The sequence below is a fragment of the Bradyrhizobium sp. HKCCYLS3077 genome, assembly GCF_051167555.1.
GTDB lineage: Bacteria > Pseudomonadota > Alphaproteobacteria > Rhizobiales > Xanthobacteraceae > Bradyrhizobium.
Genome location: NZ_JBNPTH010000001.1, coordinates 851269 through 907242 on the forward strand (window position 1 = coordinate 851269; position 55974 = coordinate 907242).

General features: G+C 64.9%; 57 protein-coding genes (1 of these 57 only partly in view). 32 read left to right on the forward strand and 25 right to left on the reverse strand.

The genetic code is table 11. From position 1 onward, the window contains the following. Positions 1-215: 215 nt before the first annotated feature. Positions 216-1235, forward strand: coding sequence for an LLM class flavin-dependent oxidoreductase (locus ACQR0Z_RS03705; protein ID WP_434877890.1), 1020 nt, complete (start codon positions 216-218; stop codon positions 1233-1235). Positions 1236-1356: 121 nt separating this feature from the next. Here ACQR0Z_RS03705 and ACQR0Z_RS03710 read toward each other — a convergent pair whose 3' ends face one another. Both ACQR0Z_RS03710 and ACQR0Z_RS03715 read right to left on the reverse strand, forming a co-directional pair. After that, positions 1357-2220: a prephenate dehydratase gene (locus ACQR0Z_RS03710; protein ID WP_434877891.1), complete on the reverse strand. Its 864-nt coding sequence runs from the start codon at positions 2218-2220 to the stop codon at positions 1357-1359. 18 nt (positions 2221-2238) lie between these two features. Further along, positions 2239-2979, reverse strand: a complete 741-nt coding sequence (locus ACQR0Z_RS03715; protein ID WP_434917725.1) for a 3-deoxy-manno-octulosonate cytidylyltransferase — start codon at positions 2977-2979, stop codon at positions 2239-2241. Between the two features lie 239 nt (positions 2980-3218). Between ACQR0Z_RS03715 and ACQR0Z_RS03720 the strand changes: the two genes are divergently transcribed. The 7 genes from ACQR0Z_RS03720 (at position 3219) to ACQR0Z_RS03750 (ending at position 12701) form a co-directional block, all read left to right on the forward strand. Continuing rightward, a complete protein-coding gene (locus ACQR0Z_RS03720; protein WP_434917726.1) occupies positions 3219-3767 on the forward strand; it encodes a c-type cytochrome in 549 nt (182 codons plus the stop codon). A gap of 376 nt (positions 3768-4143) precedes the next feature. After that, positions 4144-5988, forward strand: coding sequence for an extracellular solute-binding protein (locus ACQR0Z_RS03725; protein ID WP_434918015.1), 1845 nt, complete (start codon positions 4144-4146; stop codon positions 5986-5988). Positions 5989-5993: 5 nt separating this feature from the next. Then, positions 5994-7862: an extracellular solute-binding protein gene (locus ACQR0Z_RS03730; protein WP_434918016.1), complete on the forward strand. Its 1869-nt coding sequence runs from the start codon at positions 5994-5996 to the stop codon at positions 7860-7862. 3 nt (positions 7863-7865) lie between these two features. Next, positions 7866-8975: a microcin C ABC transporter permease YejB gene (locus tag ACQR0Z_RS03735; protein ID WP_434877893.1), complete on the forward strand. Its 1110-nt coding sequence runs from the start codon at positions 7866-7868 to the stop codon at positions 8973-8975. 2 nt (positions 8976-8977) lie between these two features. Further along, complete coding sequence (locus ACQR0Z_RS03740; RefSeq protein WP_434856335.1) at positions 8978-10150, forward strand: ABC transporter permease; 1173 nt, start codon at positions 8978-8980, stop codon at positions 10148-10150. Between the two features lie 33 nt (positions 10151-10183). Beyond that, entirely contained in the window at positions 10184-11821 is a 1638-nt protein-coding gene (locus ACQR0Z_RS03745) for an ABC transporter ATP-binding protein (protein ID WP_434856334.1), read from the forward strand. A gap of 343 nt (positions 11822-12164) precedes the next feature. Further along, positions 12165-12701, forward strand: a complete 537-nt coding sequence (locus ACQR0Z_RS03750; protein ID WP_434917727.1) for a hypothetical protein — start codon at positions 12165-12167, stop codon at positions 12699-12701. 473 nt (positions 12702-13174) lie between these two features. Here ACQR0Z_RS03750 and ACQR0Z_RS03755 read toward each other — a convergent pair whose 3' ends face one another. From ACQR0Z_RS03755 to ACQR0Z_RS03765, 3 genes are all read right to left on the reverse strand, one after another. Continuing rightward, a complete protein-coding gene (locus ACQR0Z_RS03755; RefSeq protein ID WP_434917728.1) occupies positions 13175-14116 on the reverse strand; it encodes a hypothetical protein in 942 nt (313 codons plus the stop codon). 767 nt (positions 14117-14883) lie between these two features. Beyond that, the gene (locus tag ACQR0Z_RS03760) at positions 14884-15723 is read right to left on the reverse strand and encodes an NlpC/P60 family protein (RefSeq protein ID WP_434917729.1); all 840 of its coding nucleotides are present in this window, start codon (positions 15721-15723) and stop codon (positions 14884-14886) included. Beyond that, positions 15716-17098, reverse strand: coding sequence for a leucyl aminopeptidase family protein (locus ACQR0Z_RS03765; RefSeq protein WP_434917730.1), 1383 nt, complete (start codon positions 17096-17098; stop codon positions 15716-15718). The genes ACQR0Z_RS03760 and ACQR0Z_RS03765 overlap by 8 nt, the downstream gene beginning before the upstream one ends. Positions 17099-17294: 196 nt before the next feature. On the opposite strand from ACQR0Z_RS03765, the gene ACQR0Z_RS03770 reads away from it, so the two are divergent. Next, entirely contained in the window at positions 17295-18110 is an 816-nt protein-coding gene (locus ACQR0Z_RS03770; protein WP_434917731.1) for a tetratricopeptide repeat protein, read from the forward strand. Between the two features lie 6 nt (positions 18111-18116). On the opposite strand, the gene ACQR0Z_RS03775 is transcribed toward ACQR0Z_RS03770, so the two are convergent. The 10 genes from ACQR0Z_RS03775 to ACQR0Z_RS03820 form a co-directional block, all read right to left on the reverse strand. Beyond that, the gene (locus ACQR0Z_RS03775; protein WP_434917732.1) at positions 18117-19352 is read right to left on the reverse strand and encodes a Zn-dependent hydrolase; all 1236 of its coding nucleotides are present in this window, start codon (positions 19350-19352) and stop codon (positions 18117-18119) included. A gap of 85 nt (positions 19353-19437) precedes the next feature. After that, positions 19438-20412, reverse strand: coding sequence for a type II secretion system F family protein (locus ACQR0Z_RS03780; RefSeq protein WP_434856326.1), 975 nt, complete (start codon positions 20410-20412; stop codon positions 19438-19440). A 10-nt stretch (positions 20413-20422) separates the two neighbouring features. Continuing rightward, the gene (locus tag ACQR0Z_RS03785) at positions 20423-21397 is read right to left on the reverse strand and encodes a type II secretion system F family protein (protein ID WP_434856325.1); all 975 of its coding nucleotides are present in this window, start codon (positions 21395-21397) and stop codon (positions 20423-20425) included. A gap of 11 nt (positions 21398-21408) precedes the next feature. After that, a complete protein-coding gene (locus ACQR0Z_RS03790) occupies positions 21409-22872 on the reverse strand; it encodes a CpaF family protein (RefSeq protein ID WP_434856324.1) in 1464 nt (487 codons plus the stop codon). Positions 22873-22893: 21 nt separating this feature from the next. Beyond that, positions 22894-24159: an AAA family ATPase gene (locus ACQR0Z_RS03795; RefSeq protein ID WP_434856323.1), complete on the reverse strand. Its 1266-nt coding sequence runs from the start codon at positions 24157-24159 to the stop codon at positions 22894-22896. Further along, entirely contained in the window at positions 24156-24896 is a 741-nt protein-coding gene (locus tag ACQR0Z_RS03800; protein WP_434917733.1) for a CpaD family pilus assembly protein, read from the reverse strand. The genes ACQR0Z_RS03795 and ACQR0Z_RS03800 overlap by 4 nt, the downstream gene beginning before the upstream one ends. A gap of 24 nt (positions 24897-24920) precedes the next feature. Continuing rightward, complete coding sequence (locus ACQR0Z_RS03805; protein WP_434917734.1) at positions 24921-26414, reverse strand: type II and III secretion system protein family protein; 1494 nt, start codon at positions 26412-26414, stop codon at positions 24921-24923. 17 nt (positions 26415-26431) lie between these two features. Next, the gene (gene cpaB / locus ACQR0Z_RS03810) at positions 26432-27229 is read right to left on the reverse strand and encodes a Flp pilus assembly protein CpaB (RefSeq protein ID WP_434856320.1); all 798 of its coding nucleotides are present in this window, start codon (positions 27227-27229) and stop codon (positions 26432-26434) included. 126 nt (positions 27230-27355) lie between these two features. Further along, the gene (locus ACQR0Z_RS03815) at positions 27356-27880 is read right to left on the reverse strand and encodes an A24 family peptidase (RefSeq protein WP_434856319.1); all 525 of its coding nucleotides are present in this window, start codon (positions 27878-27880) and stop codon (positions 27356-27358) included. Positions 27881-28196: 316 nt separating this feature from the next. Next, the gene (locus ACQR0Z_RS03820; protein WP_008970183.1) at positions 28197-28361 is read right to left on the reverse strand and encodes a Flp family type IVb pilin; all 165 of its coding nucleotides are present in this window, start codon (positions 28359-28361) and stop codon (positions 28197-28199) included. Between the two features lie 443 nt (positions 28362-28804). On the opposite strand from ACQR0Z_RS03820, the gene ACQR0Z_RS03825 reads away from it, so the two are divergent. The 4 genes from ACQR0Z_RS03825 to ACQR0Z_RS03840 all read left to right on the forward strand — a co-directional run bounded on the left by ACQR0Z_RS03825 (position 28805) and on the right by ACQR0Z_RS03840 (position 31712). After that, complete coding sequence (locus tag ACQR0Z_RS03825) at positions 28805-29632, forward strand: sterol desaturase family protein (RefSeq protein WP_434856318.1); 828 nt, start codon at positions 28805-28807, stop codon at positions 29630-29632. Positions 29633-29831: 199 nt separating this feature from the next. Continuing rightward, complete coding sequence (locus ACQR0Z_RS03830; RefSeq protein WP_434856564.1) at positions 29832-30266, forward strand: pilus assembly protein N-terminal domain-containing protein; 435 nt, start codon at positions 29832-29834, stop codon at positions 30264-30266. 268 nt (positions 30267-30534) lie between these two features. Continuing rightward, positions 30535-31080, forward strand: coding sequence for a TadE/TadG family type IV pilus assembly protein (locus tag ACQR0Z_RS03835; RefSeq protein ID WP_434856317.1), 546 nt, complete (start codon positions 30535-30537; stop codon positions 31078-31080). Positions 31081-31151: 71 nt separating this feature from the next. Further along, entirely contained in the window at positions 31152-31712 is a 561-nt protein-coding gene (locus tag ACQR0Z_RS03840) for a TadE/TadG family type IV pilus assembly protein (protein ID WP_434856316.1), read from the forward strand. 191 nt (positions 31713-31903) lie between these two features. Here the strand turns inward: ACQR0Z_RS03840 and ACQR0Z_RS03845 are convergent, their stop codons facing one another. From ACQR0Z_RS03845 to ACQR0Z_RS03855, 3 genes are all read right to left on the reverse strand, one after another. Further along, positions 31904-32116, reverse strand: a complete 213-nt coding sequence (locus ACQR0Z_RS03845) for a cold-shock protein (RefSeq protein WP_006612155.1) — start codon at positions 32114-32116, stop codon at positions 31904-31906. Between the two features lie 298 nt (positions 32117-32414). Further along, positions 32415-32705 carry a translation initiation factor IF-1 gene (gene infA / locus ACQR0Z_RS03850; RefSeq protein ID WP_008964724.1) on the reverse strand — a complete coding sequence of 97 codons (291 nt, stop codon included), beginning with the start codon at positions 32703-32705 and terminating at the stop codon, positions 32415-32417. Positions 32706-32729: 24 nt separating this feature from the next. After that, positions 32730-34175 (reverse strand): DEAD/DEAH box helicase, encoded by a 1446-nt coding sequence (locus ACQR0Z_RS03855; RefSeq protein WP_434918017.1) that lies wholly within the window; start codon positions 34173-34175, stop codon positions 32730-32732. 507 nt (positions 34176-34682) lie between these two features. On the opposite strand from ACQR0Z_RS03855, the gene urtA reads away from it, so the two are divergent. The 15 genes from urtA to ACQR0Z_RS03930 all read left to right on the forward strand — a co-directional run bounded on the left by urtA (position 34683) and on the right by ACQR0Z_RS03930 (position 48793). Continuing rightward, complete coding sequence (gene urtA, locus ACQR0Z_RS03860; RefSeq protein ID WP_434856315.1) at positions 34683-36005, forward strand: urea ABC transporter substrate-binding protein; 1323 nt, start codon at positions 34683-34685, stop codon at positions 36003-36005. A gap of 132 nt (positions 36006-36137) precedes the next feature. Further along, positions 36138-37700, forward strand: coding sequence for an urea ABC transporter permease subunit UrtB (urtB, locus tag ACQR0Z_RS03865; protein ID WP_434918018.1), 1563 nt, complete (start codon positions 36138-36140; stop codon positions 37698-37700). Continuing rightward, the gene (urtC, locus tag ACQR0Z_RS03870; RefSeq protein WP_434856314.1) at positions 37697-38860 is read left to right on the forward strand and encodes an urea ABC transporter permease subunit UrtC; all 1164 of its coding nucleotides are present in this window, start codon (positions 37697-37699) and stop codon (positions 38858-38860) included. The genes urtB and urtC overlap by 4 nt, the downstream gene beginning before the upstream one ends. A 5-nt stretch (positions 38861-38865) precedes the next feature. Then, on the forward strand, positions 38866-39627 hold the full coding sequence (urtD, locus tag ACQR0Z_RS03875) for an urea ABC transporter ATP-binding protein UrtD (protein ID WP_434917735.1): 762 nt from the start codon (positions 38866-38868) through the stop codon (positions 39625-39627). Positions 39628-39630: 3 nt separating this feature from the next. Next, complete coding sequence (gene urtE, locus ACQR0Z_RS03880) at positions 39631-40326, forward strand: urea ABC transporter ATP-binding subunit UrtE (protein ID WP_172110076.1); 696 nt, start codon at positions 39631-39633, stop codon at positions 40324-40326. Positions 40327-40383: 57 nt separating this feature from the next. Further along, the gene (locus tag ACQR0Z_RS03885; RefSeq protein WP_434917736.1) at positions 40384-41220 is read left to right on the forward strand and encodes an urease accessory protein UreD; all 837 of its coding nucleotides are present in this window, start codon (positions 40384-40386) and stop codon (positions 41218-41220) included. A 49-nt stretch (positions 41221-41269) separates the two neighbouring features. Next, positions 41270-41572 (forward strand): urease subunit gamma, encoded by a 303-nt coding sequence (locus ACQR0Z_RS03890; RefSeq protein WP_425112223.1) that lies wholly within the window; start codon positions 41270-41272, stop codon positions 41570-41572. Between the two features lie 170 nt (positions 41573-41742). After that, positions 41743-42048: an urease subunit beta gene (locus tag ACQR0Z_RS03895; RefSeq protein WP_006612145.1), complete on the forward strand. Its 306-nt coding sequence runs from the start codon at positions 41743-41745 to the stop codon at positions 42046-42048. Positions 42049-42052: 4 nt separating this feature from the next. After that, on the forward strand, positions 42053-42592 hold the full coding sequence (locus ACQR0Z_RS03900) for an HD domain-containing protein (RefSeq protein WP_434877906.1): 540 nt from the start codon (positions 42053-42055) through the stop codon (positions 42590-42592). Between the two features lie 54 nt (positions 42593-42646). Further along, complete coding sequence (gene ureC / locus ACQR0Z_RS03905) at positions 42647-44362, forward strand: urease subunit alpha (RefSeq protein WP_434856310.1); 1716 nt, start codon at positions 42647-42649, stop codon at positions 44360-44362. A 48-nt stretch (positions 44363-44410) separates the two neighbouring features. Further along, entirely contained in the window at positions 44411-44710 is a 300-nt protein-coding gene (locus ACQR0Z_RS03910) for a putative quinol monooxygenase (RefSeq protein ID WP_434917737.1), read from the forward strand. Positions 44711-44750: 40 nt separating this feature from the next. Next, positions 44751-45374 carry an urease accessory protein UreE gene (gene ureE, locus ACQR0Z_RS03915; protein ID WP_434856309.1) on the forward strand — a complete coding sequence of 208 codons (624 nt, stop codon included), beginning with the start codon at positions 44751-44753 and terminating at the stop codon, positions 45372-45374. After that, entirely contained in the window at positions 45361-46083 is a 723-nt protein-coding gene (locus ACQR0Z_RS03920) for an urease accessory protein UreF (RefSeq protein ID WP_434918019.1), read from the forward strand. The genes ureE and ACQR0Z_RS03920 overlap by 14 nt, the downstream gene beginning before the upstream one ends. Positions 46084-46227: 144 nt before the next feature. Beyond that, the gene (gene ureG, locus ACQR0Z_RS03925; protein ID WP_434856308.1) at positions 46228-46851 is read left to right on the forward strand and encodes an urease accessory protein UreG; all 624 of its coding nucleotides are present in this window, start codon (positions 46228-46230) and stop codon (positions 46849-46851) included. Between the two features lie 286 nt (positions 46852-47137). Further along, positions 47138-48793: a CHASE domain-containing protein gene (locus ACQR0Z_RS03930; RefSeq protein ID WP_434917738.1), complete on the forward strand. Its 1656-nt coding sequence runs from the start codon at positions 47138-47140 to the stop codon at positions 48791-48793. Between the two features lie 90 nt (positions 48794-48883). On the opposite strand, the gene ACQR0Z_RS03935 is transcribed toward ACQR0Z_RS03930, so the two are convergent. Both ACQR0Z_RS03935 and ACQR0Z_RS03940 read right to left on the reverse strand, forming a co-directional pair. Then, complete coding sequence (locus ACQR0Z_RS03935) at positions 48884-49432, reverse strand: sigma-70 family RNA polymerase sigma factor (protein WP_006612137.1); 549 nt, start codon at positions 49430-49432, stop codon at positions 48884-48886. After that, positions 49433-49669 carry a NepR family anti-sigma factor gene (locus ACQR0Z_RS03940; RefSeq protein WP_434856306.1) on the reverse strand — a complete coding sequence of 79 codons (237 nt, stop codon included), beginning with the start codon at positions 49667-49669 and terminating at the stop codon, positions 49433-49435. It abuts the gene before it with no gap. 196 nt (positions 49670-49865) lie between these two features. On the opposite strand from ACQR0Z_RS03940, the gene ACQR0Z_RS03945 reads away from it, so the two are divergent. Next, entirely contained in the window at positions 49866-50669 is an 804-nt protein-coding gene (locus ACQR0Z_RS03945) for a response regulator (RefSeq protein ID WP_434917739.1), read from the forward strand. Between the two features lie 72 nt (positions 50670-50741). On the opposite strand, the gene ACQR0Z_RS03950 is transcribed toward ACQR0Z_RS03945, so the two are convergent. Next, on the reverse strand, positions 50742-51233 hold the full coding sequence (locus tag ACQR0Z_RS03950) for an energy transducer TonB family protein (RefSeq protein WP_434917740.1): 492 nt from the start codon (positions 51231-51233) through the stop codon (positions 50742-50744). A gap of 308 nt (positions 51234-51541) precedes the next feature. On the opposite strand from ACQR0Z_RS03950, the gene ACQR0Z_RS03955 reads away from it, so the two are divergent. Next, positions 51542-51991: a hypothetical protein gene (locus ACQR0Z_RS03955; RefSeq protein ID WP_434917741.1), complete on the forward strand. Its 450-nt coding sequence runs from the start codon at positions 51542-51544 to the stop codon at positions 51989-51991. 75 nt (positions 51992-52066) lie between these two features. On the opposite strand, the gene ACQR0Z_RS03960 is transcribed toward ACQR0Z_RS03955, so the two are convergent. The 3 genes from ACQR0Z_RS03960 to ACQR0Z_RS03970 all read right to left on the reverse strand — a co-directional run bounded on the left by ACQR0Z_RS03960 (position 52067) and on the right by ACQR0Z_RS03970 (position 54182). After that, on the reverse strand, positions 52067-52510 hold the full coding sequence (locus ACQR0Z_RS03960; RefSeq protein ID WP_434917742.1) for a hypothetical protein: 444 nt from the start codon (positions 52508-52510) through the stop codon (positions 52067-52069). Between the two features lie 101 nt (positions 52511-52611). Then, positions 52612-52983: a DUF883 family protein gene (locus tag ACQR0Z_RS03965; RefSeq protein ID WP_434856301.1), complete on the reverse strand. Its 372-nt coding sequence runs from the start codon at positions 52981-52983 to the stop codon at positions 52612-52614. Between the two features lie 80 nt (positions 52984-53063). Further along, positions 53064-54182: an AI-2E family transporter gene (locus tag ACQR0Z_RS03970; protein ID WP_434918020.1), complete on the reverse strand. Its 1119-nt coding sequence runs from the start codon at positions 54180-54182 to the stop codon at positions 53064-53066. A 223-nt stretch (positions 54183-54405) separates the two neighbouring features. On the opposite strand from ACQR0Z_RS03970, the gene ACQR0Z_RS03975 reads away from it, so the two are divergent. Continuing rightward, positions 54406-55146 carry a L,D-transpeptidase gene (locus tag ACQR0Z_RS03975; RefSeq protein ID WP_434856299.1) on the forward strand — a complete coding sequence of 247 codons (741 nt, stop codon included), beginning with the start codon at positions 54406-54408 and terminating at the stop codon, positions 55144-55146. 15 nt (positions 55147-55161) lie between these two features. Further along, a complete protein-coding gene (locus tag ACQR0Z_RS03980; RefSeq protein WP_434917743.1) occupies positions 55162-55821 on the forward strand; it encodes a DUF2865 domain-containing protein in 660 nt (219 codons plus the stop codon). 13 nt (positions 55822-55834) lie between these two features. Here ACQR0Z_RS03980 and ACQR0Z_RS03985 read toward each other — a convergent pair whose 3' ends face one another. Next, positions 55835-55974: the 3' end of a methyl-accepting chemotaxis protein gene (locus tag ACQR0Z_RS03985; protein ID WP_434917744.1), read on the reverse strand. It continues 1954 nt past the right edge of the window; the window shows 140 of its 2094 coding nt (coding positions 1955-2094); its start codon lies beyond the right edge, outside the window; the stop codon is at positions 55835-55837.

A 55974-nucleotide genomic window follows, 5' to 3' on the forward strand; every position in this document is an offset into this window, starting at 1 on the left:
GATCGTAAAGTGGGCAAAGAAAACGAAGAAAAATCAGTATTTCATAGCTTGAATCGGCGAATTCATGGGCTGATTGCGGATGGGACAGAGTTATTCTTAAGCTGTATACAGCTTGTCCGTCCCACCGTTTGGCAGGCTGTCATCCCTGCGTTTCTGGCAGGTCACCGACGCAGTTCGGCCATTGTGGGCCGCCGCACAGTCACTAGGTTGAAGCCATGATCCCGATTTCAGTCCTCGACCTCTCTGTCACGACGACGGCCACGCCGGCCTCGGTGGCGTTGCGCAACAGCATCGACCTGGCGCGCCATGTCGACCAGCTCGGCTATGTTCGCTATTGGCTCGCCGAGCATCACAGCCTGGTTTCGGTGGCGAGCCCGTCGCCCGACATCATGATCGGGCAGATCGCTGCCGTCACCAAGCACATCCGCGTCGGCTCCGGCGGCGTCATGCTGCCCAACCACGCGCCGCTGGTGGTCGCCGAACGCTTCAAGATGCTGGAGGCGCTGTTTCCCGGCCGGATCGATCTCGGCCTCGGCCGCGCGCCGGGCACCGACGGCACCACGGCCTATGCGTTGAGGAGCCGGCTCGATCGCCGCGAAGGCGACGATTTCCTCGAGCGGCTGCACGAGCTGACCTTGTGGGAGACGCGCGAGTTTCCCGCCGGCCATCCCTACAACAACGTCATCGCCATGCCCGACGATGCGCCGCTGCCGCCGATCTGGCTGCTCGGCTCCAGCGACTATTCCAGCGAGCTCTCGGCGCAGATGGGCATGGGATTCGGCTTCGCGCATCACTTCGCCAACCACGATGCGATCGACGCGATGCGCACCTATCGCGCGCATTTCACGCCGTCGCGCTGGCGCTCGCAGCCGCACGCGGTGCTGGCGGTCGCGGTCGTGACGGCGGAGACCGATGCGGAGGCCGAGCGGCTGGCGTCGTCGATGGACCTCAACCGTCTCCGTCGCGACCGCGGCCAGTTCCTGCCGCTGCCGAGCCCGGAGGAAGCGGCGGCCTATCCTTATACGGACTCCGACCGCGCCTCGATCGCCCGCAACCGCTCGCGGCTGTTCGTCGGCTCGCCGGCGACGGTGCGCGCCAAGCTCGACCCGATGATCGCGGCCAGCCAGGCCGACGAACTGATGGTCATCACCGCGATCTTCGACCACGAGGCCCGCAAGCGCTCCTACACCCTGCTCGCCGACGCCTTCGGCCTGCAGCGGCAGGCGGCGGCGTAAGCCCTGCATCCTCTCGGCGTCATTCCGGGGCAAGGCCGCAGGCCTTGAACCCGGAATCCCGAGTTGAGTTTTGCCACTCGAGATTCCGGTCGGGTCCTTCGGACCATCCTGGAATGACGGCCTAGCTTTCCAGCCGTTCGCTGAAGGTCGCCCGGAACGGATGGGCCGGATAGACGCCGACGATGCGCAACTCGCGCGAGAAGAATTTCAGCTCCTCCAGCGCGAAAGCGAGTCCCTTGTCCTCCGGATGGCCGTCGACATCGGCGTAGAATTGCGTGGCGAAGAAATTGCCGTCGACCATGTAGCTTTCGAGCTTGGTCATGTTGACGCCGTTGGTCGCGAAGCCGCCGAGCGCCTTGTACAGCGCGGCCGGCAGGTTGCGGACGCGGAACACGAAGCTCGTGACCAGCGGGCCGGAGTTCTGCTCGGCCCATTGCGGCTCGCGCGCCAGCACGACGAAGCGGGTGGTGTTGTGCGCCTCGTCCTCGATGTCCTCGGCGAGGATGTCGAGGCCATAGATGTCAGCGGCAAGCCGCGAGGCGATCGCAGCAACGCTCTTGTCGCCCCGCTGCGACACGTCGCGCGCGCTGCCGGCGGTGTCGCCGGCGACGATCGGCCGGACGCCGAGCTGGCGGATGATGCGGCGGCACTGGCCGAGCGCGTGGACGTGGCTCTCGACGGTCTTGATGTCGGCGAGCCTGGTCCCCTTCAGCGCCATCAGCTGGTGGCGGATCGGCAGGAACCACTCGCCGATGATGTACAGGCCCGACCCCGGCAGCAGATGGTGGATGTCGGCGACGCGCCCCGCCACCGAGTTCTCGATCGGGATCATGCCGAGATCGGCCTCCCCGGACGAGATCGCGCTGAGCGCGTCCTCGAAGGTCGGGCAGGGCATGGCCTCGGCGGTCGGATAGGCCTCGGAGATGGCGATGTGGGAATTGGCTCCCGGCTCGCCCTGGAATGCGATTTTCAAGATCTTGCTCATGTGGGGCCTTGTAGCAGCTTAGGTCTGTGACAGCAGCCGGCGGGCGGTGTCGAGGTCGGCCGGGGTGTCGACGCCGCGCGGGACGGCATCGACGACCATGACGTCGATGCGCATGCCGGCCTCCAACGCCCGCAGCTGTTCCAGCTTCTCCTGCTGCTCCAGCGGCGACGGCGGCAGGCTGACGAAGCGCTCCAGCGCCGCGCGGCGGTAGGCGTAGAGGCCGATGTGATGGTAGCGCGGTCCGTCGCCATGCGGCGCCGTGGCCCGGGTGAAGTATAGCGCGCGCATGCGCCGGCCCGACAGGGGCGAGCCGACCGCCTTGACGACGTTCGGGTTGAGGCTCTCCTCCTCGGTGTGGATCTCGGCCGCCAGCGTCGTGATGTCGACGGCGGGATCGTCGAGCGGCGGCAGCACGTCGCTGATGCTCCGGGGATCGATAGTCGGGAAGTCGCCCTGCAGATTGACCACGATCTCCGCCTCACCGGCCGGATCGAGCTTGCACATCGCTTCATAGATGCGGTCGGACCCGGAGGGATGATCGGCCCTGGTCATGACGACCTCGCCGCCTGCCGCCGTCACGGCCGCGGCAATTTCCGGCGTGTCGGTCGCCACCGCGACGCGACCGATCGCCGCCTCCTGCGCCCGTCGCAGCACCTGCACGATCATCGGCACGCCTGCGATGTCGAGCAGCGGCTTGCCCGGCAGGCGGGTCGCGGCCATGCGGGCGGGAATCAGGACGAGAATCTTGGATCGGGACATCCGGGAAAGCGCATTCGGAGCCGGTCGCAACAGCGCGTCCGGACGAGGGTGGGGACAGCAAAAACCGCCCGCTTATACGGGTTGCCAGAGCACGGGCAAACCGATATCTCACTTCTGCCGCAGGGGGAGGCGCGACGGCTCGATTCTGCTCGATGCCTTCTCGAAATCCTGGGGCGATTCACGGCCGCGGCCACGCGGCCCCAAAGCAATGAAATCCGCCCTCGGAGCCTGATTCCAAAATGGACTCCTTCGAACTGAACAAAATCCTCGGCGCCGTGCTGGCCGCCTGTCTCGTCGTGCTGGTCACGAGCTTCTCCGCGGGCGCGATCTTCGCGCCGAAGATGCCGGAGAAGCCGGGCTTCGAGATTGTCGTGAAGGAGGCCGAGAGCGCCGGAAAGCCGGGCGCCGCGCCCGCCGCCGCCGAGCCGATCGAGAAGCTGCTGCAGACCGCCTCGGTCGAGAAGGGCGCCGCCGCCGCCAAGAAGTGCGCCGCCTGCCACACCTTCGACAAGGGCGGCAAGAATGCCGTCGGTCCGAACCTCTACGGCATCGTCGGCGACCACATCGGCGAAGGCCGCAACTTCAACTTCTCGGCTGCGCTCAAGGCCAAGGGCGGCACCTGGACCATCGATGCGCTGAACCAGTTCATCGCCAACCCGAAGGGCTACGTCCCGGGCACCGCGATGGGCTTTGCCGGCATCCAGAAGGACTCCGAGCGCGCCGACGTGCTGGCCTATCTGAACTCGCTGTCGGACAACCCGGCGCCGCTGCCGACCGCAGCCAAGTAACCCGCGACTTATCTCGCATTGCAAACGGCCGGGCCTTGCCCGGCCGTTTTGCTTGTGGGGGAAGCGAATTTCGCCGCATTTGGGACCTTTGGTCGCATGCCGGTCGTTCACAACCCGGTATCATGAGGAAAAAGCAAGGTTATCCGTCGAAACCTTGCCGTATATTGGTCCCCTGAATGGAACGGGTTCGGACGGTCCGGAGCGCCCCGCTTCGGCCGACGCAACCTGTCCCGTCCGGATTGGGTTACGATCAGACGTTGGATCGGGAGCAGCCGCGGGCGACGCCGCCGGGCTGTTTCCAGGCGGTCTTACTCAGAGGAAGTCTCATTTGACGATTACCCGACGACAGCTCCTGCAGAGCAGCGCCTTCGCTGCGATGACCCCGGCGCTCGGCGCCGCCGCCAGCCTCGCCCCGCTCGACGCCGCGAAGGCGCAGGCGGGCGAGCAGATGGTCTGGCGCCACGGCCTGTCGCTGTTCGGCGAGGTGAAGTACCCGGCCGACTTCAAGCGCTTCGACTACGTCAATCCGGATGCGCCCAAGGGCGGCACCGCGCGGATGATCTCGCTCGGCACCTTCGACAATTTCAACATCGTCGTGATGTATGTGAAGGGCAACATCGCCGCGGCCGCGATGCTCCCCTACGAGACCCTGATGACACGGTCGCAGGACGAGATCTCGACCGAATACGGCCTGCTCGCGGAGGCGGCCTCGTATCCGGACGATTACTCCTGGGTGATCTATCGCCTGCGCAAGGAGGCACGCTGGCACGACGGCAAGCCGGTGACGCCAGAGGACGTCATCTTCTCGCTGGACGTGCTGAAGAAGAACAGCCCGTTCTACTCGTCCTACTATCGTCACGTGGTGAAGACCGAGAAGACCGGCGATCTCGAGGTGAAGTTCACTTTCGACGGCCCGGGCAATCGCGAACTGCCGCACATCGTCGGCGAATTGGTCGTGCTGCCCAAGCATTATTGGGAGGGCACGGATTCGCAGGGCCGCAAGCGCGACGTCACTGCGACCACGCTGGAGCCGCCGCTCGGGTCGAGCCCCTACCGCATCAAGGACTTCGTGCCGGGCCGTTCGATCAAGGTCGAGCGCGTCAAGGATTATTGGGGCGCCAACCTGCCGGTCCGGATCGGCCAGCACAATTTCGACGAGCTGCAATACGAATATTTCCGCGACAACCAGGTCGCGCTCGAGGCCTTCAAGGCCGACCAGGCCGATTGGATCACCGAGAACTCGGCCAAGCAGTGGGCCACGGCCTACGAATTCCCGGCGATCACCGAGAAGCGCGCGGTCAAGGAGGAATTCCCGGTCCGCGATTCCGGCCGCATGCAGGGCTTCATCTTCAACCTGCGCCGTCCGCAATTCCAGGACGCCCGGCTGCGCCGCGCCTTCAACTACGCGTTCGACTTCGAGGAGATGAACAAGCAATTGTTCTTCGGCCAGTACAAGCGGATCAACAGCTTTTTCGAAGGCACCGATCTGGCCTGCTCGGGCCTGCCGCAGGGGCAGGAGCTCGAACTGCTCGAGGCGCTGCGCGACAAGGTGCCGCCGGAGGTGTTCACCACGCCGTATCAGAATCCGGTCGGCGGCAATCCTGAGAATGTCCGCGCCAATCTGCGCGAGGCGACAAAGCTCCTCAAGGAGGCCGGCTACGAGATCAAGGACCGCAAGCTGGTCGATCCCGCCGGCAAGCAGGTGGCGGTCGAGCTGCTGGTGCAGGACCCATCCTCCGAGCGTATCGTGCTGTTCTACAAGCCCTCGCTGGAGCGGCTCGGCGTCACCGTGACGGTGCGCCAGGTCGACAACGTCCAGTATGAGCAGCGGGTACGCACCTTCGACTACGACATGATCACCGATGTCTGGGGCCAGTCGCTATCGCCCGGCAATGAGCAGCGCGATTTCTGGGGCTCCAAGGCGGCCGATGAGCCGGGCTCGAAGAACACCGTCGGCATCAAGAACCCGGCGATCGATGCGCTGATCGAGAAGATCATCTTCGCCAAGGATCGTAAGAGCCTCGAGGCGGCCACGCACGCGCTGGACCGCGTTCTGCTGTGGAATTTCTACGTCGTACCGCAGTTCACCTATCCGTTCGCGCGCAGCGCCCGCTGGGACCGCTTCAGCCATTTCGAGCCGTTCCCGAAATATGCCAGCACGGGCTGGCCGACGCTGTGGTGGTACGACGCCGACAAGGCTGCCAAGGTGAAGCGCTCTTGAGCACGCTGTTGCATCTGTCGCGCCGTGGCGTGCTCGGCCTCGGGCTCGGCGCGCTCACGGCTCCGCTCGTCAGGCCGGCTGTCGCCGCGGAGTACGGCCCGGAGTCGCACGGCGCCTCGGCGTTCGGCGACCTGAAATATCCGGCCGACTTCCGCCACTTCGACTACGTCAATGTCGACGCGCCGAAGGGCGGGATGTTCTCGCTGATCCCCTCGGTGCGCGCCTACAACCAGTCCTACTATACCTTCAACTCGTTCAATGCCTACATCCTCAAGGGCGAGGGCGCTCAGGGCATGAGCATGACGTTCGCGTCGTTGATGGTGCCGTCGGGCGACGAGCCGGATGCGGTGTACGGGCTGGTCGCCAAGTCGGTCGCGATCTCGGCCGACAAATCGTCCTACCGCTTCACTCTGCGGCCCGAAGCGCGCTTCCACGATGGCAGCAAGATCACCGCGCAGGACGTCGCCTGGACGCTGAATACGCTGAAGGAGAAGGGCCATCCGCTGATCGTCGTGCAGCTGCGCGACTTCGTGAAGGCCGAGGCCCTCGACGATGCCACGGTGGTCTTGAGCTTCGCAGAGAAGCGCGCGCGCGACGTGCCGCTCTATGTCATGACCCTGCCGATCTTCTCGAAGACCTATTACGCCAGCCGCTCGTTCGACGAATCCACGCTCGAGGTGCCGCTCGGCTCCGGGCCGTACAAGGTCGGCAGATACGAGGTGAACCGCTACGTCGAGTTCGAGCGGGTCAAGGACTGGTGGGCGGCCGACCTGCCGGTCAGCCGCGGCTTCTACAATTTCGACACCGTGCGCTACGAGTTCTATCGCGACCGCGACGTCGCCTTCGAGGGCTTCACCGCGAAGAGCTATCTGTTCCGCGAGGAGTTCACCTCGCGGATCTGGGCCACGCGCTACGACTTCCCCGCCATCAAGGACGGCCGCGTCAAGCGCGAGCTGCTGCCGGACGAGACGCCGTCGGGCGGGCAGGGCTGGTTCATCAACACCCGCCGCAACAAGTTCTCCCATCCGCGCGTCCGCCAGGCGCTGACCTACGCCTTCGACTTCGAGTGGACCAACAAGACCATCATGTACGGCGCCTATGCGCGCACGGTGTCGCCGTTCCAGAACTCCGACATGGTCGCGGTCGGGCCGCCGTCGCCGGAGGAGCTGAAGTTGCTGGAGCCGTTCCGCGGCCAGATTCCTGACGAGGTGTTCGGCGAGCCGTTCGTGCCGCCGGCCTCGGATGGGTCGGGCCAGGATCGCGCGCTGCTGCGCAAGGCCACGCAACTCTTGCAGCAGGCCGGCCTGCCGGTGAAGGACGGCAAGCGGATGCTGCCGTCCGGCGAAGTGTTCTCGATCGAGTTCCTGATCGACGAGGTCTCGTTCAAGCCGCACCACGGCACCCTGATCAAGAACCTGCAGACGCTCGGCATCGACGCGGATCTGCGCATCGTCGACGCCGTGCAGTACCGCGCCCGCGTCGAGGATTTCGATTTCGACATCACGGTGCAGCGGCTGTCGATGTCGCCGACCCCCGGCGACGGTCTGCGCCCCTATTTCACCTCGGATACGGCCAAGACCAAGGGCTCCTACAATCTCGCCGGGATCAGCAATCCCGCTGTTGACGCGCTGGTCGCCAAGGTCATCGCCGCGGAGACCCGCAGCGATCTGACCTTTGCCTGCCGCGCGCTGGATCGCGTGTTCCGCGCCGGGCACTATTGGATCCCGCAATGGTACCGGCAGACCCATCCGATCGCCTACTGGGATCAGTTCAGCCACCCGCCGAAGCCGCCGAAATACGGCTCCGGCGTCGGCGCCCCCGACATCTGGTGGTACGATGCCGCCAAGGCCGCAAAGCTGGAGCAGGCGAAGTAGTTCATGGCTGCCTATATCGCTCGCCGCATGTTTCTGATGCTCCCGACCCTGCTCGGGATCCTCTTCATCTCCTTCGTCGTGGTGCAGTTCGCGCCGGGCGGCCCGGTCGAACGCGTCATTGCGCAACTGACCGGCGCCGACACCGGCGGCACCTCGCGCATTTCAGGCGGCAGCGGCTCGGATTTCGGCGCAAGGCCGCCGGGCCAGGTCGGCTCCGGTGATACCAACTCCAAATATCGCGGCGCGCAGGGCCTCGATCCCGCCTTCATCAAGCAGCTCGAAAAGCAGTTCGGCTTCGACAAGCCGGCGCCGGAGCGCTTCGCGCTGATGGTCTGGAACTTCGCCCGCTTCGATTTCGGCAAGAGCTACTTCCGCGACACCACCGTGCTGCAGCTGATCAAGGAGAAGCTGCCGGTCTCGATGTCGCTCGGCATCTGGATGACCCTGCTGACCTATCTGATCTCGATCCCCTTGGGCATCCGCAAGGCTGTCGCAGACGGCTCGCGCTTCGACGTCTGGACATCAGCGGTCATCATCATCGGCTACGCCATTCCCGGCTTCCTGTTCGCAATCCTCTTGATCATCCTGTTCGCCGGCGGCTCGTTCCTCAACATCTTCCCGCTCCGCGGCCTGACCTCGGACGGATGGGCCAACTTCCCCTGGTACTGGAAGATCATTGACTATTTCTGGCATCTCACTCTGCCGCTGGTGTCGATGGCGCTCGGCGCCTTCGCGACCATGACCTTGCTCACCAAGAACTCGTTCCTCGACGAGATCCGCAAGCAATATGTCATGACCGCGCGCGCCAAGGGCTGCAGCGAGACCCAGGTGCTGTACGGCCACGTCTTCCGCAATGCCATGCTGATCGTGATCGCCGGTTTCCCCGGCACCTTCATCCACGCCTTCTTCTCCGGCTCGCTGCTGATCGAGACCATCTTCTCGCTCGACGGCCTTGGCCTGTTGTCGTTCGAGAGCATCCTCAACCGCGACTATCCGGTCGTGTTCGGCAATCTCTTCATCTTCTCGCTGCTCGGCCTCGCCATCAACCTGATCTCGGATCTGACCTACATGTGGATCGATCCGCGGATCGACTTCGAGGCGCGGGAGGTCTGACGATGCTGAAGACCGCACCGATCGAAACCACGACCCAGGCGCCGCTCGGCGAGGCCGTGCCGCCGACGCGGCACCGCTTCAAGCCGTCGCCGCTCAACCAGCGCCGCTGGCAGAATTTCAAGGCCAACCGCCGCGGCTACTGGTCGCTGTGGATTTTCCTGTTTCTGTTCATCGTCTCGATGTTCGCCGAGCTGATCGCCAACGACCGGCCGTTCCTGATCAAGTTCGACGGCCACCTGTATTTTCCCGCCTTCGTCTCCTATCCGGAGACCGCGTTCGGTGGCGACTTCGAGACCGCCGCCGACTATCGCGATCCGTATTTGCAGAAGCTGATCGCCGACAAGGGCGGCACCGTGATCTGGCCGCTGATCCGCTACTCCTACGCCACCCACAATCTCGACCTGCCGACGCCGGCGCCGTCGCCGCCGACCTGGATGCTGAAGGAATCGCAGTGCAAGGCGGTGGTCGAGAAGAAGGGGCTGAAGAGCTGCCGGGATCTCGAATACAATTGGCTCGGCACCGATGATCAGGGGCGCGACGTCGTCGCGCGTCTGATCTACGGCTTCCGCATCTCCGTGCTGTTCGGCCTGTTGCTGACGTTCTTCTCGTCGATCATCGGTATCGCCGCCGGCGGCGTGCAGGGCTATTTCGGCGGCTGGGTCGATCTCTTGTTCCAGCGCTTCATCGAGATCTGGAACGCGATCCCCTATCTCTATCTGCTCTTGATCCTGTCCGCGGTGCTGGTGCCCGGCTTCTTCACTTTGCTCGGCATCATGCTGCTGTTCTCGTGGGTGTCACTGGTCGGCCTCGTCCGCGCCGAATTCCTGCGCGGCCGCAATTTCGAATATATCCAGGCCGCCCGTGCGCTCGGCGTCTCCAACGTCGTCATCATGTGGCGGCATCTGCTGCCGAACGCGATGGTCGCGACCATGACGTTCCTGCCGTTCATCGTCTCCAGCTCGGTAATGACGCTCACCGCGCTCGACTTCCTCGGCTTCGGCCTGCCGCCGGGATCGCCGTCGCTGGGCGAGATGCTGTCGCAGGCCAAGGCCAACGTGCAGGCGCCGTGGCTCGGCCTCACCGGCTTCTTCTCGGTCGCGATCATGCTGTCGCTCCTGATCTTCATCGGCGAGGCCGTGCGCGACGCCTTCGATCCGCGCAAGACGTTCAGGTGAGCGCCAGGGATGCGATGACATGGACACGATGACATGGATGCGATGACCCAGCCGCTTTTGTCGGTCAGCGATCTCTCGGTGGCGTTCCACCAGGGCGGCCGCGCGTCGACCGCTGTCGACCACGTCTCCTTCGACATCAAGCGCGGCGAATGCGTCGCGCTGGTCGGCGAGTCCGGCTCGGGCAAGTCGGTCAGCGCGCTCTCGGTGCTGAAGCTGTTGCCCTACCCGGTGGCCTCGCATCCCTCGGGCAGCATCCGCTTCAAGGGCCGCGATCTGCTGCCGCTGTCCGAAGGCGACATGCGCGAGATCCGTGGCAGCGACATCTCGATCATCTTCCAGGAGCCGATGACGTCGCTCAATCCGCTGCACACGATCGAGCGGCAGATCAGCGAGATCCTGCAACTGCATCAGCCGATCTCGAACAGTGCGGCGCGCAAGCGCGTGCTGGAGCTGCTGACGCAGGTCGGCATCCCCGAGCCGGAGACGCGGCTCGGCAGCTATCCGCATCAGCTCTCCGGTGGCCAGCGCCAGCGCGTGATGATCGCGATGGCGCTCGCCAACGAGCCGGACCTGCTGATCGCCGATGAGCCGACCACGGCACTCGACGTCACCGTGCAGGCGCAGATCCTGGCGCTGCTCGCCGACATCCGCGCGCGGCTCGGCATGAGCCTGCTGTTCATCACCCATGATCTCGGCATCGTCCGCCGCATCGCCGATCGCGTCTGCGTCATGAATGGCGGCAAGATCGTCGAGCAGGGACCGGTCGAGCAGGTCTTCACCGCGCCACAGCATCCCTACACCAAGGCGCTGCTCGCCGCCGAGCCGAAGCCCGACCCGGCGCCGCCGCGGCCCGATCAGCCGGTGGTGATGCAGGCGAAGGACCTCAAGGTCTGGTTTCCGATCAAGCGCGGCCTGTTCCGCTCCACCGTCGGTCACATCAAGGCGGTCGACGGCGTCAGCGTCGCCGTGCGCAAGGGCGAGACGCTCGGCGTCGTCGGCGAGTCCGGCTCGGGCAAGACGACCTTGGGCCTGGCGCTGTTGCGGCTGATCTCCTCCGACGGCCCGATCGTGTTTCTCGGCAAGGAGATCCAGGGGCTGTCGTTCAAGGACGTCCGCCCGTTCCGCCGGGACATGCAGATCGTCTTCCAGGACCCGTTCGGCGCGCTCAGCCCGCGCATGTCGGTCGGCGACATCATCGCCGAAGGCCTGACCGTGCATCAGCCGGATTTGTCCGAGGACGGGCGCGAGGCCAAGGTCGTGAAGGCTCTGAAAGACGTCGGCCTCGATCCCGCGACCCGCTTCCGCTACCCGCACGAGTTCTCCGGAGGTCAGCGCCAGCGCATCTCGGTCGCCCGCGCCGTCGTGCTGGAGCCGAGCTTCGTCGTGCTCGACGAGCCGACCTCCGCGCTCGACATGCTGTTCCAGGCCCAGATGGTCGAGCTGCTGCGCGAGCTGCAGCGCAAGCGCGAGCTGACCTACATGTTCATCTCGCACGATCTCCGCGTGGTCGCGGCGCTGGCGAGCCACCTGATCGTGATGCGTCACGGCAAGGTGGTCGAGGAGGGCCCGGCCGCGCAGCTGTTCAAGGCGCCGCAGACCGACTACACGCGCGCGCTGTTCGCCGCGGCGTTCCGGAACGAGACGGCGGGGAACGGGGCGGCGGCGCCGTAAACGATCACAGACATCCGCACCCGGACCACCGCGAGACAATGTCGTCCAAGCTGGATCTCATCAGAACTCTTTTGCGGTCCGAATGGGACCCGATCGGCGTCTCCGGTCGGGGTGCGCCCGAAGACGAATATGATCGTTACGCTCTCCAGGTCTTCGCCATGCTTCAAGACGGTGCCGATGTTGCGTCGATCGCGAGCTATCTCACTGGTGTCGTCACGGACAGAATGTCACTCACGGGGCGTCCTGAAGTCGATCGTCGGATCGCTGAGAGGGCTTTGATAATCTATCAAAGCTAGGTCGCCGATGCAGGCGGATCGAACCGTAACGAACGGAAGCGATGGCAATGTCCGGCAGGGACACGGTTCATTGGACCAAGGGCTATACGCAATCTGAGCTCGACAGGGCGCAACGCCGATTCGGGCTGGTCTTTCCCCCCGATCTGATCGCGCTCCTGATACGGCGGCGGCCGGTGAATGGCCATGACTGGACCGACGAGCGCGCCATCAGGCGCGCGCTCGAGTGGCCGTTCGAGAGCCTTCGCCACGCTGTCGAAACCGGGCAGTTGTGGTGGTCGGAGTGGGGAAGGCTGCCCTCGACTGCACGCGCCCGGGAAGAGGCGCTCCGGGACATCGTGTCCCGGGCACCCAAACTCATCCCGCTCATTGCTCATCGCTATCTGCCTGAGCAGCCACGCGAGGCGGGCAATCCGGTCTTTTCAATCTATGGTGTCGACGCGATTTACTACGGCGCCAATCTGAACGACTATTTCGAGCGGGAGTTTTTGGGCTGGAGCAGCAGGCCCTGGCCTGCAAAGATCAAGCGCATTCCGTTCTGGTCCGACCTCGTCGAGCGATTTGCTGATGACACGAACACGTCGTGATCCCGTCGATGTTGCCCGGCAGCCCAACCGAGAGGGTTCATCTTGTCGTTCTTTCACAGATGCCGCTCATGTCTGCAGACCTTTCCGGCGTTCAGCAGCGACGTGACAATCTGCGCGTTGTGCGGAAGCCCTGACATCGAGGAGGCGGCCGAGATCGGAATGGGTGAGCGCCTGGAGCGTGGCGCCATTTACAGGGTGGATCTGACCAGCGGACGGCTCGCCAAGTTAGGCGGCTCCTTTCCAGAGACGGCATGACCGCACTGAGGCGGCGCCGTCTCCCGCGCTGTCATGCTCCGCGAAAGCGGGGCATCCAGTAATCCGCGGCGGAAGAGATTCACCGAGGCGTCCCGGTGTACTGGATCGTCCGCCTTCGATTCGGCCTGGGCGAGATCTTCTTAGATCAATTCCGCAGCAAGCCCTGTCCGCATGAGAAATTCACTCTGACTCGCGCGGTGACAGCCGACTCTGAGCTCTTACAACACCTTGCTCAGGCCACGCCGCAAAGCGGCCTCGATGTCCTTGATCACCAAAGACAAGAGGTGCATTCGAGCCATGAGAATCACCTCGAGCTCATCGAGCGATGCGAAGCTTCGGTAAAGCAGATCGAAGTGACGAATCAACTTCGTGAACTCGATGATGAGCGACTGATCCCACTTGGCATGGGCCGCCGGCCTGCGATGACGTCGGGCCTGGAGGCTGAGAATGGTTTCCGCCTTCCCATCCTGTCGTCCCGGAAACCAGGCCAGCGGCTCCGGTGACAGGCAGAGGTCCCACCCGTCGATCAACTCCTTCGACAACACGGGGCGGTCTCTCGCCGATCTCTCGGCGTCGGCGCTGAAGCCCAACGGCTTCGACTCACGCTCCATCACGGCTTGGTAGAACCGTGCAGGTTGATCGAGTTCCCCGCCGAACTGCTTTGCCAATCCGGACGCATGTCGAGCGGTTTCGCGAACGCGCCGTTGCTTCTCTTCCGCCTCCACGCACGCGAAGCGGCGATCGTAAACAGCCCGATCCTCATACCGAAGCCGTTCCATCCGGCGGAGGCAGGGATCGAGTTGCTTCATCCATAACGGCCGGCCGGGAGCCCGGTGACTCCCGAACTGCTCCTCGTGACGACGACGCAGATCGTCCATGTATGCGGTCGAACACGGCTCGCCTTCGGGGAGGCGGAAGCGAATGTTGGGATTCCCCAGGCTTATTTTCGCGTGTTCGACGACGTAGCGCCTAAATTCGGATTGCTCCTCGTCGCTCTCGGCGAATGAGGCCTCGAAATCGAGCCGCGGCTTCACGACGTCCCAGCCCGCCTGTTCCAGGATCGAGACAAATTCCCAGTGGCGTTCAGCGAGAGCGAACAATTCGGCAAGAACACGACGCTGCGCATCAATGTCGAGCGATTGTGTCCTCTGTTTTGTCATTCACGAACTCCGCGCGCCCAGAATAGCTCGCTCCAATGAGGACACAACATGCCTATTTTGAAGCATCCAACGGGGTGATTTGCCCGACGGGCGTCGTCCTCGAAGACTTGTCCAGCCCCTCCGCGAAAAATATTCCTGTTTCTTATTTTCGGAATTTGTGCATACTGCGCCCGTCCTGCCCGCGAGAGGGGCGTACGCGTCGTCACGGACGTCGGTGCGGGATGCGATGGCCGCTGTGATGCTGCGTGTGCAGGTGCGCACGGACGAACGGCATCAGGCGGGCGACGAAGTCGTGTGGTCCTGGCGCCCCGATGCTGGCGTCAAGGTCGCGAGCGCTGATGAGGCCCGCGGCCGACAGGGGCAAGACAGCCGGTCCCTGGGGAGAGCACGTATAAGACGCAGCCCATCGCGCAGGGAAGGCCGGATGTTCGGCCCGTACCTGTGGTGACTACCGCGTGCTTTCTTGCACGCAACCACGGGTGCGCTCGGCACCCGGCCTTCCCTGCGCCCTCTCATCGTTCGAGGGCGGATGAATGTCGCAGAGCTCGGGCCGGCGAGGCCGCGAGAGTACGGACGCTCGCCGCCATGCTGTTTGATAGGTATATCGGACTCTTGCGCTGCTCTTTCTCCGCGTCATTGCGAGCGTAGCGAAGCAATCCAGGATGGTGGGCGGGACTCTGGATTGCTTCGCTGCGCTCGCAATGACGGAGGAGGGAGCTTGCGCCTCCCAATCTCATCGAGAGGACGCGTCAGCGCGATGAGGCGAATCAACTCGGCCGCTTGATCGCGAGCACGTCGCTTCCGCTCGCCTTGATGCGCGCGATTGCCGCATTCATCGGCTCGATCTGCGTGGCCATGTGGAATGCGTTGGCGTGCACGATCGTATCGGCGTCGCGCACAATAGCGACGTGGCCCTTCCAGAAGATCAGGTCGCCGCGGCACGGTTGCTCAGCCTCATCAAGCGCGCGGCCGAGCGATGCCAGCTGCATGTCGCTGTCGCGCGGGCATGCCATGCCCGCGGCATTGAACGACACCTGCACCAGGCCCGAGCAGTCGATGCCGAGGCTGCTCTTGCCGCCCCACAGATAGGGCGTGCCGACGAAGCGCTCGGCGACGGCGACGAAGTCCGGCTCGACATGGTCGAGACCAGCGACATGCTGCTTCGGCACGAACCAGCTCTCTGCCGTGATCACGAAGCTCGCCTCCTCGCGGACCACGGCGATGGTCGAGCCCATCAGCAGCGTCTCGACCGGCGGCAGCTTGATCGACGGCCCGGGAAACGCGAAGCTGCGCAGCGCGCTGATCTTGTGCGTCGGCGCCGCAGTGGGTGTAGCGAGAGCAGCCTCAGGCAGCCAGCCGACATAGAAGTCGCGTTCGAGCTGGCCCCAGGCCCAGCCCTCGCCGTTGCGATCATAGATCGTGACGCGCTCGCCCTTCAGCGCCTGGGTCGCCAGCTCGGCGCCGGACTGCGGCTGCAGGCGCAGCGGCGCGATCGGATCGATCACCACGCGCGGCTCGCCGTCGACGAAACGCTCGGCGGTGACCTGTCCCTCGAGATGCCTCGCCGCGATGTCGCCGCGCGCCGGCGTGATGCGCGGATCAGCCATAGCGCTCGCTCAGCAGCTTGTAGAGCGCACGCGCCGCCTGGCACTCGCCGCCTTCGGGGCGGCCCGGCTTGGCCGACGGCGTCCAGGCGAAGATGTCGAGGTGCAGCCATGTCGTCGTCGGCTCGACGAAGCGCTGCAGGAACAGCGCGCAGGTGATCGAGCCGGCGAAGCCGCCGGACGGTGCGTTGTTGATGGTCGCGACCTTGGAGTCGAGCCACGAGTCATACGGCGCCCACAGCGGCATGCGCCACAGCGGATCGTTCTCGGCGGCCGCGCAGCGCGCGACCTCGGCGGCGAGCGCCTCGTCGTTGGTGTAGAACGGCGGCAGCTCGGGGCCGAGCGCGACACGCGCAGCTCCTGTCAGCGTGCCCATGTCGATCAGCAGATCCGGCTTGTCCTCGCAGGCGAGCGACAGCGCATCGGCCAGGATCAGCCGTCCCTCGGCGTCGGTGTTGCCGATCTCGACCGTGGGACCCTTGCGCGAGGGAAACACGTCCATCGGCCGGAACGCGTTGCCGGCGACAGAATTCTCGACCGCGGGGATCAGCACGCGCAGCTGCAGCTTGAGCTTCGCATCCATGATCATCTGCGCCAGCGCCAGCACGTTGGCCGCGCCGCCCATGTCCTTTTTCATCAGCAGCATGCTGCTGGACGGCTTCAGGTCGAGCCCGCCGGTGTCGAAGCAGACGCCCTTGCCGACCAGCGTCACCTTCGGATGCGATGCGTCACCCCAGTTGAGCTCGATCAGCCGCGGCGCCCGCGTCGAGGCGCGCCCGACGGCGTGGATCAGCGGATAGTTTTGCGCCAGCAGATCGTCGCCGACGATGCTGCTGAAGCGGGCGCCGAAGCGCTCGGCGACCTGCTTGCCGGCGGCCTCGAGCTCCTCCGGCCCCATGTCGTTGGACGGCGTGTTGACGAGATCGCGCGCCAGTGTCGCGGCGTCGGCGAGACGGTCGAGCTCGGCGGCGTCGACGCCGTCGGGCGGCACGAGGCGGACCTCCGGCGGCTCCGACTTGCGGTAGCGACCGAAGCGGTAGCTGCCGAGCGCGAAGGCGAGCGCGGCGAGCCTGCTATCATGCGGCGCATTGGCGAAGCGGTAGGTGCCGGCGGGCAGCAGGCCGGGCAGGGTGCCGGGGCGGAACAGGTCGCGGTGCTTCGCGTCGGCGTCCTCGATGCCGAACAGCACCTGCGCGATACGGCCGTCCGCGCCGGGGAGAATCAGGCAGCTGCCGGGCTTGGCCGCGTAGACATTGGCCTCGGCGAAGGTGCGGGCCTCGACCGGCAGGCTCTCTCGAATCTCGGGCCAGCGTGCCTTCGTCACGAAGGTGATCGGAATGGCGGAGGAGGCCGGAGCGGTTTCAAAGATCGAGGGCATGCCTAATGGTTCCTGAACGGACGCGCTGCTCACGCAGACTTCGCAGAGTTTGAGGATCGCTGCAATCTCGCCGGCCGCATTGCGCAAACCGGCGCAGAGCAGCCATCCGTGCCCGCATCCGGTCATTAACCGGCTGTTAGCGTTAACAGTTTATTGCTGGCGCGTTCATTTCGCACGTCCCTCGAGTCCAGTGACAATGCGTCAGCAGCCTGCCATCAGCCGCATCCTCGCGTCGGTCGCCTTCGCCGCGCTTCTCGCCGCCGGCCTCGGCGGTTGCCAGACCGTGTCCGACGTCACGGGCTCGCTGGGCAGAAGCGCCGAGCCGCCGCCGCCCGCGACGCCGCAGCGCGCGGTCGAGGTCTATGGCGAGCGCTATCGCGCCAATCCGAAGGATGCGGCGATGGCGGTTGCCTACGGCCAGGCGCTGCGCACCAACGGCCAGCGCGAGCAGGCGGTCGCTGTGCTCGAGCAGGCGACTCTCGCCAATCCCGGCAACAAGACCGTGCTCGCGGCCTATGGCCGGGCGCTGGCCGACAACGGCAATTTCAAGCTGGCCTTCGACGTGCTGTCGCGCGCGCACTCGCCCGACAATCCCGATTGGAAGCTGCTGTCGGTGCAGGGCACCGCGCTGGACCAGATGGGCCGCCACGACGAGGCGCGGCGCTACTATGAGAGCGCGCTGAAGATCGTGCCCGGCGAGCCGTCGGTGCTGTCCAATCTCGGCCTGTCCTACATGCTGACGCGCGACCTGCCGAACGCCGAGCAGGCGCTGCGCCAGGCCTATGGCTCGCAGCGGGCGGATGCCCGGGTGCGGCAGAACCTTGCGCTCGTCGTCGGACTGCAGGGCCGCTTCGCCGAGGCCGAGCAGATCGCGCGCGCCGACCTGCCGCCGGACGAGGCCGCGGCAAACGTCGCGTACCTGAAGCAGATGATCCAGGGCCAGCGCGAAGGCCAGGGCAAAAGCAAGGCGCGGAACACAGCGCCGATGGCCTCGCTCAGCCAGCCGGACTGACGCTCGTCACGCGCCTGCCAGCAGGCGCCGGCAGGTCTCGACGAACACGTCGGCACCGGTGACGATATCCGTGTCGGAGGTGTTCTCGGTCCAGTGATGGCTGATGCCGCCGATCGACGGTACGAACAGCATTCCCGCGGGCATGATGGTCGCCAGCACCTGGGCGTCATGGCCGGCGCCGCTCGGCATCCGCAGCGACTTGCCGCCGGCCAGCGCGGCGCTCGCCGCCTCGATCGCATCCTGGAAGCCGCCGTCCATCATCGCCGGCGCGCCGGTGCGGATGCGCTCGACGGCGACCTGACACGGGCCGGCCGCGGAGACCTGCGCGGCCATCTCGCGCAGCAATGCTTCGAGCCGGTCGATCACGGCGGCATTGTCGTCGCGGATCTGGAACAGCATCTCGGCCTGGCCGGGGATGATGCTCGGCGCACCCGGATCGAGCGTGATGCGGCCGGTGGTCCATACGGTGCGTGGGCCGCAGGCGGAGGGAAACCGCGTATCGATGTCGACGCAGAATTTCGCGAGCGCCAGGCCGGCGTCCTTGCGCACCGCCATCCGCGTCGTGCCGGCGTGATTCTGCTCGCCGGTGAAGACGATGCGGTACTGCCAGATGCCGACGATCGAGGTGACGACGCCGACCTTGAGCTCGCCTTTTTCCAGCGTATCGCCCTGCTCGATATGAGCTTCGAGATAGCCGATGTGGCGGCCGCGCTCGGCCTGCAGGCGAGGACGCCCCGCGAGGCCCATTTCGGCGAGCGCCTCGCGCATCGTGCGCGGGCTGCTGCGGTCGCGGGCGGCGTCGATGTCGGCCTCGCTGACATCGCCGACATAGGAGCGGCTGCCGAGGAAGGCGCCGAAATGGCCCTCCTCGTCACACCAGGAGGCGACCTCGACGGCACCTGCGATGGAGGGATCGGGATTGAGCACGCGCGCCGCTTCCAGCGCGTAGATCACGCCGAGCGGGCCATCGAGCCAGCCGGCATAATTCTGGCTCTCCAGATGCGATCCGGCCAGCAGCTTCGGTCCCGGCTTCGCGCTCACCCCGAGCACGTTGCCGATGCCGTCGATCTCAGCCGAAAGCTGCGCGTCGGGCAGGCGCGCGGCGAGCCAATCCAGCGACTGCCGGTGCGCCTCGGAAAAGGTCGGGCGGTGCACGCCGGTCTTGTAGGTGCCGAAGGCGCGCAAAGCGTTCAGATCGGCGAGGACGCGGGCGCCATCGGCGCGGCGGAGAGTGTCGGACATCAGGCGGAGACCTCGATCAATGCTCCGCCTCCCTCTCAAAGTGGCGCCGCCTCCGCAAGCGATATTTCGCCGTGCGGGCCGTCGGCTACTGCATGGCCGCGACCTTGATGCCGGTCGGTCCCAGAATGACCACGAACAACACCGGCAGGAAGAACAGGATCATCGGCACCGTCAGCTTCGGCGGCAGCGCGGCGGCCTTTTTCTCGGCCTCGTTCATGCGCATGTCGCGATTTTCCTGCGCCATCACGCGCAGCGATTGGCCAAGCGGCGTGCCGTAGCGCTCGGATTGCTGGAGCGCGAGACAGACCGACTTGACGCCTTCGAGGCCGGTGCGGCGGGCGAGGTTCTCGTAGGCGACCTTGCGGTCCTGCAGGTAGGACAGCTCCGCGGTGGTCAGCGTGAATTCCTCCGACAGCGCGATCGACTGGCTGGAGATTTCCATCGCCACGCGGCGGAACGCGGCCTCGATCGACATGCCGGACTCGATGCAGATCAGCAGCAGATCGAGCGCATCCGGGAAGGCGCGCTTGATCGAGAGCTGGCGCTTCGAGATCGCGTTGCTGAGGAACAGCATCGGCGCCTGCAGGCCGAGATAGGCCATGCCGACGCAGATGCCGATCTTGACCGGCATCGATTTCTCCAGATGCGCGATCACGAACACGTAGAGCACGGAGCCGACGAACAGCACCAGCGGCGTCACGAGTCGCGCGAACAGGAAGGTGATGTAGGGCGCCTGGCCGCGATAGCCGGCCATGATCAGCTTCTCGCGCGCGGCTTCCTGCGCCAGCCATTTCGTGAGGTTGAAATCCTCGACGACCCTGGAGACCAGCTGTTTGGGCGTCTGCCGCAGCGAGACCTTCTCGCCGGCATTCAGGCGCTCGCGCTCGCGCTGCTTGATCCGCTCGCGCTCGCTAGCAACGGCCTTCATGCGCTTGTTCAGGTTCTCGCCCGCGAACAGCGGCATGACCAGCGTGTAGACGGTCAAACTCGCCGCGATGGCGGCGAAGAACATCGTCATGAAGTGCGGATCGTGCAGCTTGGAGACCAGAAAGTCGACCATGGTCCACCCCTCAGAAATCGAAATTGATCATCTTCTTCATGACCAGGATGCCCATCGACATCCAGATCACGCAGCCGACGAGCATGAGCTGGCCGGTCGGGTGGGTCCAGAGCAGCGAGATGTAGTCGGGCGTGCTCAGATAGACCAGCAGCATCACGATCGGCGGCAGCGATCCGATGATGCCGGCGGAGGCCTTGGCTTCCATCGACATCGCCTGGATCTTCTCGGCCATCTTCTTGCGGTCGCGCAGCACCTTCGACAGGTTACCCAGCGCCTCGGAGAGGTTGCCGCCGGACTTCTGCTGGATTGCGACCACGATGCCGAAGAAGTTGGCTTCCGGCAGCGGCATGCGCTCATAAAGCCGGGCGCAGGCTTCGCCGAGCGGCATGCCGATCGCCTGTGTCTCGATGATCGCGAGAAACTCGCTGCGCAGCGGCTCCGGCGCGTCGGCGGCGACGACCTTGATCGACTCGAACAGCGGCAGGCCGGCCTTGATGCCGCGCACGATGACGTCGACCGCGTCCGGCAGTGCGGCCAGGAACTTCTTCTCGCGACGCTTCTTGAGATAGCCCAGGATCCAGCGCGGCAGGCCAAACCCCGCCGCGAAGCCCATGCCGAGCGCGCCAAGCGCGCCACCGCCTGAGAAGAAAGTGATCGCGCAGACGAAGAAGCCGAGCACGCCGGAGATGATCCAGAACTTCTGAACGGTCCAGTCGAGTCCGGCCTGCGAGATGCGCATGTTGAGCGGCACCTTGCTCTGCTTCTGCGCCTTGGCCTCGAGGTCCTTCAGCGAGGTTTCGACCTGTTCACGGCGCGAGCGCTGATTGCGCTCAGCCTGGCGAACCACCGGCTCGGCCTTGGCGACCGTGCTGCGCCTCTGCTCGGCCTTTCGTTCGCCTGACAGCATCGGATAAAGAAACACCCAGGCCATGCCGCCGATGGCGGTAGCGGCAAGGAAGGCGAGAGCCAGAGCCTGGAACTTCATCGGTTCTCTCCTCACTCCTTGCTGGCGATTTCGGCCGCATCGAGCGCCGCCGCCAGGCGCTTCTCTTCGCCATAATAGCGCGCGCGCTCCCAGAAGCGCGGCCGGCCGATGCCGGTCGATCGATGGCGGCCGATGATCTTGCCGTTCGCGTCCTCGCCGACCATGTCGTAGAGGAAGATGTCCTGGGTGATGATGGTGTCACCTTCCATGCCCATCACCTCGGTGATGTGCGTGATGCGGCGGGAGCCGTCGCGCAGGCGGGCGGCCTGCACGATGACGTCGATCGAGGCGCAGATCATCTCGCGGATGGTGCGCGACGGCAGCGAGAAGCCGCCCATCGTGATCATGGATTCGCAGCGCGACAGAGCTTCGCGCGGGTTGTTGGCGTGCAGCGTGCCCATCGAGCCGTCGTGACCGGTGTTCATGGCCTGAAGCAGGTCGAACGCCTCAGGTCCGCGGACTTCGCCGACGATGATGCGCTCAGGACGCATACGCAGACAGTTTCTGACCAGCTCGCGCATGGTGACCTGGCCTTCGCCCTCGATATTGGGCGGCCGGGTCTCCAGACGCACCACATGCGGCTGCTGCAGCTGAAGCTCGGCCGCGTCCTCGCAGGTGATGACGCGCTCGTCGTGATCAATGTAGTTGGTCAGGCAGTTCAGCAGCGTGGTCTTGCCCGAGCCGGTACCGCCGGAGATCAGCACGTTGCAGCGGACGCGGCCGATGATCTGCAGGATCTCGGCGCCCTCCGGCGAGATCGCGCCGAACTTGACCAGCTGATCGAGCGTCAGCTTGTCCTTCTTGAACTTACGAATGGTGAGCGCGGGACCGTCGATCGCCAGCGGGGGCACGATGGCGTTGACGCGGGAGCCGTCGGCGAGACGGGCGTCGCAGATCGGCGAGGATTCGTCGACGCGGCGGCCGACCTGGCTGACGATGCGCTGGCAGATGTTCAGCAATTGCTGATTGTCGCGAAAGCGGATGCCGGTGCGCTGGATCTTGCCGTTGACTTCGATGAACACCGTGCCGGCGCCGTTGACCATGATGTCGGCGATGTCGTCGCGCGACAGCAGCGGCTCGAGCGGGCCATAGCCGAGGACGTCGTTGCAGATGTCGTCGAGCAGTTCCTCCTGCTCGGCGATCGACATCACGATGTTCTTGATCGCGATGATCTCGTTGACGATGTCGCGGATTTCCTCGCGCGCCGATTCGCCGTCGAGCTTCGCGAGCTGGGCGAGGTCGATGGCCTCGATCAGCGCGCCGAAGATCGTCGCCTTGACCTGGTAGTAATTGTCCGAGCGCCGGGTCTCGACGGCCGGCGGCGGGGGAGGAGGCGCGGCCCGTGTCGGTGCCAGGGGAGGCGACGCCACGGCCGGAGAGGCTGCGCGTGGCGCAGCCGGCGCCGGCTCAGGGGCCGGCGCGGCCGGCCTGAGCGTCCTTGTATTATCGTCCAATCCGCTACGCTTACCAAACACGACCTAGAACTCCACGCGTGCTTACTTCCTCAGCTTCTCCAGCAGAGGCGACAGGAAGGAGCCTTTCGGCTTCTTGGTCTCGCTGCGGCCGGTCAGCCGCTGGGCGATCTGCAGAAACATCTCGGTGGTCCGATGGTTGGGGGACATTTCCGCAATCATCTGACCGTTGTTGGCTGCCGCGCCGAAGATCTGCGGCTCGAACGGGATCGTCGCGATCGGCGGGCTTTCGATCGCCTTGGCGAACTCGCTGGCGTTGATCTCCGGCCGCTTGGGCACGCCGACCTGGTTCAGGCAGTACAGCGGCATGCGATCGTTGGGCCGCGCGGCCTTGAGCAGGTCGAACATGTTCTTGGTGTTGCGGAGCGAGGCGAGATCCGGCGCCGCCACGATCAGGATGTCGTCGGCGCTGATCAGGGCCCGCTTGGTCCAGCCCGCCCATTGATGCGGTACGTCGAGCACGATGCACGGCATCGACGCGCGCAGTGTGTCGAAGATCGCGTCGAACGCCTCCGCGCCGAAGTCATAGACGCGGTCGAGCGTCGCAGGCGCGGCCAGCAGGCTGAGATGATCGGTGCATTTCGACAGCAGCCGGTCCATGAAGGCGATGTCGATGCGGTCCGGCGAGAACACTGCGTCGGCGATCCCCTGGGCGGGGTCCTGATTGTAGTCGAGACCGGCCGTGCCGAAGGCGAGATCGAGATCCGCCACAACGGAGTCCATCGACAGATCCCGCGCGATGGCCCAGGCGATATTGTGGGCGAGCGTGGACGCGCCGACGCCGCCCTTGGCGCCGACGACGGCGATGATGCGGCCGACCGCCTTGGCCTCCGGCGCCGAAAACAGGTTGCAGATCGACCGCACCACGTCGATCGGGGTCACCGGCGACAACACGTAGTCGCTGACGCCGCGGCGCACGAGCTCACGATATAGCGTTACGTCGTTGACGCGGCCGATCACGACGACGCGGGTGCCGGGATCGCACACCGTGGCGAGCTGGTCGAGGCCGGCCAGGATGTCCGTGCGGGTGTCCGTTTCCAGGATGATGACGTTGGGCGTCGGCGCGGACTTGTAGGCCTCGATGGCGGCCGCCATGCCGCCCATCTGGACCTTCAGGTGCGCCTTGCCGAGCCGCCGGTCCTCGCCGGCGGCCTGAACCGTGGCAGCCGTCTCCACGGTCTCGCAGAACGCCTGCACCGAGACACGCGGCGCGGGCGCGATGTGATCGTCGGCCGGCGGCGGCACGACGTCGGGCTGCTCCTCTGGAGTCTGTCGGGCGTAGCTGATCATTTGCCTGTGTCGCTCAGTTTGGCCTTGTCCGCCTCGGGATACGCGATCGCGGTTGACGCTCCCTTGCGGTATTTCTCGAAGAACGCGGTCCGCCGGGTGGTATAGGACGGTGTCTCGGAGCGCGGCTGCACCAGATCGGCTGGGTTGGCGACCATCGCCGCCATGTTGCGCTGATAGGCGCAGCCGAAGTTCCAGTCGGGCTTATTGTCGTACCAGTTCTTGTTCTTGATCGACGGCCCGAGATCGTCGGGCCAGAGGCCGCACGGACCGGCCGTGGCCGACAATTTGGGATAGCTGAGGCGGATCGCTGCCATCTGGCGCGGGTCCTTCGGCTGGTAATTGCGCACGGTGAGGCCGTGCGGCGGCACGCCGGCGGCTGCGAACAGCGATTGGATCTCGCGCATGGAATCGGCGGCCGCCCGGGCGTTCGGCGTCCCGCTCGGCACGTCGGCGCTGATCGCGCCGGTGCCCTGGCGCATCCAGCTGTTCGCCAGTCCCATCACCTCGGCGCGCTGCTCGGCCGTCAGGCCGCCGCGGCCCTGGCCGACGAACACGACCAGGGAATCCGGGGCTTCCTGGACCGCAATCGGGTGACGCAGCCGGTAGTCATCGGGAATGCTGGCGGTGACCGCAGGGTCTCTGCGGAAATTGCAGGCGCCGAGCAGGACCGCGGTCCCGGCAAGCGCGACGGCAAGCTGCAATCTGCGGTATCGAGCTGGGCTGGATTTCATCGTCATGGGTGCAAGTCCTTAGGTCCCGGCTCAGTCCGTGATGAAGCCATAGGCGCCGCGCAAGCCGCGACCGGTTTCGGTCCGGCCGGGCACGCCATAGATGCGGTTGATGCTGCCGAGCAGATCGGCCTGCGGGTCGGAGGCGGCGGCGAAGCCGTCGTCCGGTCGCGAGAGATCCTTCTGCGAGACGGCGCGCACCACGAACGGGGTCACCAGCACCATCAGCTCGGTCTGGTTGTTGACGTAGTCGCGGCTGCGGAACAGGGCGCCGAGCACCGGCAGCTGCATCAGGCCGGGCATTCCGCTGATTGCCTGCTTGGTCTGCTGCTGGATCAGGCCGGCCATCGCCATGGCGCCGCCGGAGGGAATCTCGAGCGTGGTTTCGGCGCGGCGGGTCTTGATCGACGGGACGGTCAGCGAGTTCGTGGTCGTCGAACTCACCGCCTGCGACAGGGTGATCGAGTTCTCGTTGGAGAGCTCCGAGACCTCGGTCATCACGCGCATCGAGATCTTGCCCTCGCTGAGCACGACCGGCGTGAAGTTGAGCGAGATGCCGAACTTCTTGAAGCTGATCTGCGTGGTACAGACATGGGTCGTCGGATCGCAGGAGTAGCCGGCGGGCACCGGAAACTCGCCACCGGCGATGAAGGTCGCGGATTCACCGGAAATTGCGGTCAGGTTCGGCTCGGCCAGGGTCCGGATCACGCCCGCATTTTCCATCGCGCGCAGTGTGGCCTGGACCGACGGCGTCGAGCCGAAGGCGGCACTGACGGCGTTGTTGGAGACGAGGTTGCTGCCATAAGCCGTGAACGGATTGGAGTTGGCGAACTTGACCACGGCGGTGCCGTAGTTGAGCTGGCCTGAGAGGTCGATGCCGAGCTGCTTGACCACCGAGCGCTGCACCTCGGCGACCGTCACCTTCAGCATGACCTGGTCGCGGCCGCGCACGGTGATGGAGTTGACGACCTTGTCGGCGCCGCCCGCGAGCCGGGCCGCGAGTTCACCGGCCTGCTGCGCCTCCATCTGGCTCGCCACCGACCCGGTCAGCACCACGCCGTCGCCGAGGCCGTCGATCTGGATCTCGGCGTTGGGCAGCATCTGCTTGAGGGCGGCGCGGGCGCCGTTCAGGTCGCGCTTGACCGCGATGTCATAGGCCGCGATCTGCTGCCCATTGGCGTCGAAGAAGACGATGTTGGTCTGGCCCACCGTGGCGCCGATGATGTAGGCGCGCTGCGACGAGCGCACCACGGCATTGGCGATCTTCGGATCGGCGACGAGCACGTCCTTGATGTCGCGCGGCAGGTCGATGACGACGGACTTGCCGATGCCGAGCGACAGGAAGCGCGCGTTGATCTGGCCCTCGGGGGCGGCCGAGGCCGTCGCCGCCGTGGCGGCGGCCGGGCGGTAGTCAGCCGCGATCACCGGCGCCAGCGCCGGATTGAGGGTCAGCGCAGCGGCGGCCGAAAACGACAGCGCGCGAACCGTCATGGTCCGCAGTTTCCGCTGATTTTCGCTGCAAGTCATCGTGGTGGTCCTCTTGCTCACTTCTGCGTCGTCATCGTGCTGGGAATACCGAAGCGGATGACGGCAACACTGTCGCCGCGCCTGCGGCTGGTCTCGTCGGTGCGGTTGTCGGCAACGTTGACGTCGGCGATGCTGCGCAGCGCCAGCGACAGCGTTCCGGTCTGGCGGGCGCGGGCGAGCGTCTCGGCCTGCTCCGGCTTCAGCTCGAGCGTGACCGTCTTGCCGACCACCGTGGTCTGGCCGTCCTTTTCCTTGGGCGCCTGGTCGATCGCCAGCACCCGGATGTTGGACAGGATGATCTCGGAGCTGATGACATCTCCGGCATTGGGCTGATCGTTGTTGCGCTCACGCTTCGACAGGATCACGTCGACGCGGTCGTTGGGCAGGATGAAGCCGCCAGCGCCGGTCTCCGGCGAGATCTCCGTCGAGACCGCGCGCATGCCTGCGGGCAGGATCGCGGCCATGAAGCCGGAGCCGTCGGCCTTGACCAGCTTCTGTTCGCGGATCGGCTCGCCGGCGATGAAGGGGGCGCGCGCGATCGCGCCGGTAACCTCGTTCTGACCTTCGGGCCGCTCGTTGCGCCGGATGAAGCTGGAACTCGTTGTGGCGGCTGGCCAGCTCTGCCACTGCAGGTTTTCCGGCTTGATCGACTGACCGAGGTTGATGTCTGCTTTGGCGACAAGGACGTCGACGGTGGGCACCTGAGGCGCCGGTGCGGCGACTTCAGCCGGCCGATCGGACCCGCTCGCGAGATATGCGGCCACGCCGCCAGCGCCGACAGCGATGGTCAGAACCACGATGCGTGCGGTATTCATACGCTTCACTTTCCACATTACGCCGCGACGCTTCCGCCGCCGTAATGGGAGTTGAGCAGTTATTCGTCAAAGCATGGTTAATGAGGCGTATCTAAATCGCCTTAACACCGTGTTGACACGGTGCCTTCAGAGCAATGCGAGACGCGCGGCGTCGATCGCCTTCACCCATTCGGTCTCCGGATAGACCATCAGCGCGCCCAGCGCGAGCGCGATGCCGTAGGGAACGCCGCTCTCCCTGGCGTGCAGACGCGCAAGCCAGGGTTGCCCAGCGAGCATGTAGGGCAGGGGCCATTGCCGGAACTGCATGATGACGAGCGTCAGCACACCGCCGAAGATCGAGGCGTAGAGCAAATAGTTCATCAGATGCGCGAAGCCGAACCACAGGGCTGCGGCGGAAGCCACCTTGGCATCTCCGCCACCGATCCAGCCGAATGCGAAGCAGGCGAAGGCAATCACCAGCAGCGTTGCGCCGGCACCGAGGTGCAACAGCATGTCGGTCATGCCCATGCCGCTGAGCGGCGCCAGCACCAGGAAACCTGCGATCAGTGCGAAAGAGACCCGGTTCGAAATCGTCATCGTGAACAGGTCGCTCGCGGCGGCAAACGCCATCAGGGCCGGGAACAGCAGAAGGCGTGCGAGATCGAGGGTCATGGGCTCACAGCGGCATCGAGGCGGCACGGAATGCGCGGCTGCGACAAGCTAGCCGGAAGAGATAAATGATCGGGAAATGGCCGGACAAGCGGCGGGCTTCACCAGACGCTGAGGACGCGGAGTGCGAGCGCGACGATGGAGAGACCGAGGGCCAGACAGACCCAGCCGATCGCGGCTTCGCTCTGCGCGAGCGCACGCCGGGGAGCGGCAGTGGACAAAACGTGGTTACGCATCACTGAACGCCGCGGAGCTGAAGGTCGAAATGATAAAGGCCCCGGGAGTGCCGGGGCCTTCTTTGCTCGGTCGTGATGACCGCTTACTTCAGCGAGGTATTGATCGACGAGAACTTGGAGCTCAGGCTGGAGCCGAGACCGTTCACCGCCGCAATGATCGCGAGCGAGATGCCGGCGGCGATCAGGCCGTATTCGATCGCGGTGGCGCCGGACTCATCCTTCACGAAACGAGCAAGAAGATTCTTCATAGGGTAACTCCATGTACACGTGGCTGGTCGAACAAATTCTGGTCGTTGCGGCGTTCTCAGCACCGTGACCATGCGGACACCCTAGGGGGCAGGAATTTCGGCGTAGTTAATTCGATCGGCGAAACACGGCGACAAATGGCTGTTCTTGTGCACAGTAAACGTTGATTTAAGCGCGCCGCTCAGTTTCGAAACAATTCCCCGAGGCGACAAATTCACACCTATTGAGTGCAGCGGACAGCCGCGCGCGCCTGGTCGGCCGACGCTCCCGCGGCCGCTTCTATATGAAGAAGAGTCCTGTGCCGTCACACGCGTGAGATCCTGTCGCGCGTGCTGACATGCCACTGCGATACGCGGAGCTGCTGCCCCGGCGGGGCCATGGAGGTTCACGGCTCCTTAAGCGCCAAGGAGTACCCCTCGGAACAGATCTTGTGATGAGGGATGTGATGTCTGGTCTGCCATGGGAAGTCGCGTTGATGCTCGGCCAGACCATCGAAAAGGTGCTGCCGATCACGTTGGTGCTGGCGGCGGTCTTCTCGGTGCTCAGCTATTTCTGGGCCTGCAACCCGGGAAAGCCGTGGTGGCAGAAGCGCGAGCTCGTCACCGACGTCGTTTACTGGTTCTTCGTGCCGGTGTTCGCGCGGGTACTGCGCATCGGCCTGCTGGTTCTCGGCGCCGGCGTGATCTTCAAGATCCACGATGCCGATGAGCTGATCGCCTTCTATGAGAACGGCCATGGCCCGTTGGCGCAGTTGCCCGAATGGCTGCAGGGGCTGCTGTTCCTCGTGCTCTCCGACTTCATGCTGTATTGGACCCACCGCCTGTTCCACGGTGGCGAGTTCTGGAAGTACCACGCGGTCCACCATTCCTCGGAGGATCTGGAGTGGATTTCGGCAGCGCGCTTCCATCCGGTCAATCTGATCCTCGGCACCATCGCCGTCGACGTCATCCTGCTGACGGCCGGCATTTCGCCGAATGTGATGATCTGGGTCGGTCCGTTCACGACCTTCCATTCGGCCTTCGTGCACGCCAATCTCAACTGGACGCTCGGCCCGTTCAAATATGTCCTGGCCACGCCCGTCTTCCACCGGTGGCATCACACCCCGATGGAAGAGGGCGGCAACACCAATTTCGCCGGCACGTTCCCGATCTGGGATATTCTGTTCGGCACCTTCCGGATGCCGGAGGGGCAGTTGCCCGAGACCTACGGCAAGGACGAGGCGACGATGCCCGGAGAGTTCGGTGGCCAGTTGGCATTCCCGTTCCGCCGCTGACGGCGTCGATCCGGACGGCTGCCATCAGGTGGCGGCGTTTGCGGATCGTTCACCAATTGAGCGCAGATTTGCCGCGTCGGGCGCCGTCACCGCTGCGTATCGCTTGAGACGGCTCGTCAATGCCCCGGGGTTGAGTATGTCGATGAGTGTGTCGTGTCGTCCTGTTGTTTCCCTCGCGCTGCGGGCCGCCGTCGCCGCGATGCTGCTGTGGCCGGCCGCCGCCTCGGCGGATCCTGATCCGGCCATCGCCGTGAACGTCGACCAGGCCAAGCTGGTCAAGCTGCCCGACCGGGTCGCCACGCTCGTCGTCGGAAATCCGATGATCGCCGACGTGACCCTGCAGAGCGGCGGCATCATCGTGGTCACCGGCAAGAGCTACGGCGCCACCAATTTCATCGCGATGGATCGCGGTGGACAGGTGCTTATCGACCGGCAGATCCAGGTCGCCGGGCCGACCGATCGGCTCGTCACCGTGTATCGCGGCGTCGATCGCGAGACCTATAGCTGCATGCCGATCTGCCAGCGCCGGGTGACCCTGGGCGACGGTGACAACTACTTCAAGTCGGTGCTCGATCAGGCCGGCACGATGTCGAGCACGGCCAGCGGCAGCGCCGCGGCGGCCAAGACCAACTGAGCAAATACACCTGCTTTCGACGCGCCGATCGGGCCCCGGCCTGATCGACGCGTGCTGCCTGCCAAGGCCGGACGCCGGTACGCGAGGGCCGGTCGGGATGGCTGCAATTTCCGTTGTAGCTGTATTGGGTTACGCCCGCCATGGAGCATGGTTAGTGAGCGGTTGATCATCGCGGCCATCCTGTCCGGATGATAGGAAACCCTTTCCCAAGAAGTTTGCATTATTTCTTTCACCCAGGTTGATGTGCCTTTCCAATCTGGATGACCCCATGCAAGCCAACGTTTCCTCGACCGCATCGATGCGCCGGCTGCTGCGCCGGTTTCGACGCAACCGGCGAGCATCGGCCGCGCTGGAATTCGCGCTGGTCGCCCCGATCTTCTTTGCGCTGCTGTTCGCGATCATCGAGACGGCGCTGATGTTCTTTGCCGGGCAGGTCCTCGAGACCATCACGCAGGACTCTGCCCGCATGATCCTGACCGGGCAGGCCCAGCAGGGGTCGTACACCCAGTCGCAGTTCGCGAGCTATGTCTGCACCCAGGTGCCCGCGCTGTTCGACTGCAACAAGATCTATATCGACGTGAAGAGCTACTCCTCGTTCGGGAACGTCACGATCGCCAACCAGATCGACAACACCGGCAACTTCATCAACAACATGACGTACAGCCCGGGCGCGGCCGGAGATATCGTCGTCGTCAGGCTGTTCTACCAGTGGCCGATCTACGTGACCGGCCTCGGCTACAACATCGCCAATCTGTCCGGCAGCAAGCGGCTGCTGGTCGGCACGGCAGCGTTCAAGAACGAGCCCTATTCATGACGTTCGCGAGCGACTCCCGAGTGCGCAATCGGATCTCAGGACTTCATCTGCTGTTTGGAAGAGTGCCGGCCATGTCTTTGAGCCTTGCCTTGCGGCGTCGCCTCGATGTTTTCACGGCGGATTGTCGCGGTGTCGCGGCCACGGAGTTCGCCTTCATCGTGCCGCTCATGCTGGTGATGTTCTTCGGCACGGTCGAGTTCTGCTCGGCCATCGCGGTCGACCGAAAGGTCACCCTGATGGCGCGCACGCTGTCCGACCTGACCTCGCAATCGACCTCGGTCGGCGACAGCGACATGTCGAACTTCTTCGCCGCCTCCACCGGCATCATGTATCCGTATTCGACGACGCCGGTGAACGCGACCATCACCGAGCTCTATGTCGACCCGACATCGAAGCAGGCGACCGTGAAGTGGAGCAAGGGATCGGCGCCGCGCACCGCCGGCACCACCGTCGGCATCCCCGCCGATCTGCTGGTCAGCGGCACCTATCTGATCTTCAGCGAGGTCAACTACCAATATGTCCCCACCGTGGGCTACGTAATGGGCAAGACCGGCATCAATCTCAGCGACGTCGCCTACACCCGCCCGCGGCAGTCGACCTGCGTCTATTACAGCCCGGCGACGTCCTGCTGAGGGAACGAAGCGGTTCGCTTGTCCGGGCTTCGAGGACCGTCTCGGACGACGATCCTCACCGCGAACGCCTCGTTGCGCGCGAACCGACCGTATGGACAGCCGAAAACAAGACAGTCGAAAATAAAAAAGGCCGCACGAGGCGGCCTTTCGTCAATCGTGGGCGATCGTGAGATCGCCCTGGCGCGGTTCGCTCAGTTGGCGGCGCGGAGATTGTCGGCCGACGACTTGCCCGAGCGACGGTCAGCGACGATCTCGTAGGAGATCTTCTGGCCTTCGCGGAGCGTGCCGAGACCAGCGCGCTCGACGGCGCTGATGTGCACGAACACGTCGTTGCCGCCGTCGTCCGGCTGAATGAAGCCATAGCCCTTGGTTGCGTTAAACCACTTCACGGTTCCCATGCTCACGGGGTAGTTCCCTTCTCAGATATCAAATGCGTAACCCAGATTCCTGGGCTGGTTAGATCGAATTTTTGGAAGGGTCGTCAGCGTCTGAACCGGCTGTACCGGTAATAGCTAATCTCGTCCGGCCGAAAATCGATTGCGGGATATATTATTGGAATTGGCCCCGCAAAACAATCCTGAGCTGCGCGAGGGCGCAGGATTTTTTGACGCGCCGGCTTGAGGCCGGCACGCTGAATTGCGGCTGATTGCGCAAGAGTTCATCAAGCTGGAGACGGGGCGGAACGGCGTTCCGCCCCAAGCCTTAGCGCCGGCGGAACTGGCCGCCACGCTGCGGTGCGCCGCGCGGGGGGCCGCCCGGCGTGCTCGGCCGTTCGTCCTTGTGGCGGAAGATCAGCCGGCCCTTTTCCAGGTCATAGGGCGACATCTCGACGGTCACGCGGTCGCCCGCCAGCGTCTTGATGCGATTCTTTTTCATCTTGCCCGCGGTGTAGGCGACGATCTCGTGCCCCGCGTCGAGTTGTACCCGATAGCGTGCGTCGGGAAGGATTTCGGTGACCAGCCCTTCGAACTGGATCAGCTCTTCCTTAGCCATGTCTTTCTCCAGATCGATAGACGTCTAGTTTGGCCGTTGGTTGCGATTATGAGCGTGGTTTTTGGGTCTGCCTTCGCGATGCAGGAATGCAACGCCTTGAATCGACCCGGCCTTGCCGTCGCCTTGCGGCGGACGCTGGGGCTCCTGACGATTGCCTGGCAGAGAGGCCACCTTAGCATTGGAACGACGACGTCGGCGAGGGCCTTTTGCGGCGTTGCCCCCATCGTTGGTCCGTGCATTCTGCATGCCAGGACGGCCACCGCCGGGGCTTCCTTGATGATTGCCTTGACGGGCGCCTTGGCGCTGCGGCTGGCCGGCCGGAGCCGCCTCGCGATGGCCAGGAGTGCGGCGGTCTTCGCGCGGCAGCGAGGTCTTGGTCAGCCGCTCGATGTCGCGGAGATAGGACATCTCGTCCGGCCCGGCGACCAGCGAGATCGCGACGCCATCGGCGCCGGCGCGCGCGGTGCGGCCGATGCGGTGGACATAGGTCTCGGGCACGTTCGGCAGGTCGAAATTCACCACATGGCTGACGCCGTCGACGTCGATGCCGCGCGCGGCGATGTCAGTGGCGACCAGGGTGCGGATCTCGCCGGTGCGGAACGCCGCCAGCGTGCGCTCGCGGTGGTTCTGCGACTTGTTGCCATGAATGGCCTGGGCCGGGATGCCGGCCTTCTCCAGGCCCTTCACGACCTTGTCGGCGCCGTGCTTGGTGCGGGTGAACACCAGGGCGCGGTTGACCGGCTCCTCCTTGAGCAATTGGGCCAGCAGGCCCGGCTTGGCGGAGTGATCGACCTGGATCACACGTTGGGCGATGCGCTCGACCGTCGAGGACACCGGGGTCACCGCGACCCGCGCCGGATCCCGCAGCATGGCATCGGCGAGCTCGGCGATGTCCTTCGGCATGGTCGCGGAGAAGAACAGCGTTTGCCGCTTGATCGGCAGCTTCGCCACGATCTTCCGGATGTCGTTGATGAAGCCCATGTCGAGCATGCGGTCGGCTTCGTCGAGCACCAGGAACTCGACATGCGACAGTTTCAGAGCGTTGCCCTGGACGAGGTCGAGCAGGCGGCCCGGGGTGGCGACCAGCACGTCGACGCCCGGCATCACCGCGCGCACCTGGCGTCCCATCGGGACGCCGCCGATGGCCAGCGTGGAGCTGAGGCGGATGTGGCGGCCATAGGTGTTGAAGCTGTCGAGGATCTGGCCCGAGAGCTCGCGGGTCGGGCTCAGCACCAGCACGCGCGCGGTCTTCGGTTGCGGCTTGATGCGGTTCTCCAGCAGCCGATGCAGGATCGGCAGCGCGAACGAGGCGGTCTTGCCGGTTCCGGTTTGCGCGATGCCGATCACGTCGCGGCCTTGCAGCGCGATCGGGATGGTCTGGGCCTGGATCGGGGTGGGGGTGGTGTAGTTCTCTTCCTTCAGCGCGCGCGTCAGCGCGTCGGCGAGGTTGAAGTCCTGAAAGGAGGTCAAAAGATGGGGCTTTCCATAAGAGGATATGCCCTCGTCGGCATGCGTGCCGGACGCGGGCGGGTGATTGGAGACACCCGCGTGTTTGGAGCGCCTATTGTGGAGTGCTGAGAATGCGGAGCCAGAAGCTCTGTCAGAGCTAAAGAACACGCGGCTCGCAAAGATCCGGCCGATTCGCCTCGATCTATCAGTTATATGGAACAGATGGAGGCGCGTTTCAAGGCCGCTGCTCTCCGGTATGCTGCCGAAAGCGGTAATGGGCTGCTTCAAAATTAGCCATTTCAAACATCGTGCATAAATTTAGTGCTGTCTGATGGCTGATTGGTCAGTTTGCATGCCCAAAATGGCGGCAGATGGATGCGACCCTTCGCCGCGAATTCGCCGAGTTCCACATTTCGCTCAATGGCTTACGAGATGTGAACGGTATGGCACGCTTCTTGCGATTCTTCCGCCGCAGACCGCCGGCCGATTTGGCTGCGAAGCACGTCTGCGTCAGGGAGATATTATCGCATGCTTACTCGACTCACTCAGGAATTAACGGCGCCGTTCAGCCGCCGTCGCTGGCTGGCTGCTGCTGCCGGCCTGGCTCTCGGCGCTGCCGGCTTCGGCCCGGCGATGGCCGCTGACGACACCATCAAGGTCGGCGTCCTGCATTCTCTGTCCGGCACCATGGCCATCAGCGAGACCACGCTGAAGGACACGATCCTGTTCCTGATCGACGAACAGAACAAGAAGGGCGGCGTGCTCGGCAAGAAGCTCGAGGCCGTCGTGGTCGACCCCGCCTCGAACTGGCCGCTGTTCGCCGAGAAGGCGCGTGAGCTGATCACCAAGAACAAGGTCTCGGTCGTGTTCGGCTGCTGGACCTCGGTGTCGCGCAAGTCGGTGCTCCCTGTGTTCAAGGAGCTCAACAGCATCCTGTTCTATCCCGTCCAGTACGAGGGCGAGGAGAGCGAGCGCAACGTGTTCTACACCGGTGCGGCGCCGAACCAGCAGGCGATCCCGGCGGTCGACTACCTGATGAAGGAAGAGAAGGTGAAGCGCTGGGTGCTGGCCGGCACCGACTACGTCTATCCGCGCACCACCAACAAGATCCTGGAAGCCTACCTGAAGTCGAAGGGCGTGGCTCAGGAAGACATCATGATCAACTACACGCCGTTCGGTCACTCCGACTGGCAGACGATCGTTGCCGACATCAAGAAGTTCGGCTCAGCCGGCAAGAAGACCGCCGTGGTCTCGACCATCAATGGCGACGCCAACGTTCCGTTCTACAAGGAGCTCGGCAACCAGGGCATCAAGGCGAAGGACATTCCGGTCGTCGCGTTCTCGGTGGGTGAGGAAGAGCTCGCCGGCATCGACACCAAGCCACTGGTCGGCCATCTCGCCGCCTGGAACTACTTCCAGTCGATCAAGACTCCGGCGAACGAGAAGTTCATCAAGGAGTGGCAGGCCTACACCAAGAATCCGAAGCGCGTGACCAACGACCCGATGGAAGCGCATGTGATCGGCTTCAACATGTGGGTGAAGGCGGTCGAGAAGGTGAAGTCGACCGATGCCGACAAGGTCATCGACGCGCTCCCGGGCACCGAGGCGCCGAACCTGACCGGCGGCGTGTCGAAGATGCTGCCGAACCACCACATCACCAAGCCGGTGTTCATCGGCGAGATCAAGGGCGATGGCCAGTTCAGCGTCGTCTACAAGACCAAGGATCTCGTCCCGGGCGACGCCTGGTCGAAGGAGCTCGATGGCTCCAAGGACCTGATCGGCGACTGGGTCGGCAAGAAGTGCGGCAACTACAACACCAAGACCAACAAGTGCCTGGGCTCGGGCACCTGATCTGAGCCTTGCGACGTCATCAAGACCGGAGAAGGCGGCGACCTCCGCCGCCTTCTCTCTTCCTCCTGCCGGGGTGGTCCAGTGCCTGCCATTGTTCTCGCGCTTGTGCGCGGCCTTCTTCTGTCCATTGCCTTGATCGTCGCGACCGCTCCGGCTTTTGCCGCCAGCTTCGAAGAATCGGTCGCCAAATTCGCCAATGACGACTTCTCCGACACCGACGACGCCGTGGGCGAGATCGCGGTGTCCGGCAACCCGCTGGCCTTTCCGATCATCAGCGCGCTGCAGGACGAGCGGCTGATGTTCGATGCCGAGACCAAGAAGGTCTTCATCAAGCAGGCTGACGGCAAGATCATCGATGCCGCGACCGGAGCCGCCGTCGACAAGCTGCCGGACAACGCGGCGGCCGTCAGCCTCAACAACCGGCTGCGCCGCAGCGTCGATGCCGCGCTCGGCGGCCTGACCTTGCTGTCGCCCGACACCAACACCCGGCTGACCGCGGCCAAGTCCGTGTTCAAGTCGCACGAGGAGGCGACGCTGCCGACCGTGGAGTCGGCGCTCGCCAAGGAAACCAATCGTACGGTGAAGCAGGCGCTCGCCGAGGCCCGCGCCGCCATCCTGCTGTTCAAGTCCGATGCCAGCGAGGTCGACAAGCTCGAGGCCGTCGCCACCATCAAGGCGCGCGGCGACCAGGAGGCGCTGGCGCTGCTCACCGAGATCAGCGGCGGCGACCAGCCGGCGAATGTCGCCAAGGCGGCGGCGAGCGCGATCTCCTCGATCCAGGGCACGCTCGCGATCTGGTCGGGCGTGCAGAACGCCTGGTACGGCCTGTCGCTCGGCTCGGTGCTGCTGCTGGCCGCGATCGGGCTTGCCATCACCTTCGGCGTGATGGGCGTCATCAACATGGCCCATGGCGAGATGGTGATGCTCGGCGCCTACACCACCTTCGTGGTGCAGGAAGTGATCCGCACGCGCTACCCGGCGCTGTTCGATTATTCGCTGCTGATCGCGGTGCCGCTCGCCTTCCTGGTGGCCGGCGCGATCGGCGTCGTGATCGAGCGCACCATCATCCGCTTTCTCTACGGACGTCCGCTCGAGATCCTGCTCGCCACCTGGGGCCTGTCGCTGATCCTGCAGCAGGCGGTGCGCTCCGCGTTCGGCCCGACCAATCGCGAGGTCGGCAATCCCTCCTGGATGAGCGGCGCCTTCGAGCTCGGGCAGATCACGATCACCTACAACCGGCTCTGGATCCTCTGCTTCACGATGGCCGTGTTCGCGATCCTTCTGGCCATGTTGCGCTACACCGCGCTGGGCCTGGAGATGCGTGCCGTCACGCAGAATCGGCGCATGGCGGCGTCGATGGGCATCGCAACCTCGCGCGTCGACGCCCTCACCTTCGGCCTCGGCTCGGGCATCGCGGGCATCGCCGGCGTGGCGCTGTCGCAGATCGACAACGTGAGCCCGAATCTCGGCCAGAGCTACATCATCGACTCCTTCATGGTCGTGGTGTTCGGCGGCGTCGGCAATCTCTGGGGCACCTTGGTCGGCGCCTTCACGCTCGGTATCGCCAACAAGTTCCTGGAGCCGGTTGCGGGCGCCGTGCTCGGCAAGATCGCGATCCTGGTGCTGATCATCCTGTTCATTCAGAAGCGCCCGCGCGGGTTGTTCGCGCTCAAGGGCCGGGCGGTGGAAGCATGATGGCGCATGTGCTGACGAGGTCGCTGGACCGCGGAGCGTCGATCTTTCTTCTGATCGTTACCGCCTGCGGCATCCTCATCCCGCTGTCGAACCTGCTGCTGCCGGAGGGGTCCGCGCTACAAGTGCCGACCTATCTGGTGGCGCTGTGGGGCAAATATGTCTGCTACGCGATCCTGGCGCTCTCGATCGACCTGATCTGGGGTTATTGCGGCATCCTTTCGCTCGGCCACGGCGCGTTCTTCGCGCTCGGCGGCTACGCGATGGGCATGTACCTGATGCGCCAGATCGGCACCCGCGGTGTCTACGGCAATCCAATCCTGCCGGACTTCATGGTGTTCCTGAACTATTCCAAGCTGCCCTGGTACTGGCACGGCTTCGACATGTTCTGGTTCGCCGCGCTGATGGTGCTGGTCGTGCCCGGCCTGCTGGCCTTCGGCTTCGGCTGGCTCGCCTTCCGGTCGCGCGTCACCGGCGTGTACCTCTCGATCATCACGCAGGCGATGACCTATGCGTTGCTGCTCGCCTTCTTCCGCAACGATTTCGGCTTCGGCGGCAACAACGGCCTGACCGACTTCAAGGACATTCTCGGCTTCAACGTGCAGGCGGAGGGTACGCGCGCGGCCCTGTTCGCGCTGAGCTGCCTGGCGTTGATCCTGGCATTCCTGATCTGCCGTGCCGTCGTGTCGTCGAAGCTCGGCAAGGTGCTGATCGCGATCCGTGACGCCGAGTCGCGCACGCGCTTCCTCGGCTATCGCGTCGAGTCCTACAAGCTGTTCGTGTTCACGCTGTCGGCGTGCATGGCCGGCGTCGCCGGCGCGCTGTATGTGCCGCAGGTCGGCATCATCAACCCCTCGGAGTTTGCTCCCGGCAACTCGATCGAGGCGGTGATCTGGGTGGCCGTCGGCGGCCGCGGCACGCTGGTCGGTGCGGCGCTCGGCGCCGTGGTCGTGAACTATGCCAAGACGTTCTTCACCTCGGGCGTGCTGGCCCCGTATTGGCTGTTTATGCTCGGCGCGCTGTTCGTGCTGGTGACGCTGCTGCTGCCGAAGGGCATCGTGGGCACCTTCAACAGCTGGTGGGATCAGCTCGGCACCAAGCGGCCGAATGCCGACAGCGCCGCCCGCGAGGATGGCGTCACCGAACCCAAGATGGCGGAGTGAGCGGCATGAACGTGATGGATACCAGATCGACCTCCGCGCTGCTCTATCTCGACGGCGTGCACGTCTCCTTCGACGGCTTCCACGCCATCAACAATCTGTCGCTCACGCTCGAGCCCGGCGAGATGCGCGCCATCATCGGCCCGAACGGCGCCGGCAAGACCACGATGATGGACATCATCACCGGCAAGACCAAGCCCGACGAGGGCACGGTGCTGTTCGACGGCAAGACGGATCTGACGCGCCTGGACGAGACCCGCATCGCCGAGCTCGGCATCGGCCGCAAATTCCAGAAGCCGACGGTGTTCGAGAGCCAGTCGGTGGAGGACAATCTGCTGCTGGCGCTCAATGTCGATCACAGCGTCAAGGGCACCTTGTTCTGGCGCGGCTCCAAGGGCGAGGCGGAGCAAATCGACAAGGTGCTGGAGACCGTGCGGCTCAAGGATGTCCAGCGCAAGCTTGCCGGCAGCCTGTCGCACGGCCAGAAGCAGTGGCTGGAGATCGGCATGCTGCTGGCGCAGGACCCGAAGCTGCTGCTGGTCGACGAGCCCGTGGCCGGCATGACCGATGTCGAGACGCATCAGACGGCTGAGCTGCTCAAGGAAATCAATCGGGATCACACCGTCATGGTCGTCGAGCACGACATGACCTTCGTGCGCGAGCTCGGCGTCAAGGTCACCTGCCTGCATGAAGGCACGGTGCTGGCCGAGGGCACCATCGACCAGGTGTCGTCGAACGATCGCGTGATCGAAGTGTATCTGGGGCGCTGACCAATGCTCGACGTCAAGGACATCAATCTCTATTACGGCGCCGCCCAGGCGCTGCGCGGCGTCTCGATCGCGGCGGAGCCCGGCAAGGTCACCTGCGTGCTCGGCCGCAACGGCGTCGGCAAGACGTCGCTGCTGCGGGCGCTGGTCGGGCAATATCCGCTGGCGTCGGGCAGCATCACCTTCGACGGCGCCGACATCACGCACCTGAAGCCCTATGAGCGGGCGCGCAAGGGCATCGGGTTCGTGCCGCAAGGCCGCGAGATCTTCCCGCTGCTGACGGTCGAGGAGAACCTCAAGACCGGCTTCGGCCCGCTGAAGCGGGCCGACCGCAGTATCCCGGACGACGTGTTCTCGCTGTTTCCGGTGCTGCAGTCGATGCTCGGCCGCCGCGGCGGCGATCTCTCCGGCGGCCAGCAGCAGCAGCTCGCGATCGGGCGGGCCATGGTGATGCGGCCGAAGGTCCTGCTGCTGGACGAGCCCACCGAGGGCATCCAGCCCTCGATCATCAAGGACATCGGCCGGGCCATCTCTTACTTGCGCAATCTCGGCAATATCGCCATCGTGCTGGTCGAGCAGTATCTCGACTTTGCCTGCGAACTCGGCGACAACTTCGCCGTCATGGATCGCGGCGCGGTGAAGTTCACCTGCACCCGCGCCAACCTCGATCCGGCCGAGATCAGCCGCCAGATGGCACTGTGATCGTCACGTTGTTCTTGGGCGCGGCCTCGCCGCGTCCGGTCCCAGGGGAGGGGATCGATGCGGGCCGATCCCGCCAGCGCCGCCGCCGACATCTTCGAGGCCAACCGCGCCCGTGGCGCGGTGCGCTTCGACGTGCGACTGCAGGACGGCGTGACGCGGCGTCACCATCTGCATGAGTCCGGCTCGCTGCGCGTCCGCTTTCCCTCGCCGGAGGATGATGGCCTCTCGGCGATGTTCGTCAATACAGCCGGCGGCATCGCTGGCGGCGACCGCTTCGCGATCGAGGTTGCGGCCGGCGAGGGCAGCCGCGTCACGCTGTCGAGCGCCGCCGCCGAGAAGGTCTATCGCGCTCCGGGGACGCCGGCCGAGCTGGACATTGCGCTGAAGGCCGAAGCCGGCGCGCACATCTCGTGGCTGCCGCAGGAGACCATCCTGTTCGACCGCGCCCGCATCCACCGCCGCATCGACATCGAGCTTGCCGAGACCGCTTCGCTGCTCCTGTGTGAGATCGTCGTGTTCGGCCGCACCGCGATGGGCGAGCGCATGCGTGAGGGCGAGTTCGTCGACCGCTGGCGGCTCAAGCGCGGCGGCAAGCTGGTGTTCGCGGAGACCGTCCGCCTCGACGGCGATATCGGCGACAAGCTGGCGCAGCCCGCGATCGCCAAGGGCGCGGCGGCCATCGGGACGGCGCTGATCGTGCCGGGCGATGCCGCGCTGATCGAGCGCATCCGGGAGAGCCTGCCGGCCTTCCGGGGCGAGGCCGGGCTGTCGGCCTGGAATGGATTTGCAATGGCGCGCTTCTGTGCCCAAGATGCCGCGAGCCTGCGCGCCGACATGATGTCGGTGCTGGGCTGTGCTTCGGCCGTGCCGCTCCCGCGGCTGTGGCTCAATTAGACGTTTACCAACCCGCGATTATCCAGAAGACGATCACCAGAGAAGCCGCATGAACCTGTCTCCCCGCGAAAAGGACAAGCTCCTGATCTCGATGGCCGCCATCGTGGCCCGCCGCAGGCTCGAGCGCGGCGTCAAGCTGAACCATCCCGAGGCGATCGCGATCATTTCCGATTTCATCCTGGAAGGCGCGCGCGACGGCCGCACCGTGGCCGAGCTGATGCAGTCAGGCGCCCAGGTGCTGACCCGCGACCAGGTGATGCCCGGCATCCCCGAGATGATCCACGACATCCAGGTCGAAGCGACGTTTCCGGACGGCACCAAGCTGGTCACGGTGCACGAGCCGATCCGGTGAGGCGAGCCCAACTCTTTCGGTCGTCATGCCCGGGCTTGACCCGCCTGCGCGGCCGTAGCCGCTTCGGCGCGGCGAAGGCCCGGGCATCTACGCTCTTCGATCTCAATGGAAAGACGTGGATGGCCGGGTCAAGCCCGGCCATGAGGCAGTGGAAACCTGCGAGGTAACACATGATCCCCGGCGAACTCTTCATCCAGGACGGCGAGATCGAGCTCAATGCCGGCCGCAAGACCGTGACGCTCTCGGTCGCCAACACCGGCGACCGGCCGATCCAGGTCGGCTCGCACTACCATTTCTTCGAGACCAACCCGGCGCTGAAGTTCGATCGCAAGAAGGCACGGGGAATGCGGCTCGACATCGCCGCCGGCACCGCGGTGCGCTTCGAACCCGGTCAGACCCGCGACGTCCAGCTGGTGGCGCTCGCCGGCAAGCGCATGGTCTATGGCTTCCGCGGCGACGTGATGGGCAAGCTGTAGACCGATGCTGACCGGACTGCGCCTCGTCTCCGAAGCGGCCGAGCTGGCGGCGCGCCGCCATGCCGGCCAGCAGCGCAAGGGGCGCGACGAGGAGCCGTACGTCAATCATCTTGCCGAGGTCGCGAACATTCTCGCTGCAACGACTGACGGCGAGGACGCCGAGCTGGTCGCGGCCGGCTGGCTGCACGACACGATCGAGGACACCGACACCACGCGCGACGAACTGGCGCAGCGATTCGGCACGCGCGTCGCAGGCTTCGTCGAGGAAGTCACCGACGACATGACCTTGCCCAAGAGCGAGCGGCGCGCCGTCCAGGTCATCGCGGCGCCGGCCAAGTCCGCGGGCGCCAAGCAGATCAAGATCGCCGACAAGATCAGCAACATCCGCGCCCGCATCGTCTTCGAGCCCGACTTGGAGCAGCAGCTCGAACTGATGGAATATGTCGGCTGGGCCGAACAGGTCGTCGCCGGTTGCCGCGGCGTCAATGCGCGGCTGGACGCGCTGTTCGACGAGACTGTCACGAATGCACGAGGGACGCTGTGAGCGCATCGCCGGTGTCTCGACAACACGACAAACCGAACTGATTGGGGGCCAACGATGTCCGTCAAGATCAAGCGTTCCGTCTATGCCGACATGTTCGGCCCGACCACCGGTGACAAGGTCCGGCTGGCCGACACCGATCTCATCATCGAGGTCGAGAAGGACTTCACCACCTATGGCGAGGAGGTGAAGTTCGGCGGCGGCAAGGTGATCCGCGACGGCATGGGCCAGTCGCAGGCGACGAGCAAACAGGGCGCTGCCGACACCGTCATCACCAATGCGCTGATCGTCGATCACTGGGGCGTGGTGAAGGCCGACGTCGCGATCAAGGACGGGATGATCAGTGCGATCGGCAAGGCCGGCAATCCCGACATCCAGCCGGGCGTGACCATCGTCATCGGTCCCGGTACCGACGTGATCGCGGGCGAGGGCAAGATCCTCACCGCCGGCGGCTTCGACAGCCACATCCACTTCATCTGCCCGCAGCAGATCGAGCACGCGCTGATGTCGGGCGTGACCTCGCTGCTCGGCGGCGGCACCGGGCCGTCGCACGGCACTTTCGCGACCACCTGTACGCCGGGCCCATGGCACATCGGCCGGATGATGCAGTCGTTCGACGCCTTCCCGGTCAATCTCGGCATCTCCGGCAAGGGCAATGCGTCGCGCCCGGCCGCGCTGGTCGAGATGATCAAGGCCGGCGCCTGCGCGCTGAAGCTGCACGAGGACTGGGGCACGACGCCCGCCGCGATCGACAATTGTCTGTCGGTCGCAGACGATCACGACATCCAGGTCATGCTGCACTCGGACACGCTGAACGAGTCTGGCTTCGTCGAGGACACCATCAAGGCCTTCAAGGGCCGCACCATCCACGCCTTCCACACCGAAGGCGCCGGCGGCGGCCACGCGCCAGATATCATCAAGGTCGCAGGCCTGAAGAACGTGCTGCCGTCCTCGACCAACCCGACGCGGCCGTTCACGCGCAACACCATCGACGAGCATCTGGACATGCTGATGGTGTGTCACCATCTCGATCCGTCGATCGCCGAGGACCTCGCCTTCGCCGAAAGCCGCATCCGCAAGGAGACGATCGCGGCCGAGGACATCCTGCACGATCTCGGCGCGCTCTCGATGATGTCGTCGGACTCGCAGGCGATGGGCCGGCTCGGCGAGGTCATCATCCGGACCTGGCAGACGGCCGACAAGATGAAGAAGCAGCGCGGCGCCTTGCCGCAAGACAAGGGCAAAGACAACGATAATTTCCGCGTCAAGCGCTACATCGCCAAGTACACGATCAACCCGGCCATCGCGCATGGCGTGTCGAAGCTGATCGGCTCGGTCGAGAAGGGCAAGCTCGCCGACCTCGTGCTGTGGTCGCCGGCGTTCTTCGGCGTCAAGCCGGACTGCGTGATCAAGGGCGGCACCATCGTGGCGGCGCCGATGGGCGATCCCAACGCCTCGATCCCGACGCCGCAGCCGGTGCATTACCAGCCGATGTTCGGCGCTTTCGGCAAGTCATTGACGGCCTCGTCGGTGATCTTCACCTCGAAGGCGGCGGTTGCCGGCGGTCTTGGGCGCAAGCTCGGCCTGTCCAAGAAGCTCTATGCGGTGCAGAACACCCGCGGCAAGATCTCGAAGAAGAGCATGATCCACAACGATGCGACGCCGAACATCGAGGTCGATCCGGAGACCTATGAGGTGCGCGCGGATGGCGAATTGCTGACCTGCGAACCCGCCGAGGTGCTGCCCATGGCGCAGCGCTACTTCATGTTCTAAACTTGCTCCCGGTACCCAGAAACAGAAACGTACCGGGAGGACTGCTTCGTGATCTACGTCGTCGCCACTTTGACCATCAAGCCCGAAACGCGTGCCGAGTTCATTGCCGCTGCCACTGCCTGCATCGAAGGGACCCGCAAGGAACCCGGCAATGTCGCCTATGATCTGCACGAAAGCGTCACCGATCCGAGCCGGATGGTGTTCGTCGAGCAGTGGGAAAACGCCGAGGCGCTGGTGCCGCATCGCGCGACCGAGCACATGAAGACGTTCGGGCGCGTCGCCGTGAAATGCATGGCGGCGCCGCCGAAGATCGAGATCATCACGCCTGAGAAAGTCGATGCCCGCTGAGCGGAATTGATCGGGCGCAAGAGAGAATGAGGATATCAGCATGATCCGCGCCACGCGCGTGCTCGGGCAACATCGTTGGAAAGAGGCGGCCGCCGATTCCGTCCTGCTCGATTTCGACGATCGCCACCGCCGCCGCATGGCGATGACGGGCACGCGCGGGCTGGAATTCCTGCTCGACCTCGAGCACGCCACCGCGCTGCGCGGTGGCGATGCGCTGGTGCTCGAGGATGGCCGGCTGATCGAGGTCGTTGCGGCGGCCGAGCCACTGCTCGAGATCCGCGCCAGCGATCCGCAGCATCTGGTGCGGCTCGCCTGGCATCTCGGCAACCGGCATCTGCCGACCCAGCTCATGGCCAAGAGCCTGCGCATCCGCCGCGACCATGTGATCGAGGCGATGGTGAAGGGCCTCGGTGCCCGCGTCATCGAGATCGAGGCGCCGTTCGATCCCGAGGGCGGCGCTTATGCCGAGCCCAGCCATGCTCATGCCCATGATGATCACGACCATCACGGGCACGGTCATCATCACGATCACGGGGCGCATGATCATGGGCATCATGGCCATGATCACGGCCATGCGCATCACCATGATGACCATCATGTCCATGATGAGCATTGCGGTCACGATCATCATCACGGGCATTCCCATGCTCATGACCACAAGTGAGCGGGCGAGCGCCTTGACGGAGATGCGCGAGCTGGATTCGGCCGCGCTTTATCGCCTGCTGACCTGGCTGTCGCCGGCGTTTCCGATCGGCGGCTTCTCCTATTCCAGCGGCATCGAATGGGCTGTCGAGGCCGGCGACATCGCCGATGCCGCGTCGTTTCGCGACTGGCTGTCGACCATGCTCACCCATGGCGGCGGCTTCTGTGACGCCGTGTTTCTCGCACACACGCATCGCGCGGTGGAGCAGGGAAACATGGAGGCGCTCGGCGAGATTGCCGATCTCGCCGCCGCCTTCGTGCCGTCACGCGAGCGTCAACTCGAGACGGCGTCGCAGGGACGGGCCTTCATCGAGATCGCCCGCTCGGCCTGGAGCAGCCCGGATCTCGACGATGCGGTCGCACGTTGTAAGACGGTGGTTTATCCCGTTGCCGTCGGGCTTGTTGGCGCCTTGCACGATGTGCCACTGACGCCCTTGCTGCACGGGTTTCTGCACGCTGTGACCTCGAACTGGATTTCTGCCGGCAGCCGGCTCGTTCCGTTGGGGCAGACCGACAGCCAGCGCGTGCTGGCTGCGCTCGAGCCGGTGGTCGCGGCGACCGCGGACCGTGCGCTGGTGGCGTCGCTCGATGATCTCGGCAGCGCCACCTTCCGCGCCGACCTCGCCAGCCTGCGCCACGAGACGCAATATACGAGGTTGTTCCGCTCGTGAGCCGTTCGTATTTGTCGACACCGGTGCAGCCGATGGGCGCCATCGCGCCGGCCGCGCGAACGATCGGGTCGCAGCGGGCGACATCCACGATTTTTTGGTGTTATCGATCCTCGCTCGCGCGGGGACGGCAGAAGGACAATTGACATGGCATCGTCTCACGGTCCGCTCCGCGTCGGAGTCGGCGGTCCCGTCGGATCCGGCAAGACCGCATTGATGGACCTGCTCTGCAAATCGATGCGGGAGCGTTACGACATCGCAGCGATCACCAACGACATCTACACCAAGTGGGATGCCGAGTTTCTGGTTCGCTCGGGCTCGCTGACGCCGGATCGCATCGCAGGCGTCGAGACCGGCGGCTGTCCGCACACGGCGATCCGCGAGGACGCCTCGATGAACCTGGCCGCGGTGGCCGATATGCGGGCCAAGTTCCCGGGCCTTGATCTGGTGCTGATCGAATCCGGCGGCGATAATCTGGCGGCGACCTTCTCGCCGGAGCTCGCCGACATCACGATCTACGTCATCGACGTCGCGGCCGGCGACAAGATCCCCTCCAAGGGCGGCCCGGGCATCACCCGCTCCGACCTGCTGGTCATCAACAAGATCGACCTCGCACCCCATGTCGGTGCCTCGCTAGAGAAGATGGAGACGGATGCCAAGCGCATGCGGGGGGAGCGTCCGTTCGTCATGACCAACCTGAAGAAGAGCCAGGGGCTCGACCGGATCATCGGATTCATCGAGGCCAAGGGCGGGCTCCAGCCGTCCGCCTGACGGGGTGATCCTGCCGACTTGCTGCGGCGTTGCTGCTCATGGGGGAGGGCCGGCAGACGCAAAAAAGCCGTACCCGACCGGAACAACTTTCGAGGCCGGCTGTTGCTTCCACCCCGGGGTGCGCCTTACCCGAAGGCGCCCAGGCGGCTGGTGGACGGCCGGTACCCTGGGATTGCTTTCGCGATCGCTCCGATCACGTCCGCTCGCCCGAGGTGCGTCTTGAGTTGCAGGTCAGGTTATTGGATGACTGGTCTCCTTCGCCAACCCTCGACCTCAGAGTAGACGAGTGCTCCGGCTGGGTATCATCATTGCCGTGATTGCGTTGGTCGGGACGGCGCTGTCCGGCTTGGCCGCGTGTCGCGTTCATGATCAGGAATTGGCCATTGACCGGATCGCGCTCGCGCGCGCCATCGACGTTCACGCCAGCCTGGTCCAGGACCGCCTGACGGAGCGCGAGCTGCTGGCGCGGGTGGCCTCCGGGCTGTTTCGGGCGCCGTCCGTGATCAAGGCCAACATGCTGGAGCCGCTGCGCTCGTCGATCTACGCCTTCAAGACCGATTTCGTGGTTGCATCCTGGATCGCGCGCCTCCGCCCCAACGAATTTCCGGTCGCTCAGGCCGAGCTGCGGCAGGCGGGCTTCCCGAACCCGACCATTCGCAGCTACGACGACACGCCGTTGGCGCCGAATGTCGACCAGCCGGTCGACGTGCTGATGGACCTGGAGCCGCGCAACGCGGAAACGAGCAGACTTCCCGGCCGGGCGCTCGACCGCCAGCCCATCGTCGGGCCGATGCTGGCGCGGGCGATGGCGGAGGGCAAGCCGATCGCCTCGGATCCCACCCCGTTGTTGCGGAGCGATGGTCCCATGGGCATCGTGCTGGCCGCCCCGGTCGTGCCGCAGGGAGCAACCAACCCGGCCGGCTTTGTGACATTTTCCTACGAGATCGGGCCGCTGCTGCTCACCAACGATGATCTCTCATTGTTCTCGGTCGCGTTGAAGGACCCTCGCAACGCGTCCGACGAACTGGTCGCTAACGATCAGGGCGCCGTCACGATGCGAACGCGCGGAATGGACGATCCAGCGCCGTCCTCCACCCGCACCGTGGCGTTCGGCAATCACGATTGGTCGCTGGTCTACTACGCCAAGAGCAACGCAGTCCGGCGCGCGCAACAGACCGCGGCGATCGTCGGTGTGATCGGGCTTGCATTGACCGGCATCATCTGCGGCCTGTTCGGCTACGTCGCGTACAACAATCTGCGGCTGAGCCGAGAAATCCAGGTGCGGATCGGCTTCGAGCGCCGGTTGACGGCGGTCATCGACGAGCTGAATCATCGGGTCAAGAACATCCTGGCGGTGATCCAATCCATCGTGACGCGCACACTGCGCCATGGCAGCGACATCGATGTCGCGCGCGAGCTGCTGATCGGGCGGATCCACGCGATGTCGAACGTGGTGACATTGCTCAGCGAAAGCCAGTGGCAGGGCGTTCAGCTGCGCGGCCTGTTCGAAGCGCGCGCGATCCCACATGCCGAGCGCATCGCGGTCAGCGGGCCGGATATCACCGTGAGCGCCCGCGCCGCCCAGAGCCTCTCTCTGCTGTTCTTCGAGCTCGCTTCGCACTCCGACGAAGGCTTGTCGCTGGTCGGCAAGCACCCGCACATCACGGCGAAATGGGAGGTGACGGGCGAGGAGCCGAACGCCGTGTTCAACTTCCGCTGGGAAGAGCTGAACACCAGTGAAGCGACGCGACGTCCGGACAGCGATTTCGGATTGATCCTGCTCGATCGCGTGGCGCCTGAAGCCCTTGGCGGAACATCGAAGCGCTTCTTCACCGAAGCGAGCTACGTGTATGAGCTGACCGCTCCGATGGAGACCGTCATCGACATGACGGAGCGCGACCGTACCGAACAATTCTCGGCGCCAGTACGTCCGCCCAAATAGTCGGACTGACAAGTCTCGCCATCAATGCAAAGAGGCGGCTCCCGGAAACGGGGCCGCCTCTTTAACCGTTCTGTCGGGCTGCGAGCGGCGTCAGCCGCCGCTGCCACCGATCACGGCCCGCACGGTTTCGTCCGGACCGAAATCCTCGGCTCCCTCGACGTAGAGCAGAGCCGCGAGTTTCGAGCGCGCCCGGTTGACGCGGCTCTTGATTGTCCCGACGGCGCAGCCGCAGATCGCGGCGGCATCCTCGTAGGAGAAGCCGGATGCACCGACCAGGATCAAGGCTTCGCGCTGGTCCTGCGGAAGCTTCTCCAAGGCGGCCCGGAACTCCTCAAACTCGAGATGCGCGCCTTGCGAGGGATGCGTCTTGAGCGTCTTGGCGTAGTTGCCCTCGGCATCTTCAACCTCGCGCCGGCGTTTGCGGTAGTCGGAGCGGAACAGGTTGCGCAAAATGGTGAACAGCCAAGCCGGCAGATTGGAACCGGGTTGAAACGAGTCGATGTTGGCCAGCGCCCGAAGCAGGGTTTCCTGCACCAGGTCGTCAGCGCGATCGCTATTACCGCTCAAGGAAATCGCAAATGCGCGGAGGCTGGGGACGGCCGCGAGGATATCGTCCCTCAAGGAATCAGTGAGAGGCATTCACTCCCTCCCGTCGTTCTGGTCGGTGGATCCCCCGCCGTTCTCCACGTGGGACTTTGCTGCCGGTCCATCAAGCTTGCGAACCAAATCCGCAAACCGATCAGGCACCCCCTGGCGGACGACATCGTCGTACATCGCGCGGAGTTGATGACCGATCCTCGACTGGATCTCTGCGTTGAGTCCGCCGGGCTTGCGCGGTGCCGCATTCTTGCTGGCTTGAGACTTTACATCTTTCATGACCTTTTCCACGTTTCCCCGAGAGTTAAGTCCCTGAAGCTTCAAGAATTATTCTCGCCACCGAGAGGGTCTGTCGGGAACTAATGCAACGGGCCGCGAAAAGTTCCACGCGTTTGGGGAACTTTTCTTAATGTCGGGCGTAATCAGCGCATCATGGAACTCGGGCCGACCGCCCGGAATACCAAATGGAGTGGGGATGAGCCGATCACAGCTAGTTGCTGAACATTTGCCGCTGTTGCGCCGGTATGCACGTGCTCTCACCGGTAGCCAGGGGTCCGGGGACGCCTATGTCGGCGCCATGCTGGAGGCTCTGATCCAGGATCAGGCGCTGCTGGACGAGCGGTATGGCGCGCGCGCCGGTCTTTTCAGGCTGTTTACCCAGATCTGGAATTCGGTCGCGCTCAACGACGATGCCGAGGTCGCGACCTTGCCGATGCCGCCCGAGCGGCGCCTCTCCAACATTACTCCCTTGCCGCGGCAAGCCTTCCTCCTGCTCTCCCTCGAAGGGTTCCCGGAGGAGGAGGTATCGTTCATCCTGGATATCGACGTAGCGGAGACCCGCCGTCTCGCCGATGCGGCCGGTCGCGAGCTCGCGGCTGAGATTGCGACCGACGTGCTGATCATCGAGGACGAGACCTTCATCGCGATGGATCTCGAGAGCCTCGTCAAGAATCTCGGCCACAACGTCATCGGTGTGGCGCGCACGCATGCGGATGCTGTCGCGCTTGCGAAGAACAAGAAGCCCGGCCTCATCCTGGCCGACATTCAGCTCGCTGACGGCTCTTCCGGTCTCGATGCCGTCAACGAACTGCTGCGGACATTCGAGGTTCCCGTGGTGTTCATCACCGCCTATCCCGAGCGCTTCCTGACCGGCGAGCGGCCGGAGCCGGCGTTCCTGATCTCCAAGCCGTTCCAGCCGGCGATGGTGTCGGCGGTGGCGAGCCAGGCGCTGTTCTTCCAGCGCAACTCACGCAATCGGATGCCGAAGCCGGCGGCCTGACGCGAAGCGAGCTTGGTCCCAACCCACGGCGCGCCCCGCATGGGCGCGCCGTCTTCGTTGTGTAGGTCTTGCTCAGCAGCCCCGGCAGATGGTGTTGAGCTTCGCCTTGAGGGCTTTATCGTTTGCGGCGATTTCGTCAGACAGGACGCCGAAGGGCCGCAGCGGCACAAACACGACGGGCAAAGTGAATCTCAGCTCCTCATCGGGCCATTCGCGCGGTGGAGGGGCGAACGGCTGTGAGCGTTCGACCATGGCCAGCGCCTCCTGGTCCAGCGCCGGCTCGCCCGTGCTTTCGAGCAAGGCTGCAAACCGCAAGCGTCCGTCTCGGTCGATCTCGAATACGACCTTGGCCTTGCCGCCCTTGTCCTTTGCCTCCGGAGGGACGCGGCGATGCATTTTCAGCTGCAAGACGAGATCTCTGACCCACTCGTCCCTGGTGCCGCCGAACGCCTCTGCCGGTCCCAGGAGCGCAAGCGCCAATGCCACGCGAGCCGACGCGCAAGGCAGCCAACCTGATCGCATCCCAGCCCCCGTGCCGGCTACCGCCGCGAAATCCTCGGTCAATCCATACCGCCAAGGGCCGTTGGCAGCAAAGAGCGGGGCAAACGGGGGAGATCAAAAAGATGCGGGGCACCGCCGGCATCACCACGGCGGTGCCCCGCGTCGCCGGTCAATGGGGCAGGGGGAATAACCGGCTGCCGAGATGACGCGCCACCCCGAAAGTCGTTCCCACCGCGATACAGATTTTTTCGATCAGCTGTCGAGGATCACGGAAGTGTTGACACACGGTTAAGTGATTTGCCCGTCCGCGAACCCAGCTCGTGCGACCCACGTTGGTATGCCGATCGCCTGACGGCGAGGGGAGCAGAGATATGTCGCAGACCGCGAAAGTTGTCGTTCTGAGTTCGCTGGCCGCCTCGGTTATGCTCGTTGGCGCCATGCAACTTGCGTCGGGGCACGATCTCGCCTCTCTGGCGACCGACGCCGCGGCCAGGGTCTCCGCCAGCGACAGGAGCGTCGTCGCGACGTCAAGTCACGTCAATCGGAGCGCAAAGTCCGACCGGGCTGCAACGGCTGCGGAAGCTGCGCCGACGCAGACCGTATCGATCAAGCTCACCGCGTTCGCCGACACAACGTTCCTGATGCGCCTTCCCGTCGCCCCGCCTGCTGCGAGCGTCGCTCCTTCGGTGCCCCAGGGATCGCAGCTGATCACGACGGACGGCCGGCAGCAGGCGACGAAGCATCCAGTCGCGTGTGAGCCGTCGGTGTCCGTCCTGACCGAAATTGCCAAGCGACTTCAGCCCGGCCGCTGCTTGACTTGATCACGCTCTCCGCCAGCGCGAGACTGGCGCCGAGCGGCCTGTGAGTCCGGATCGTTTTGGACAATCCGTGGAATGTCACTCGGCCGGTGATTGGCTCTCTCCGGCTTGCCGGCTGACGAAGATTCCAAGCGCGAGGCCGCCTACGGCCAGAATTGGGACCAGCCGCTTGACGCCGATCATTCGGACGATCTGCAGCCCGCTGGCGAGCAGCATCGGGTCGGCTAGGACGGACTGGGCGGCTGAGCGCGCCGTGTCGGCCGTCCGCGAGGCGCGCCTGTTGATGGCACGTTTGCGCACCATGTAGCTGATCGCTGCGATCAAGGTGACCACGAAGAAGATGGCTGCTCCCGTGAGGCACGCGGCGACCAGCCCGTAACGCTGGAAGACGGCGACGAAGGCGGCTGCACATAGAAAGCTCGTGGTGACGAACAATCCCGCCGCTGTGGCCATGGCCAGCGACGTCAGCCGAACGGCATGTCCGGTCGATTCCTGGACGTCCGCGATCAGGCGCTGAAGCATGTCATCAATCTCCGTGTTCGCTCATTCCTGTGGCCCTAAACTGAATCGGCGCCGATGCCGGCGCCGAAAGACGGGTCGTTGCTTCGCCGCACTTCACTGAGCTAGCGACGCCAAGCCGCGCCAATCAGGAATCCGAGGCCCAGCGCGAGGCCGACAGTTGCGAGCGGCCGCTGCGCGATCACGTCCTCCAGCCGCTCTTCGAGCGAGTTTGCCGCGTCCTGCGCGGCGCCGAACATGGCACTGCCACGCTCGGACATGTCGTCGAAGGTCTGATCCACGTTCTCGCGGGCCTGACGATAGCCGCTCCGGGCTTGCTTGCCGGCCTGTCCGGCAAAGGCGTTCAAGGCATCGGTGATCTGTTCGGTGAGGGCTGCTATATCGTTCTTCACGGCGTGAACATCCTTCTGCAAGCGGTCATAGTTCGCTTTGTCGGTGAGATCTTTCAGGCTGATTTCACCATCGGGCGGTGGCATGGAAAGCTCCCGGGGCCAGGCTCATATGTGTCAGCTGCAGAAACGCCGCGTGCCGGCCGAAGTTCCTGCCTTGAAACCAATTAGTCAGACGGCAGTTGCGGCGAATTGTCAGGCAGCAGGTGCTCTTTCATGATGATCCCGACAATCAGCAGCGGCGACGCCAGGAAGGCGCCCATCGGGCCCCACAGCCACGTCCAGAACGCCAGCGCGATGAACACGGCGAGAGCATTGAGCGCGAGCCGCCGGCCGATGATGGTCGGGGTGACGAAGTGCCCTTCCATGAAGGTGATGACGGCGAAGATCAGAGGGCCGACCATGCCGGCGCCCAGAGTCGGGAACGCGATGGCGCCGACCACGACGAGCACCACGAACATCGCGATCGGTCCGATGATCGGGATGAAGTTCAGCGTTGCGGCCAGTGCTCCGAGGCCGGCCGGGTTCGGCATTCCTGTCAGCGCGCAGGCGAGGCCGGTGGCGATGCCGACGCCGGTGTTGATGAAGGTGACGGTCAGCAGGTAGTTGCCGAGGTGCAGCTCGAGCTCATTGAGGATACGCAAAGTCCGCAGCCGCGCCTCGTGATCGCCGAAGGTCATGATCAGCGTCCGCCGCAGATCGCGCCAGCTTGCGATGAACAGCACCAGCGTTGCGAAGAACAGCAGGAATTCGGTGAAGGTCGGGGAGAGAAATTCGATCGTCGGCTGCACCCAGTCGAACTTTGGAAGCTCCAGGCTGGCCGGCGCCGCCGTGCTTCCGCCTCCGATTGCCGCCTGCATCTCGTGCCACAGCGCGAGCGGCCGATCGAACACGTGCAGCTTCGCCTTCATCTGCGTCGCAAGTTCGGGAAGCCGGTTCGTCCAGTCCAGCACCGGCGCCGAGATCAGGCCGATGATGAAGGCAAGCCCCGCAGCCACGGCGATGACGATCAGCACGGCGCCGACACTCCGGGGAATATGGTGGCGCTCGAGAAAGTTGGCTGCGGGCGACAGCATCGTGCCGACGACGAAGGCCATCACGATGGGCAGAAAGAACGCTTTGGCGACGTAGAGTACGCCCGTTACGCAGATCGCCGCCAGAATGACCAGTGCGATCGCGACGACCTCGGCACGCTTGATGACCGGAGGTACTTCCTGGCTGCTTTCCGTGACGGCTGCGGCCTCGTGCCCGCTCGCCAGGAGTCGCTCGGTGGGAAGGACACGCACCATGGTTTCCCCGGCGAATGGAGCGCAAAGCTCGCAATGTCATGTTCTGAATTGGGATGGATAACCGCTGGTCCCCAGGCCGGTTCCCTCGCGAGAACGTGAGCATCATTGCGCTTGACTGACGCAGGTCGACCACATCGCCGCGGGAACTACGGCGACCTATGTGACGTTTGAGGAGGCAATCACGCATCGCACGGCGATGCTCGTCTGACAGGGGCATTCCATGACACAGATCTCTTCCGGCAGCCGGTTCAGCCTGCGCAGGACTGCGACGCTCGTGCTCGGCGCGGCTGCGCTCGTGCTCCTGCCCGGTTCGGCTTCGCATGCCCAGAGTCTTGGCTACGCGCCGGTCGAGCAGCAGGCGTTTCCGCCGGATGATACTGACGCGGCGGCAGTGACGCAGGATGAGGATAGCCAGCTGCCGGACCGCCTGCGTCGCACGGTCGTCAATCTCGATACCCGCGAGGCGCCGGGCACCATCATCATCGATACCGGCAACACCTATCTCTACTACGTGCTGGGCGGCGGCCGTGCGCTGCGCTATGGCGTCGGGGTCGGCCGCGAGGGCTTCACCTGGTCGGGCGTGCAGACGGTGACGCGCAAGGCGGAGTGGCCGGATTGGCATCCGCCGGCGCAGATGATCGCCCGCCAGCCCTATTTGCCGCGGTTCATGGCGGGCGGCCCCGGCAACCCGCTGGGGGCGCGCGCGATGTATCTCGGCTCCAGCGAGTATCGCATCCACGGCACCAATGATCCGACCACGATCGGGAAGTTCGTCTCGTCGGGCTGCATCCGCCTCACCAATGAGGACGTCTCGGATCTGTTCAGCCGCGTCCAGGTCGGCACCAAGGTCGTTGTGCTGCCGAAGAACGGCTCGCTGCAGGCCCGCACCGGCGCGCCCCGCGTGACGTCGTTGTCGTCGGGACGGCAGGCGATGTCTTTGCCTGTTGCCAGCATCAACTAAGCGAGGACCGCGACCATGACCAATCGACGGATCTTCGCCGCCATCGCGGTCGCAACCCTGGCCGGCGCAGGCGCGCTGGCCGGCCCCACCAGCGCGGGCGCGCAGGACTTCTTCTCGCAGCTGTTCGGCGGCTTCAACGCGCCGCCGCGGCCGCAGCCCTACATTCGGATGCCGTTCGCCGACGAGGCGCCCGTACAGCGTCCGGCGCCGCGCGGCGATGTCACCTATCGCAGCGGCGGCAGCAGCAGCGTCGCCTGGTGCGTCCGCACCTGCGACGGCCGCTACTTCCCGCTCGGCGCCACCGGCGACCAGAGCAAGGAAGCGGCGTGCAACAGCTTCTGCCCGGCGTCCAAGACCGAGGTGGTCTATGGCAGCGCGATCGACAATGCCGAGACCGACGGCGGCAAGTCGTATTCGGCCCTGCCCAACGCCTTCAAGTACCGCATCGAGATCGTCGACGGCTGCACCTGCAACGGCAAGGACCATTTCGGCCTCGCCAAGGTGTCGATCGACAACGACCCGACCCTGCGCAAGGGCGACGTCGTCGCCAGCGACGATGGCCTCAAGGTCGCCAACCGCACCGGCTCCGGCAAGCGCGCCGAGCTGAACTTCTCGCCAGCGCCGGCCGCGCTGCGCGCGAAGTACGAACGCGCGCCGGTGATGGCGTCGGACTGAGCCCGCGTAGCCGTCAGGCCGCGCGGATCTTGCCGAGGAAGTCCGTGACCTGATGGCCGAGGCTCCTGCTTTGGTGCTCGAGCGTCTCCGAGGCGCGCCGCACATTGTCCGCCGCCGCCGCTGCGGCGTCGGCGTCCGACTTCACGCCGGCGA

Coding starts and splice junctions, on each gene's coding strand:
- ACQR0Z_RS03710 (WP_434877891.1), bottom strand. CDS start 2,220: ATGAGCAAGATCTTGAAAATCGCATTCCAGGGCGAGCCGGGAGCCAAT.
- ureE (WP_434856309.1), top strand. CDS start 44,751: ATGATCCGCGCCACGCGCGTGCTCGGGCAACATCGTTGGAAAGAGGCG.
- ACQR0Z_RS03740 (WP_434856335.1), top strand. CDS start 8,978: ATGCTGAAGACCGCACCGATCGAAACCACGACCCAGGCGCCGCTCGGC.
- ACQR0Z_RS03765 (WP_434917730.1), bottom strand. CDS start 17,098: ATGCCCTCGATCTTTGAAACCGCTCCGGCCTCCTCCGCCATTCCGATC.
- urtD (WP_434917735.1), top strand. CDS start 38,866: ATGAACGTGATGGATACCAGATCGACCTCCGCGCTGCTCTATCTCGAC.
- ACQR0Z_RS03715 (WP_434917725.1), bottom strand. CDS start 2,979: ATGTCCCGATCCAAGATTCTCGTCCTGATTCCCGCCCGCATGGCCGCG.
- infA (WP_008964724.1), bottom strand. CDS start 32,705: ATGGCTAAGGAAGAGCTGATCCAGTTCGAAGGGCTGGTCACCGAAATC.
- ACQR0Z_RS03720 (WP_434917726.1), top strand. CDS start 3,219: ATGGACTCCTTCGAACTGAACAAAATCCTCGGCGCCGTGCTGGCCGCC.
- ACQR0Z_RS03735 (WP_434877893.1), top strand. CDS start 7,866: ATGGCTGCCTATATCGCTCGCCGCATGTTTCTGATGCTCCCGACCCTG.
- ureG (WP_434856308.1), top strand. CDS start 46,228: ATGGCATCGTCTCACGGTCCGCTCCGCGTCGGAGTCGGCGGTCCCGTC.
- ACQR0Z_RS03705 (WP_434877890.1), top strand. CDS start 216: ATGATCCCGATTTCAGTCCTCGACCTCTCTGTCACGACGACGGCCACG.
- ACQR0Z_RS03825 (WP_434856318.1), top strand. CDS start 28,805: ATGTCTGGTCTGCCATGGGAAGTCGCGTTGATGCTCGGCCAGACCATC.
- urtE (WP_172110076.1), top strand. CDS start 39,631: ATGCTCGACGTCAAGGACATCAATCTCTATTACGGCGCCGCCCAGGCG.
- ACQR0Z_RS03890 (WP_425112223.1), top strand. CDS start 41,270: ATGAACCTGTCTCCCCGCGAAAAGGACAAGCTCCTGATCTCGATGGCC.
- ACQR0Z_RS03725 (WP_434918015.1), top strand. CDS start 4,144: ATGACCCCGGCGCTCGGCGCCGCCGCCAGCCTCGCCCCGCTCGACGCC.
- ACQR0Z_RS03840 (WP_434856316.1), top strand. CDS start 31,152: ATGTCTTTGAGCCTTGCCTTGCGGCGTCGCCTCGATGTTTTCACGGCG.
- ACQR0Z_RS03935 (WP_006612137.1), bottom strand. CDS start 49,432: ATGCCTCTCACTGATTCCTTGAGGGACGATATCCTCGCGGCCGTCCCC.
- ACQR0Z_RS03945 (WP_434917739.1), top strand. CDS start 49,866: ATGAGCCGATCACAGCTAGTTGCTGAACATTTGCCGCTGTTGCGCCGG.
- ureC (WP_434856310.1), top strand. CDS start 42,647: ATGTCCGTCAAGATCAAGCGTTCCGTCTATGCCGACATGTTCGGCCCG.
- cpaB (WP_434856320.1), bottom strand. CDS start 27,229: ATGAATACCGCACGCATCGTGGTTCTGACCATCGCTGTCGGCGCTGGC.
- ACQR0Z_RS03785 (WP_434856325.1), bottom strand. CDS start 21,397: ATGAAGTTCCAGGCTCTGGCTCTCGCCTTCCTTGCCGCTACCGCCATC.
- ACQR0Z_RS03775 (WP_434917732.1), bottom strand. CDS start 19,352: ATGTCCGACACTCTCCGCCGCGCCGATGGCGCCCGCGTCCTCGCCGAT.
- ACQR0Z_RS03795 (WP_434856323.1), bottom strand. CDS start 24,159: ATGATCAGCTACGCCCGACAGACTCCAGAGGAGCAGCCCGACGTCGTG.
- urtC (WP_434856314.1), top strand. CDS start 37,697: ATGATGGCGCATGTGCTGACGAGGTCGCTGGACCGCGGAGCGTCGATC.
- ACQR0Z_RS03900 (WP_434877906.1), top strand. CDS start 42,053: ATGCTGACCGGACTGCGCCTCGTCTCCGAAGCGGCCGAGCTGGCGGCG.
- ACQR0Z_RS03750 (WP_434917727.1), top strand. CDS start 12,165: ATGTCCGGCAGGGACACGGTTCATTGGACCAAGGGCTATACGCAATCT.
- ACQR0Z_RS03960 (WP_434917742.1), bottom strand. CDS start 52,510: ATGCTTCAGCGCCTGATCGCGGACGTCCAGGAATCGACCGGACATGCC.
- ACQR0Z_RS03885 (WP_434917736.1), top strand. CDS start 40,384: ATGCGGGCCGATCCCGCCAGCGCCGCCGCCGACATCTTCGAGGCCAAC.
- ACQR0Z_RS03770 (WP_434917731.1), top strand. CDS start 17,295: ATGCGTCAGCAGCCTGCCATCAGCCGCATCCTCGCGTCGGTCGCCTTC.
- ACQR0Z_RS03895 (WP_006612145.1), top strand. CDS start 41,743: ATGATCCCCGGCGAACTCTTCATCCAGGACGGCGAGATCGAGCTCAAT.
- ACQR0Z_RS03980 (WP_434917743.1), top strand. CDS start 55,162: ATGACCAATCGACGGATCTTCGCCGCCATCGCGGTCGCAACCCTGGCC.
- ACQR0Z_RS03830 (WP_434856564.1), top strand. CDS start 29,832: ATGCTGCTGTGGCCGGCCGCCGCCTCGGCGGATCCTGATCCGGCCATC.
- urtA (WP_434856315.1), top strand. CDS start 34,683: ATGCTTACTCGACTCACTCAGGAATTAACGGCGCCGTTCAGCCGCCGT.
- ACQR0Z_RS03815 (WP_434856319.1), bottom strand. CDS start 27,880: ATGACCCTCGATCTCGCACGCCTTCTGCTGTTCCCGGCCCTGATGGCG.
- ACQR0Z_RS03820 (WP_008970183.1), bottom strand. CDS start 28,361: ATGAAGAATCTTCTTGCTCGTTTCGTGAAGGATGAGTCCGGCGCCACC.
- ACQR0Z_RS03975 (WP_434856299.1), top strand. CDS start 54,406: ATGACACAGATCTCTTCCGGCAGCCGGTTCAGCCTGCGCAGGACTGCG.
- ACQR0Z_RS03835 (WP_434856317.1), top strand. CDS start 30,535: ATGCAAGCCAACGTTTCCTCGACCGCATCGATGCGCCGGCTGCTGCGC.
- ACQR0Z_RS03955 (WP_434917741.1), top strand. CDS start 51,542: ATGTCGCAGACCGCGAAAGTTGTCGTTCTGAGTTCGCTGGCCGCCTCG.
- ACQR0Z_RS03805 (WP_434917734.1), bottom strand. CDS start 26,414: ATGACTTGCAGCGAAAATCAGCGGAAACTGCGGACCATGACGGTTCGC.
- ACQR0Z_RS03920 (WP_434918019.1), top strand. CDS start 45,361: ATGACCACAAGTGAGCGGGCGAGCGCCTTGACGGAGATGCGCGAGCTG.
- ACQR0Z_RS03780 (WP_434856326.1), bottom strand. CDS start 20,412: ATGGTCGACTTTCTGGTCTCCAAGCTGCACGATCCGCACTTCATGACG.
- ACQR0Z_RS03760 (WP_434917729.1), bottom strand. CDS start 15,723: ATGGCTGATCCGCGCATCACGCCGGCGCGCGGCGACATCGCGGCGAGG.
- ACQR0Z_RS03745 (WP_434856334.1), top strand. CDS start 10,184: ATGGATGCGATGACCCAGCCGCTTTTGTCGGTCAGCGATCTCTCGGTG.
- ACQR0Z_RS03755 (WP_434917728.1), bottom strand. CDS start 14,116: ATGACAAAACAGAGGACACAATCGCTCGACATTGATGCGCAGCGTCGT.
- ACQR0Z_RS03965 (WP_434856301.1), bottom strand. CDS start 52,983: ATGCCACCGCCCGATGGTGAAATCAGCCTGAAAGATCTCACCGACAAA.
- ACQR0Z_RS03940 (WP_434856306.1), bottom strand. CDS start 49,669: ATGAAAGATGTAAAGTCTCAAGCCAGCAAGAATGCGGCACCGCGCAAG.
- ACQR0Z_RS03800 (WP_434917733.1), bottom strand. CDS start 24,896: ATGACGATGAAATCCAGCCCAGCTCGATACCGCAGATTGCAGCTTGCC.